The sequence below is a fragment of the Enterovibrio nigricans DSM 22720 genome (genome assembly GCF_900167155.1).
GTDB classification, from domain to species: Bacteria; Pseudomonadota; Gammaproteobacteria; order Enterobacterales; family Vibrionaceae; genus Enterovibrio; species Enterovibrio nigricans.
In genome coordinates this window covers 57,672-115,342 of the sequence record NZ_FUXU01000004.1, presented here as the reverse complement: position 1 = coordinate 115,342, position 57,671 = coordinate 57,672, and the positions used below count along the sequence as shown (strand labels likewise).

Here is a 57,671-nt window from a genome sequence, read left to right as displayed (position 1 = left end):
TTCGATTATGACTTGGAAGCCTTGATGTTCTTCAACAACTTGCAAGAAGAAGATGACTACTACAAGTTGAAATATCTGAGCGTACAAAGTGGCAGCGTGAAAGCGACCACCACGGTCTCATTACAGTGTGGCGATGAAACGATCAGTGATGCCGCGATTGGTAACGGCCCTGTCGATGCGCTGTATCAGGTTATTTATCGCATCACGGGCTACGACATCGTATTGGACAAGTTTGACCTGACCGCGAAAGGCGAAGGTGAAGACGGATTAGGTCAGGCGGACATTATCGCCAACTATAAAGGCCGAAAATACCACGGTACAGGCGTATCTACAGACATTATTGAAGCATCTGGGCAAGCTCTGCTGCACGTCATCAACAGCATCTACCGCGCTGATCGCATCGCACAAATCAAAGAACAAGCAACATTAAAAACGGAGACAGTTTAACCATGGCAGGTACTTACAAAATTGCCGTTCTACCGGGCGACGGAATTGGCCCAGAAGTGATGCAGCAAGCACACAAAGTATTAGATGCGGTTTCTCACAAGTTTGATATTCAATTCGAAAAGCAAGAGTTCGACGTAGGCGGCATAGCCATTGATAACCATGGTTCGCCACTGCCAGACGCCACCTTAAAAGGCTGTGAGGCGTCTGATGCTGTTTTGTTTGGTTCTGTTGGCGGCCCGAAATGGGAGCACCTGCCACCGAACGAGCAACCTGAACGTGGTGCACTTTTGCCTTTGCGGAAGCACTTTCAGCTATTTTGTAACTTGCGCCCTGCACAAATTCACGCAGGTCTGGAAGCCTTCTCACCACTGCGTGCAGATATCTCCGAGCGTGGTTTTGACATCGTCGTGGTTCGCGAACTGACGGGTGGCATTTACTTCGGTCAACCCAAAGGCCGTGAAGGTTCAGGTCCAGAAGAGAAAGCGTTTGATACCGAGGTCTACTACCGCTACGAAATTGAACGTATTGCCCGTATCGCATTTGAATCTGCGCGTCTTCGCCGCAAGAAAGTGATGTCTGTTGACAAAGCCAACGTGCTGCAAAGCTCTATTCTATGGCGTGAAGTGGTGGAAGACATTGCGAAAGACTACCCCGATGTGGAGTTGTCACACATCTACATCGACAACGCGACCATGCAGTTAATCAAAGATCCTTCGCAGTTCGATGTGATGCTGTGTTCGAATATTTTTGGCGACATTATCTCTGACGAATGCGCAATGATCACAGGCTCGATGGGGATGCTGCCATCTGCCAGCCTGAATGACAGTAAATTCGGTATGTATGAGCCTGCCGGGGGTTCAGCACCTGATATCGCAGGCAAGAACATTGCCAACCCAGTGGCGCAGATCCTGTCAGCGGCTCTGATGCTACGTTACAGCTTGGGCGAAGAGGACGCTGCGCGTGCTATCGAGAACGCGGTGAGTAAAGCACTCGAAGCCGGCGAGCTAACCGCCGATCTGTCCGGCAACTCGACGCCACTAAGCACGTCCGAGATGGGCGACAAGATCGCCGCATATGTCAGCGAAGCATAAAAGCACCGGAAGCGAATAAACTAATTACAAGGAAGACATGGTAATGTCGGCAAAAACACTTTATGAAAAAGTCTACGATGCCCATGTGGTGGTAGAAGCTCCGGGGGAAACGCCGTTGCTGTATATCGACCGCCATTTGGTGCACGAAGTGACCTCTCCGCAGGCCTTTGATGGTTTGCGCCAAAATGGGAGACCTGTCCGTCAGGTTTCTAAAACCTTCGCCACCATGGATCACAACGTTTCTACCGAAACCAAAGACATCAACGCCTCCGGCGAGATGGCCAAGATCCAGATGGAAACACTGGCGAAAAACTGTGAAGAATTTGGTGTCACCCTTTACGACATCAACCACCCATTCCAAGGTATCGTTCACGTCATGGGCCCCGAGCTGGGGATTACCCTGCCGGGTACAACTATCGTTTGTGGTGACTCCCACACTGCCACTCACGGCGCGTTCGGTTCGCTGGCATTCGGTATCGGCACGTCGGAAGTTGAGCATGTTCTGGCTACCCAAACGCTGAAGCAAGGCCGCGCTAAGACCATGAAAATTGAGGTCAAAGGCAAGGTCGCTGACGGCGTAACGGCAAAAGACATCGTGCTGGCGATCATTGGCAAAGTCGGCCATGCAGGCGGTACAGGTTATGTGGTTGAGTTCTGCGGTCAGGCCATTGAAAATCTGACCATGGAAGGTCGAATGACCGTGTGTAACATGGCCATTGAACTAGGTGCAAAAGCTGGTCTTGTTGCGCCAGACCAAATCACCTTTGATTACCTTGAAGGCCGCAAGTTTGCGCCAACAGGCACGGACTGGGATGCGGCAGTCGAGTACTGGAAAACGCTCAAAACGGATGCAGACGCTGAATTTGATGCGGTAGTCACGTTGGAAGCCACAGACATCAACAATCAGGTAACGTGGGGCACTAACCCTGGTCAAGTTGTCGGTGTGAACGATGTGGTTCCGGCACCAGAGAGCTTTAGCGACCCGATTGAACGCCACTCTGCCGAGCGCGCGCTGAAATACATGGGCATTGAAGCAGGCCAGAAGATCACGGATATCGCCATCGACAAAGTGTTTATTGGCTCTTGCACCAACTCTCGCATTGAAGACATGCGTGCAGCGGCGGCAGTGGCGAAAGGCCGTAAAGTCGCATCGGGCGTTCAAGCGCTGGTTGTTCCTGGCTCTGAGCAAGTGAAAGCACAAGCGGAACAAGAAGGTCTGGACAAGATCTTTATCGACGCAGGTTTTGAATGGCGCCTGCCTGGCTGCTCAATGTGTCTGGCGATGAATAACGATCGCTTGGGGCCAAAAGAGCGCTGCGCATCCACCAGCAACCGTAACTTCGAAGGTCGTCAGGGCCGTGAAGGTCGTACGCACTTGGTGAGCCCAGCAATGGCGGCAGCCGCAGCCGTTGCCGGTCACTTCGTTGACGTAAACAGCTTTGATATTCAGAACGGCTAAGGAGTCACCATGTCAGGAATTAAACAACACAAAGGCTTGGTGGCACCGCTGGATGCGGCAAACGTCGATACCGACGCCATTATCCCTAAACAGTTTTTGCAAAAAGTCACCCGAATTGGCTTTGGTCAGCACCTGTTTCACGACTGGCGTTTTCTCGACGAAGCTGGCCAGCAGGACAATCCAGAGTTTGTACTGAACCTCCCACGCTATAAAGGCGCAAGTGTGTTATTGGCCCGTGAAAACTTCGGTTGTGGTTCATCACGCGAACACGCGCCGTGGGCACTGGCTGATTTTGGCTTTAAAGTGATGATCGCCCCGAGCTTTGCAGACATCTTCTACGGCAACTCCATCAATAACCAAATGGTGCCAGTGCGCCTGACCGAAGCGGAAGTTGATGAACTGTTTACGTTTGTGGAAGCCAATGAAGGCGCGGAGATCGCCTTGGATCTGGAAGCGCAAACCGTGACTGCAGGTGACAAGACGTATTCGTTCGAGATTGATGAGTTCCGTCGCCATTGCTTACTAAACGGTTTAGACAGCATCGGCTTGACACTTCAGCACGAAGCGAAAATTTCAGAGTACGAAGCGAAAATCCCACCGTTTCTTGCCTGATAGCAAATCTAATCTCGCTACTAAGCCGACTCAACGAGTCGGCTTTTTCTATGCTTAGAAGAGATTCTTGCCGCTAAGGAAGGCCGACCATGCGAATTCGCTTTCACATTTATACACTCGCGCTTCTATTTTTACTTCCCGTCACACAAAGCATGGCCAACACGGTGCTCGTCTTTGACCCACCGACGTCTAAAAATGACCGGCAGGCAAAAAGGTTAATAGAAAGCATTTCCAAAGATATGGTTCAGCTCGTCAATGCGGAAATGCCTGTCCCTGAAATCCTCACCATTCGTTATGGCAATCTTGACGGCCCATTGTTTGACCCTCAAACCCTGACTATCCAAATGCCGTACCAATTTGTGCATTATGCCAAGGAAAGATTCGACAGCGTGCCACCGTCTCAAGAAGACCTCACGTCAAACGAAGCAACAGAGGCGGCTGTGCTCCACACCTTGCTGCATGAATATGGCCATGCCTACCTCGCACTTTGGGATTTCCCTGCGCTAGGCAAAGAGGAAGATGCCGTCGATAATTTCGCCACACTCATGATGCTCCATTACTATAACGACGACATGGCTTATGCGGGCGTCGACCTGTTCGCCATTGAAGACATGGACACCGAATATTTCGACGATGTCGCGATGTGGGACGAGCACAGTTTAGACGGACAACGCTACGCCCAATCGCTTTGCCTGATCTATGGCAGTAACCCGAAGAAATATGCAGACATTATGGATGAAGACCTGATTGAAATGGAGCGCGACCAGTTTTGCCCTTATGAGTTTGAGCTTCAAACCAGAAACTGGATGCGCGTGATAGAGATGCTCAACGAAAACGAATAAAAATACCCACACCGCGGTCTACATATACATTCAGGGAAATATGAGTTATTTGATGATGTCTATTCGCACACTGTTACGTTCTGCGATTTTAGCCGCCATGATCTTTCCAGCCATTCTACACGCTGCACCGAAAAATGATTTATGGCCAATATGGGATCAAAGTAATGAAGCCAACGCAGTAACGTTTGACCACAATAAATGGCAACAAATACTCGACAAATATCTGATTGTTCGAGGCCAACACAACCTTTTTAACTACCCAGCGGTGACGCCTACTGACAAAGCCTTGCTCGATCAATACATCGTTGATCTCACGGCGTTAGACCCGAGAAATTACAACAAAGATGAGCAGTTTGCTTACTGGGTTAATCTCTACAATGCCCTAACAGTTCAACTGATACTCAATGAATACCCCATTAAATCGATCACCAAGCTCGGTGGTTTTTTAAGCTTTGGGCCTTGGGACGATGACGTGACCCGCATCGCCGGACAAACTTTAACCCTCAACGACATTGAACACCGCATATTGCGCCCTATCTGGAAGGATGAACGCATTCATTACGCGGTGAATTGCGCAAGTTTAGGCTGCCCAAATCTTGCAAAAACCGCGTTTACAGGGGAGAACATTACTTCCTTATTGGATGTCGTTGCCAAACAGTTCACCAACAGTGATAAAGGGGTGATGATCGAAGGAAACACCCTCACCCTTTCCTCCATTTATAAATGGTATGGCGTGGATTTTGGCAACAACGAACAGGCAATTTTAAAAGCGATTGATGCCCATCGTGATGGCCAAAAACTGCAAAGCTGGTCAGGGAAAATCAAATATGACTATGACTGGAAATTGAATCAACCCTAGTCGTATACACCCCGTTTTCTTTTACCTCTATTCTTTCTCAACAAAGGGCACACAACGTGCCCTTTGCTATATCTGGCTTCACGATTAGTTTACAATGCTGTCATCTCGTGGGGAGCTGACACTGTCGGCTGAGAATGCAAATGCTAAACCCATGGCTCAACCCCTGTTTGAGTCGAAACCTGAACCAGATAATGCTGGCGTAGGAATGAGATGTTGTAAGCAGACTGTTTACGACCCTCTCCTCTCGCCACACATTGACGTGAGGCAAAAATGAAATATTCCCTTTCAGCTCTGCTGGTTGCAACGACCATGATAGGTCCTGCAATGGCTGAGGAAAAAGACACATTGACGGTATACACCTACGACTCTTTCGCGGCAGATTGGGGCCCTGGCCCTGCGGTGAAAAAAGCGTTCGAAGAGCAATGCGGTTGCACGTTGAACCTTGTTGCATTGGAAGATGGTGTCACGATTTTGAACCGTCTGCGTTTGGAAGGGAAAAACAGTAAAGCTGACGTATTGTTGGGCATCGATACCAATTTGATGACAGAAGCGGAGAAAACCGGCCTTCTGGTACCACACAATGTTGATACCAAGGCGGTAACACTGCCTGACGGCTGGAACAACGACACCTTCATCCCCTACGACTACGGTTACTTTGCCTTTGTCTATGACAAAACGAAATTGGAAAATCCGCCGAAAAGTCTCAAAGAACTGGTAGAGAAGCGCGACGACATTTCCGTGATTTATCAAGATCCACGGACATCAACGCCAGGGCAAGGGTTAATGTTGTGGATGAAATCGGTCTATGGCGATGATGTATCACACGCATGGCAGCAGTTGGCCAAGAAAACTGTAACCGTCACTAAGGGATGGTCAGAAGCCTATAGCATGTTCTTGAACGGCGAGTCTGACATGGTGCTCTCTTACACCACTTCGCCTGCCTATCATTTGATTGCGGAAAAAAATCCAAACTACACCAGCGCAAACTTTGAAGAAGGCCACTACTTACAAGTAGAAGTCGCCGCCAAAGTAAAAAGCTCTGATAACCAAGCGTTAGCCGATGAGTTTATGCAGTTCATTTTAAGTGACGGATTCCAAAATGCGGTGCCAACAGGCCAGTGGATGTATCCGGTCACAAACGTCGCTTTACCTGGGGGGTTTGAAACCCTTTCAGTTCCCGTGAAAAGCCTGCAATTTCCCCCAGAAAAGGTGGCTGATAACCGTCGCAGCTGGATCCGTGAATGGCAATCGGCATTAGTAAACTAATCCATTCTGAGTGATAGAAAAACGTGCTGAATCCTTCTCGCACATGGCCGGGTGTTGTCTCGGCTTCCATTATCGCGGTGCTGATTGGCACCGCGTTGTTTTCATTGGTGATGCAAGCACCGACACTGGATGTATTGTCACTGTGGCATGACCCTTACCTCCAACACGTTACTCTGTTCAGTATCAAGCAGGCTTTTCTATCGACGTTGTTGTCTGTCGGTCTGGCCATTCCCGTCGCCCATGCGTTATCCCGTAGAACGTTTCCCGGTAAGAAGCTGTTGCTACGTCTCTTTTCGATGACATTAGTACTTCCTGTTCTGGTTGGCGTATTCGGTATTTTGGCAATTTACGGCAAGAGCGGCCTGCTCGCTGATTGGCTTCCCGAGCTCGGTTTATCTTGGGATGTCAGCATTTACGGGCTATCTGGCATCTTACTGGCGCACGTTTTCTTTAATTTGCCTTTCTCCGTGCAATTGTTAGTACAGGCACTCGATCAAATGCCGAGCGATCAGCAGCGTCTCGCCTATCAATTAGGCATGCGTGGCTGGCACCGGTTTCGATTGCTCGAATGGCCCTACATAAGACAGCAACTTCCCCATGCTATTGGGCTGGTTTTCATGCTTTGCTTCACCAGCTTCGCCACCGTGATGGCGCTAGGTGGTGGCCCCGGCGCCACCACGATTGAGTTAGCGATTTATCAAGCAATCCGTTTTGATTTCGACTTACAGACAGGCGCTATTCTTGCACTGTGGCAGTTGGTGCTTTGCGGCTTATTCCATATGGTTGCACAGCGTTTTTCTCGCCCAATATCGCAACAAGGAAAAGACAGCCATATTACGCTGCCCTTGAAGCTAGATAGCCTACATGAAAAAGTCTGGGACACGCTTTGGATTGGCGCAGCTCTGTTATTGGTGTTGCCTCCTTTGGCATCAGTGGTACTTAGCGGCCTAAATCCAAAAGCGATAGATGTGCTGACTCAACCAGCCCTTTGGCATGCAACGCTTAATTCACTGAAGATAGCGGCAGGTACCGCCCTCTGTGCTTTTGCACTAGGTAGCACCATTGTTTTGACCAGTCGTTTCTGGCGGCTTTCCGCAAGAACGCGGATGGCCGATGGCTTAGAGATGACGGCATCTTTGGTCTTGGTCGTTCCCAGTGTTGTCTTGGGTACTGGATTCTTTTTGATGCTGCGAGAACATATCGATGTGTTCAGCTCTCCATACTGGCTGGTGCTAACGGTAAATACGTTGATGGCATTGCCGTATATCGTCAAGGTACTCAGTCAACCCGCGTACCAGTTGGCGCAGCAATATCAGGGGCTTTGTAATAGCCTCGGCATCAAAGGTCTCAACAGGTTATCGCTGATTGAGTGGCGTGCACTTCGTGCGCCTATTGGTCGCGCATTGGCAATCAGCTTTGTTCTCTCAACGGGCGATCTAGGTGCAATTGCGCTTGTTGGCAGTCAAGATTTTCAAACCTTGCCGTTGTATCTCTTCCACTTGGTTGGAAGCTATCAAATGGAGGCCGGCGCGGCAGCCGCACTTGTTCTCTTTGGCTTGAGCCTTGGCAGTTATGCCTTAATAGAAACTGTTATCGCGAGGAAGCGTCATGCTTAACGTCAGTGATTTGTCTTATCAGTACCAGACAGAAGCGCTGTCTTTTACCTTTACTGCAGAGGCTGGTTCCATCACGGCAATACTAGGACCGAGTGGAGCAGGCAAGAGCACACTCCTCACCTTACTATGTGGTCTCCTATCACCGAGCAAGGGAAAAGTGACGTTCAATGGTGAGGCGTTCACAGACAAACCTGCTCACGAACGGCCGCTTTCGGTGCTTTTCCAAGAACATAACCTGTTCAGCCACCTGAGTGCTTTTGACAATATAGCGTTGGGGATCTCACCACGTTTGTCCTTAACAACCGCGGATAAAACACGTATTAAGCTGTCGGCTGAAGCGGTTGGACTTGACGCTTATCTCGACCGCTTGCCCGGGCAACTCTCTGGGGGACAAAAGCAACGCGTCGCATTGGCCAGATGCTTGGTTCGAGACCGCCCATTGCTGCTATTAGATGAACCATTTTCAGCATTAGACCCTTCGCTTCGAAAAGAAATGCTCTCTCAAGTAAAACAGCTTGCACAACAATTCGGGTCCACCATCCTAATGGTGACGCACCACCCAGAAGATGCCGTGGCGATTGCAGACAAAGTGCTTATCATTGACAATGGAACCGTTGCACATTACATTGATATTTCAGAACTTAATGTGAAAAATGAAACGATAAAAACGTATCTATCCTAGCGATAAAATGCGCAATTGTGACAAACATTGCGCATCAATCAACCGCATCTATACTTGTTCTTAAGACATTCATATCAAAAGAGAGATGCGATTGTGACTGTTACCAGTATTGATGTGCTGGACTCAGTGGTAGACATTACTGCACAAACAGAGTCCGATACCATTTCTGAAAGCCTGATCACCACCGTTCTTCAGCTCACACCGGCAAATCAGGTTTTGGTGTTGGACTATAACCCTGAGACTTCGCCCGAGTTTCTGGTTGTTGCTTGCTCCGACATTTTTCTCTACGAAGAAGAGAAAGATGCCATTGAGCGAGTGCTTCGTGATTGCATTGCAACGGGTGAAAATGTCGTTGAGTATTGTAAAACTGAGAACCAGTCTTTGCTCGCTGTGCCCGTGCGCTATGGAGAGAAAGATGAGATTCACGGTGTGGTTTTTTGCAAGACAGACCAACTTAAAGGCGATGAAGTTCAGCTCATTGAGGGGCTTGCGCGGATCTACGAAAATTATCAGAAAATCATTTCTGCCAGTGAGCGAGATGGTTTAACAGGCCTCTATAACCGCAAGGTGCTGACCACTAAAATTGACCTCTTGCTTGACCGTTTTTTGATCCAAGGCAGCAGCATCACAGACGACCCTAGCCATCATCACTGGGTCTGTATCTTCGACATCGATCACTTCAAGCTCATCAATGATGCTCTGGGTCATGTGTTTGGTGATGAAGTCATTTTACTTATCACGGCGCTGATGAAAAAAGCCTTCAACGAAGAAGACATCCTCTTCCGCTATGGCGGGGATGAATTTGTTGTCATCATGCACCCTCAATCGCGTGAAGAAGTGGAAAAGACCATCCGCCACTTTATTGAAAGTGTTAATGAACGCGATTATGGTCAAGCCAAAGACGTGTCAATCTCCATGGGGGCGGCATCCATCAACGATCAGGAACTGAATGCTATTACCGTGTTAGGTTTTGCCGACCAGGCGTTGTATAAAGCCAAACAAAACGGTCGCAACCAAGTGGCATTCTATGAAGATCTTATCGCGACAGGTGAACTGCAATCGCTCGTTCCCGAAGACGATGTGGAGCTTTTCTAAATAATTGCAACATTTGCGTGCTTCAACCATTTTGGAGTGCGCGAATTTGCGATGATGGTTGCAAATTAACACAAATCAACATATTGACAAAAAACCACTTTTCCATTTCCAACACACCCCCTGCTTGCGTATAATCTCCCGACAGAAAATCTAGACAGGTTGGTCAATCGAGTTTTAAGTATATGCCAAGCACCCGCCAGTTCACCGCAATATCATTGACGTTGCTATCTTTTATATTCCCCTTCTCATCAATGGCCGAAGAAAAGCCTTTGATCGTTACTGGATCATCCACTTGGCAGCCATTCTCCTTTATAAATAAAGAGGGTGACGCTGACGGCATCATGGTCGATTATTGGCAACTCTACGCCAAAGCGAACAACCTAGATGTGCAATTCAACCTCCTCCCCTGGAGTGAATCATTAACGTATGTCGCAAACACAGACAACGTAGTGCATGGTGGCTTAGGCTACACAGGTACGCGTGCCGAGACGTTGGCGTTTTCACGTGAACTTCCACTCAAACGCTACAACGTGAGCCTTTTTGTACAAAAAGACCTACCTTTTGATGACCTGAATTTGCTCGACTCTGCCGTCGTGGGTACCGTAAAAGAAAGTACTAAGCATGCTTTTTTGATGTCGCGAATCCCAGAAGAAAACATCAAACTATTCCCTACGTTTGGCTCGCTCAATGATGCCGCTTATAAAGGCGATGTTGATATCTTCATCGACGACTTTAGTACTGCCTTATACGATATGCGCCACACCGGCAATGCTGGGCAATTTACTGCAAGGCGAAAACTCTACTCTTTCCCTCTTCACTTTGCGGTTAACAAAGGCTCTCAAAACAGTCTGGCTGATATCGAACAGGGTCTCGATAAGATTGCTCCTGATGATATACAAGCCATCTACGATAAATGGCTGCCACAGAATAAACTGCACTCGGCCTTGCCTTGGCTGAACAAGCATGCACAACTCAGCATACTGATCGGCTCCATGCTGATCATGGTGTTGGGCTTGCTCTCCTATCGAAAATTGCTAAGAAGCCGAACCGAAGAGCTAAAAAGTGCGGTTGAAGCACTCAAATCGTCAGAAGAGCGTCTGGAGTGTGTGGTGCAAAGTGACACGCTGACCGGTGCAAAAACACGCCATCAGTTTTATACCCTGATGGCAGATAAACGTTTTTCACCTTCGCCGTATGTGGTTGCCGTGTTGGACATTGATAGCTTGAAACAGATCAATGAAAGCTTCGGTCAAGACGTGGGTGATATGGCATTGAGACATCTCACCAAGCTGATCCGTCTTCAATTTAGCGACAGTACCGTTATCGCACGTCTGGGCGGCGGCGAATTTGCAGTATTGTTTGACCTAACCGAAAGCACTCAGGCAATGAAGCGTATTCGACAATTAAAAAAGGTGTTGCAGCTTAGTCACTTGCATATTGATCAACAAATCATTCCCGTCACATTCAGCGAAGGAATCGCATGCTACCCGTATGACGGTGAAGACGGGGAGACACTGGTCACAATTGCAACCACCAGAATGCGAGCAAATAAGCCCTACAGTACGGTCAATAACACAGATAATGATGCTAACGTCACTGAACGGCGTTGGGCGTAAAAATACAAAAGGGCAGCCAACACGTGGCTGCCCTTAACATTGTTACCATCCTCGTTAGAGGTTTTCTTCAGCAAACTCTGCAAGACGACTACGTACAACCCCATTTAGGTACACGCACGCGCTACCTTCAAAATTCTTAAATCTTTCCACGATGTAAGTAAGCCCTGACGTCACCGGTGTCAGGTATGGGCTGTCAATTTGCGCTAAGTTACCAGAACAGACGATTTTGGTTCCTTCCCCACAGCGCGTAATGATGGTTTTCAATTGCGAGGCAGTGAGGTTCTGACACTCATCCAATATGACAAACGCATCCTGAATAGAACGACCACGCATAAAGTTGATGGATTTAAACTGGATATTGGCTTTGTCCATGATGTACCGCATTGAGCCATCGGCACATTCATCGTTTTTATGCAGGGCTTCCAATGTATCGGTTACCGCCCCGAGCCACGGCAGCATCTTCTCTTCTTCCGTGCCAGGCAAGAAGCCAATAGATTCGGCAATCTCCGGCGTGTTTCGCGTCACGATGATTTTGTCATACATCCCTTTTTCAACCACTTGCTCAAGCGCTGCCGCCATCGCAAGGATTGTTTTCCCGCACCCTGCAGGTCCGGTAAGAATGACCAAATCGACATTAGGATCCAACAACGCATCCATCGCCATGCCCTGATAAATATTCTTAGGGCGCACCCCCCAAGCCTCTCGGTGCATCAAACGTTCACGACTGATATCTTTTAGATGAAGTTTGTCCGCGTCTAGGCCAACAACACGCCCGGCAAACTCATCACTTTCATCAAGAATGTATTGGTTAACAAAGGTGTTATCAATCATGTTTCTAGGCATAGTGTGGAGCGTAGAACGCCCACTATTTTGTGATTCAACTTGCCCAACTTGATCCCAAAAGCTGCCGTCAAAGACTTGGAAGCCTTTGGTCAGTAACCGGACATCATCAATCAGCTGGTCAGTGCGGTAATCTTCGACGTAACGCACGCCTGCCCCTTTGGCACGCAAACGCATATTGATGTCTTTTGTCACCAACACCACGGTGCGTGGCGAACGCTTCGCCTGAAGGTACAGCACCGCGTTAAGGATTCGGTTGTCGCCCGCTTTATCCGCAAATGCTTGCACCGTTTCTTTTATTTCAAAGTCAGCGAGTATGGAGACCGTTCCTGTACTGCCCTCCTTACCCACAACGATACCTTCCGTAATTTGATCTGGCGTTGCGTCTTTGAAAATATCTTCCAGCGCACGAATAGCCACACGTGCATCACGGGCGATATCACGTTTGCTGTCTTTAATTCTGTCGAGTTCTTCGAGGACAGTCATCGGGATGACGACGTCATGTTCTTGAAAGGAATAGATAGCCAAAGGTTCATGAAGCAGGATGTTAGTATCCAGCACAAAGAATTTCCGTTCGGCGTCGCCCATAGGCACCTCCTTGGTTGCTTAGGCTGAGTGAGTTCCCCCACGTGGCCCTAATGACTGTGACGTATGTCGATACGACACAGTTATCGGGCTTCATTCTTAATCCTAAGACAAATTTCAGTCTTAACGTGTTGTCTACTCCACATTTTCATCAATTTGTTACCCATATGTTACACTCGCCATTTTTCCTACTTTGACCGTGACCACGTTCACAACTTCAAGTACCATTAGCAACCATTTTCTCCGTGCTCATGATGACCTACACTGTAGTTCTCGAACGGGTACGTTAGGGCTATTGCCCCGAAAGCCACACGGCTTATTTCCAATTTGTGTCAGCTTTAACCAGAGGTTTCTCCCCATATGTCATACGCCCTCGGACAACGTTGGATCAGTGATGCTGAAAGCGACTTAGGTCTGGGTACAGTTGTTGCCCTCGACGCTCGCACTGTAACGCTGATGTTTCCTGCCAGCGAAGAAAACCGCCTGTACGCGCGCAGCGATGCGCCGATTACACGCGTGATGTTCAACGTGGGTGACACCATTGAAAGCCACGAAGGCTGGTTTATCACTGTTACCCATGTTGATGAAGATAATGGCATTCTGACCTACGTTGGCCAACGCACCGATACGGGTGAAGACAACGTCATACTTCGCGAAATCCTGCTGAGTCACCAAATTCGCTTCAATAAACCACAAGACAAACTGTTCGCTGGCCAAATCGACCGAATGGATCGTTTCGCGCTTCGCTATCGCGCTCTGAAAAATCAGTACGAACAACATAAGAGTCCGATGCGAGGTCTATGTGGTATGCGTGCTGGTCTGATCCCGCATCAGCTTTTCATTGCGCACGAAGTGGGCCGCCGACACGCTCCGCGCGTTTTACTGGCAGACGAAGTGGGTCTGGGTAAAACCATTGAAGCCGGTATGATCATTCACCAACAAGTGCTGTCAGGTCGTGCTTCTCGCGTATTGGTTGTCGTACCTGAAACCTTGCAACACCAATGGCTGGTCGAAATGCTTCGTCGCTTCAATTTGCATTTCTCCATTTTTGACGAAGAGCGTTGTGTTGAAGCATTTGCCGATGCAGAAAACCCATTCGATACCGCGCAATTGGTGCTTTGTTCTTTGGACTTCTTGCGTAAAAGCCGTAAACGCGCTGAACAAGCTGCGGACGGTGAGTGGGATCTTCTGGTTGTCGATGAAGCTCACCACCTTGAGTGGAGCGAGTCAAAAGCGAGCCGTGAATATCAGGTTATTGAGGGTATTGCAGAGAACACCCCAGCAGTACTGCTACTGACAGCGACGCCAGAGCAGTTAGGCCACGAAAGCCACTTTGCACGCCTACGTTTGCTGGACCCTGATCGCTTCTACGATTACCCAACGTTTGTCGAAGAAGAAAAGCAATATGCCCCCGTCGCTGAGGCGGTAAGCCAACTGCTGTCTGATGAGAAGCTCAGCAATGATGCAAAAAACAGCATCACTGAGTTGCTGTCAGAGCAAGATGTTGAACCTTTGCTGCGCATCATCGAAGCGACCGATATCGATGACGATCAACGTCGCGACGCACGCCATGAGTTGATTGATAACCTAATGGATCGTCACGGAACTGGCCGCGTGCTGTTCCGTAATACACGCGCAGCAATCCAAGGCTTCCCTCAACGTCATTTGAACCTGTACCCACTGGCACTGCCTTCGCAATACCAAACGGCAATGCGCGTTGCAGGGATCATGGGGGGTGGCAATCAAAGCCTTGAACAAAAAGCAGTTCAATGGCTATACCCAGAAGATATTTACCAACAATTTGAAGGCGAAGACGCCACCTGGTGGGGCTTCGACCCGCGTATTGATTGGTTGTTGGATCTCCTAAAATCCAACCGCCAGGAAAAAGTACTGGTGATCTGTTCTCGCGCCCAGACTGCGCTGGCTCTAGAGCAAGCGCTGCGCGAACGTGAAGGTATCCGTGGTACCGTATTTCACGAAGGCATGTCTATTATTGAGCGAGATAAAGCAGCTGCTTACTTCGCACAAGAAGACGCAGGGGCTCAGGTATTGATCTGTTCTGAAATTGGTTCTGAAGGTCGTAACTTCCAGTTTGCAAACCAACTGGTGATGTTCGATTTGCCAATGAACCCTGACTTGCTGGAGCAACGTATCGGCCGTCTCGACCGAATCGGTCAACAACGAGATATCGAAATTCACGTTCCTTTCATGCAAGGCACGTCACAATCACTGCTAGCTCGCTGGTACAACGAAGGTCTGAATGCGTTTGAAGAAACCTGCCCTACCGGGCGTGCCATCTTCGAACACGTTCAGGAAGACCTGCTTCAACTATTAGCCAAAGGCAGCATTGATGAGTCATTGGATGCACTGATTGAAACCAGCGCTGAAATGCATCACCGTTTGAAAGCTGACCTAGAGAAAGGCCGTGACCGCCTGCTGGAAATGCACTCTAACGGTGGTGACGACGCGAAAGCTCTGGCCGAGAAAATCAGTTCACTCGACGGTGACACCAATTTGGTTACGTTTGCGCTAGGCCTATTCGACACCATTGGTCTGAATCAGGATGATAAAGGCGAAAATGCCATAGTGGTCACGCCGTCAGAGCACATGTTGGTATCAAGCTACCCAGGCTTACCTTATGAAGGTTGTACCATCACGTTTGACCGCGACACTGCGCTGTCTCGTGAAGACTTGCACTTTGTCAGCTGGGAACACCCAATGATCCAAGGTGGTATTGACCTACTCTTGTCAGAAAACGTGGGCACCACGGCAGTGTCATTGCTGAAGAACAAAGCGTTGCCAGTCGGAACCTTATTCCTTGAGCTCGTGTACGTGGCTGATGCGCAGGCACCAAAGAGTTCAGGTATTCACCAATTCTTACCAGCCACGCCAATTCGCGTGCTGTTGGACGCGAATGGCAATGACTTGGCAGCACAAGTCGAATTCGACAGTTTCCATCGTCAACTGAGCCCAGTAAACCGTCATTTGGCGAGCAAACTGGTATCCTCAGTGCAAAAGCAAATTCACGGATTAATCGAATTGTCCGAACCTTTTGCTGAGAAACAGTTAGTGACTATTCGAGAAACGGCTGAAGCAGAAATGACCGCAAAATTGCGCGCAGAGCTTGACCGTCTGCAAGCACTAAAAGCCGTCAATCCGAACATCCGCGATGACGAGTTAGAAGCTATCGAATCCCAAATAGGCGAACTGCGTAACTACATTGGTCAAGCGCAAATCAGCTTGGATTCACTGCGTGTTATCGTTGTTAGCCACCAATAACCTTTACACCATCTAGGTACAACAAAGGCACTGCTTCGGCGGTGCCTTTCTTTTTCAGACTTCAATTTCAGATTTGGCATGCTACACTTCCGCCCGTCTAACTTTCGAGCAAAAAAATGAGCAGCGACTTTATCTACAACCCGCCAACGGAGCCTTGGTTGGATGTTATTTATCAGGACGACGACATCATTGCAGTCAACAAACCCAGCGGCCTTTTGACAAACCCAGGCCGAGATCCGGCGCATTATGACAGCGCATGGTCTCGCATTAAAAGTGCGTTTCCCGATGCTGAGTTAGTACACCGTCTTGATATGTCTACCTCAGGGTTGATTGTCTTTGGAAAGCATAAAGATGCTGAACGTCATCTCAAGGCACAATTTCGCGAACGTGTGACGCATAAACTTTATTATGCGCGCGTATGGGGCAACGTGGAGCAGGATGAAGGTCGCATAGACTTACCACTCATTTGTGACTGGCCGAATCGACCAAAACAAATGGTGTGTTTTGAGAATGGTAAACCTTCGGTCACTGACTATGAAGTCATCAAGCGTGAGAAGAAAACCTCTTTAGTGCGTTTACTGCCAATCACAGGCCGTTCACACCAGCTACGCGTACATATGTTGTCGCTGGAACACCCGATTGTAGGCGATGAATTCTATGCGTATCCTCAAGCCTTCAGGTATTCGCCCCGCCTCCAACTTCATGCTGGCGAGCTTAGTTTTTTACATCCAGGAACCGGTGAGCCGATGCATCTCGCTGCACCGTGTGAATTTTATGCGGGAGCCCCGGGCGACACGTTATTGCAACGCGGTATTGTGGCTGATGCGAGCCTAATGCCAGAAGAAAAACCTCGTCGCCGACGCAGATAAAATCGAAAATAACACAATCTGAAGATGCCTCTCGCAGAGGGTTTTGTTCGACCATTCATCTTCAGGTTGTTACAGTACAGTGGCCGAAAAAAGGAAGTCCGCCATGGAAAAAATAGTCTTTCTGGATAGAGCCACGATCCCAGCTCACATTACCCTCCCTACTCCTGACTTTGAGCATACCTGGCTCAGTTTCGATGAAACACATCCCGACGAGGTGTTGGATCGTCTTGCTGATGCGACCATTGCTATCACCAACAAAACGGTTTTATCCGCAGATACACTGGCCAAATTACCTAACCTTAAACTCATTGCCATTGCTGCTACGGGCTATAACAATGTTGATCTAGACTGGTGTCACGAGCAAGGCTTAGCGGTCTGCAACATTCGCGGCTATGCGACACAATCGGTACCAGAACATGTGATGGCGATGGCGTTTTCCCTTCGCCGAAGCCTCAGTGCCTATCATCGAGATATTGAACTTGGTGTTTGGCAGGAAAAGAACCAATTTTGTTTTTTCACTCACCCGATTGGTGATATTGCCGGTGCCACGTTGGGCATTATCGGCGGAGGCAGTCTGGGCAAGGCTGTCGCTATGCTTGCATCCGCGGTGGGTATGAAGGTCGTGTTTGCCGAACATAAGCACGCGGATACACCAAGAGATGGCTATGTGCCGTTTGAAACCGTGCTTGAAACCGCCGATGTCATTACGCTGCACTGCCCGTTAAATGCACAGACTGAAAATCTCATCGGTGCAGCTGAGTTTTCTGCAATGAAATCCAGCGCTATTTTGATCAATACTGGTCGCGGCGGACTGGTTGACGAGCAGGCGCTGGTTAATGCTATCAAGAACGGCGAGATTGCAGGCGCAGGCGTGGACGTGTTCACTCAAGAACCCGCAAATCACACCAACCCACTGCTGTCACATGCAGGGATGCCAAACCTGATTTTGACCCCACATGTTGCTTGGGGCGCAGACTCCAGCATCCAAACCTTGGCAAACCAACTCACAGAAAACATCAATGCCTTTATTCAAGGCAAGGCTCAAAATACGCTTTGAGCCTGAATGCCTGATAAAGCAGGGCTATTTATAGCCCTTTTCTTTTTTCACCAGATCATACGCGGCCTGAATTTCTTGCGCTTTCTGCTTGGCAATTTCCATCATCTCAGGAGGCAAACCCTTCGCGGCCAATTTGTCCGGATGATGCTCATTCATCAGCTTGCGATAGGCTCGCTTCACTGTTTGGCTATTGGCATCCTCATCGACACCCAAGATTTTAAACGCATCCTTCACGCGTGACGCAGAGAAGTCTCCCTGCCAATGCTGTTGCTGACCTGCATTGCCTTGCTGCTGATAAAAGTTAAATGCCGCTTCCTGCATCGCTAAACGTTGATCCAGCTGCTGGCGCGAAAACCCAAGAATACTGGCAACGGTATAAAGCACCTGTCTCTCATTCGGGTGAACAGATCCATCGGCATACGCCGCCTGAATTTGCACTTCCAAAAAAAACTGGAGCAAATCGAATCGACCGCCGCAATTTTTGCGCACTTCTTGCAAAGTTTCTTCCAACGGAAACGTGCTTTCTTTACCCTCTCGAAATGCGTCTTGGGCCGCTAAGCGTGCAGCCCCTTGCAATCCCATGCGATCCATTAAATTGGACGCAAGGCGAATCTCATTTTCAGTGACTTTGCCTTTCGCTTTCGCGATATGTCCCATCACTGCAAAGGTGGCACGAAAATACGCTTGTTGCTTTTCTTGTTGGTTTCCTCGGGAAAAGCCCCCTCCCAACGCCGCATTTTGACGCGCTTTGTCGAACTTATGCCCTAAATACAAGCCTAATGCTAAGCCAAACCATTTACCGAGCAGGAAGCCAAAGAATGCCCCCAGCACTTTTCCCAAAACTGCCATGTTTCTTACTCTATTTGTTTAATTTCTCTCGTTTACACCAGCAAGCAGGTGCTGTCAGGGATGAATTGCATTATCATAACCCACATTTTTCAGCAATATTTGCTAGGACACAGCGCAAGAGTATACCAGCGCTTCGTACCAACAACAGGATTGAGTTTTAATGTCACTGACTGCCAGAAGTTTTTTGTCCACTATGATTTGGCTTGCTTTATATGGCCAAGCAGTAGCGGGTGAAACAAATGTCGCACAGGGCAACCCCAATGCCTTGGAGATCCCCAAAGGAACCTGTCTTGCGCCTGAGTATCGCTGTCTAACCAAAGACGAGCAGTCAGACGACGTTAATAATGCGCCTATCACGATTGTGGCAGACTCAGCTGAAGCCAAAGCAAATGAAAAGTCCATTTATCGCGGCGATGTTGTTGTAAAACAAGGCCACCGCACCGTACGAGCCGATGAGGCAACTCTTCGCCAGCCCGAGAATATCGTCACTGCTGAAGGCAATGTTTATTACCATGATGGCGACATCGCAATCAAAGGTAAAACCTTACAAACCAACTTAGACAATGAAGATACCACACTCACTGACATCAATTACCAGATGATGTGCGAGCCCGGTCGTGGTGAAGCCAAGCGTGTCTTTAAAAACGGTACGACCTTCTATGAATTAGAAGATGGTACTTACACCACCTGCCCAGAGAAAGACGACAGCTGGCGATTTGTTGCAGGCAAAATAGAAAAAGAAGACAGCGACATTTTTGCCGACCTCTACAACGCGCGCTTTGAGGTGTTAGATACTCCCATTTTCTACCTCCCTTATCTTCGCGTGCCAGTAGAGGATGGTCGTTTAACCGGCTTTCTCTACCCATCAGTGAGCTGGAACGACAGTGATGGTTTTGAGCTGGAAACCCCGTTTTATTGGAATATCCACCCGCAAGCGGACATGCTGATCACGCCAAAATACATGTCTAATCGTGGCCTGTTTATGGCGCTAGAACCTCGCTATTTAACCAAAGCGGGCGCGGGTAGCATGGTCATGGAGTACATGGGAGAAGATCGACTTTATCCAGAATATGATAAAAGCTGGGGCTTCAATTGGCGCCACAGCGGCATTCAAGACCATTGGAAATATGACGTTGATTACAGCAAAGTCAGTGACATCAGCTATTTCTCCCGTCACACAGACTCACGGGTAGGTAGCAGAGAGGACAATACCCTGTTGCAAACCGGGGAGGTGTCTTATCGCGACATCAACTGGGACAGCACACTGTCAGTGCGAAACTTCCAAGCATTGAGTGAAAATACCTCGGTGTATCGACTGCTGCCCCAGTTAGCCATGAACTATTACCACCAAGATCTCGCTTATGGCTTTGATTTTAAGATGCCATTTGCAGTGAGTAAATTCGCGACCGATGATGACAGCAAACCCGACGCACTACGCGTAAACATTGCCCCGACGTTTGTGCTGCCATACAACCTACCATGGTTGAGTGCATCAGCCGAAGGTAAGCTCTATTATACCTACTACGACCAATCTAACATTGATGGCGTAACCGGTATAAACGGTGAAAAGTTGGAAGAGACCGTGTCGCGTGTCGTGCCAATGGCGAAGCTTCACGCGGCCGTCACGCTGGAACGAAATGGCACCATTTTTAATGAGGCTTACACGCAAACCCTCGAACCGCAAGTCCAGTATTTGTACATTCACGATGTTGACCAAAGTGGAATCTATAACCCCGTGAACTATGCGGGCGGCGGTTATGACACCGCACGTTTACAAACAGATTACTACGGGTTGTTTCGCGCCAACCAGTTCAGCAGTATCGACTACATCAACCCAGCAAATCAGTTTACCGTGGGTGCGGCAACACGCTTTTTTGATGATGGGTTTAAAGAACGCTTTAACATCGCGTTTGGTCAGATTTACTATCTCGACCGACCTGACAATCAGGGCGATACGCTGGTCGATTATTCTGCTTGGGCAGTCGAAAGTGAATTGAACCTGTACGATAACTTCTTTGTTCGAGGTTCAGTCGAGTACGACAGTAATATCAGTAACATGCAGTTTGGTAATGCTACGGTCGAATACCGTAAAAACAGCTTCTTTGCACAAACCAGTTACCGCTACGTGGCAAAAAATTACATTGCCAGCACCACGGGTAACGAAGATTTGGATCAGATCACGGAAGACGGTATATCCCAACTGGGCTTTGTTACTGGCTTTCCTCTGACAAAAAACATCAGTGTACAAGGTCAGTACTTCCACGATTTGACGCAAGATCTGTTGTTAGAAAATCAGTTCGGTATTACCTATACCTCGGCGTGTTGGGCGATAGGTTTGAGCTACAACAAATACCTGATGTCACGCAGTAACATTAATGACCCAGCTCAATATGATAACAATATCTCCTTGTCTTTCAGTCTCCTAGGACTTGGAGCTGGCGCAGGATTTGGCTATAGCTCAGCGAACGGAAATGCATTGGGTTACACCAACCCGTTTGGTCTAAGAAATTAATTGGAAACTTGGAATTGCAAATGAATAAATGGACGAAAGCAGTACTGGCGGTGGCAATCTCTGCCAGCTCGTTATCTGTCTCTGCAGAACCGACCGAATTGGATCGTGTCGTCACGGTCGTGAACGAAGGCGTGGTGCTTTCTAGTGACATCAATAATTTGAAGAAAACCGTGGCCTTGAATGCAAAAGCTGACACTTTGCCACCACAAGATGTTTTAGAACAACAAATTCTAGATCAGCTCATCATTGAAGAACTTCAGCTTCAAGAAGCGCAGCGAATGGGAATTCGTATCGATGACTCTCGCTTAGAACAAGCCATTGCAGGGGTCGCAAAAGACAAAAACCTATCTGTTGATGCACTAAGAAGCCAACTAAAACAAAATGGCATCACTTGGGCAGATTATCGCGAGCAAATTCGCAGAGAGATGACCATCGGTGAAGTACGCAATATTCAGGTACGCCGTCGAATCAGTATTTTGCCACAAGAAGTGGAATCATTGGCGGCTGAGCTGAATGCTCAAAATCTGGAAAAAGTGGAGTATCACTTAAAACACATTCAACTACGCGTTGATGAAGATGCCGATAAATCCCAACGCGATGGTACGCTCGCTAAAGCCAACGCACTCGTGACTGAACTGAAACATGGTAAAAGCTTCGCTGCCTTGGCATTGGCCAACTCAAAAGGGCCTAAAGCGCTGGACGGTGGCGATTGGGGATGGATGCGTCTAGAAGAAATGCCGACCATTTTCGCCGACCAAATAGGTAATAAGGGCAAAGGCGCCATTATTGGTCCATTCCGCAGCGGCGTTGGTTATCACATTCTGAAAATTGATGACGTTAAAGGCCTTCAGTCTGTTGCTGTCACCGAAGTGAAAGCGCGTCATATCCTGATTAAGCCATCTATTATTGTCAGTGATGAGGGGGCGAAACGTCAGCTCAATCAAATGATTGAACAAATAAAAAATGGCGACAAAACCTTCGCTGAGCTGGCACAACTTTACAGTGCAGACCCAGGCTCTGCGGTAAAAGGTGGTGATTTAGGCTGGCAAACAACGGACCTTTATGTTCCTGAGTTCAAAGATAAAGTAGACAATTTGCCCGAAGGGCAAATCAGCGAACCATTTAAAACCGTTCATGGTTGGCATATTGTTGAAGTTGAAGATCGCCGCCAGGCTGACCGTACAGATGCAGCAATGCAAAACCGCGCATACCGCATTTTGCTTAATCGTAAGTTCAACGAAGAAGCACAAGCTTGGCTTCAAGAGCTACGAGCAGGTGCCTATGTTGAACAGGTAGGTAATCTTGATGATAACAGTTAAGCCACAACGTATCGCAATCACGCCAGGGGAGCCTGCGGGAATTGGTCCGGACTTAGTGTTAAGTCTGGCCAACGAAAATTGGCCGCATCAGTTAGTCGTTTGCGGAAACAAAAGCATGCTTTCCGCACGCGCAAAACTGCTCGGCATCGATGTCCGTTTTGAAGACTACGATCGAGATGCTGAACCGAAAGCCCATGAAGCAGGAGTGCTGGTTGTTTGTGACGAGCCTTTAGGCGCAGATGTGACTGCAGGTACTCTCAATGAGGCCAATGGTCGCTACGTTCTGAACACACTGACGCGTGCCGCCGAAGGAAATATGCAAGGCGAGTTTGCTGCGGTTGTGACAGGCCCTGTCCATAAAGGCGTAATTAACCGTTCTGGCGTATCATTTAGCGGGCATACAGAGTATTTTCAGCACCACGCCAATGTTCAACAAGTGGTGATGATGCTCGCCACCGAAGGGCTACGTGTTGCGCTCGTCACCACACATATTCCTCTCGCTTATGTGTCAAAAGCCATCACGGAAGAACGTTTATTTCAGGTGATTGAAATCCTGAATGAAGACTTGAAGTCCAAATTCGGTATTAAAAAACCTAAAATATATGTGTGTGGCTTAAATCCCCACGCAGGCGAAGATGGCTGCTTAGGCCGAGAGGAAATTGAAGTCATTGAACCTGCTTTAGAAAAACTGAGAGAATGCGGCATGAACCTGATTGGTCCACTGCCTGCAGATACTCTCTTCCAAGAGAAATACCTAAAAGACGCAGATGCGGTACTCGCGATGTATCACGATCAAGGGCTGCCTGTGTTAAAATTCAAGGGATTTGGAAAGTCGGTCAACATTACGCTTGGCTTACCTTTCATCCGAACTTCTGTAGATCATGGTACCGCATTGGATTTAGCAGGCACCGGAACGGCGGATACTGGAAGCCTGCGGACCGCGCTATCCCACGCCATCGAGTTAGTAGATAAAAAAGCATGAGCGATAATGTCCACTTAGGTCACCGCGCCCGTAAGCGTTTTGGCCAGAACTTCCTGAACGACCCGTACATCATTGACGGTATCGTATCTGCCATTAACCCATTACCAGGTGAAAACTTGGTTGAAATTGGTCCAGGTCTTGGTGCCTTGACCGAGCCTGTCGCACGCGAAGTTGATAAACTAAGCGTGGTTGAACTTGACCGCGATTTGGCAGAGCGACTGCGCCATCACCCACAGTTGGCTGACAAGTTGACCATCTATGAAGGCGATGCGATGAAATTCGATTTCACGCAACTGGCTTCAGATGAAAATCCACTGCGTATTTTTGGTAACCTGCCATACAACGTGTCTACGCCTTTGATGTTCCACCTCTTCACCTTTGCAGGCGCAGTGAAAGACATGCACTTCATGCTGCAAAAAGAAGTGGTTAATCGTCTTGCTGCTGGGCCAAACAGTAAAGCTTACGGCCGTCTGACCGTCATGGCTCAGTACTACTGTAAAGTCGTGCCAGTGTTAGAGGTGCCACCAAGCGCATTCACACCAGCCCCAAAAGTCGACTCCGCAGTGGTGCGCCTTATCCCGCACAAAGAGCTGCCTCACCCAACAACCAGCCTGAAATGGCTTGAGCGTGTTTGCCGTGAAGGTTTCAACCAACGTCGTAAAACCGTGCGCAACTGCTATAAATCATTAGTGGCCGTTGAAACACTGGAATTGTTGGGTATTGACCCTTCTGTGCGCCCGGAAAGTCTGACGCTGGCACAATTTGTGGCACTCGCAAACTGGATGGATGCTAACCACAAATAAGAGAAGGAAACGCGACAAGGATGTTAATAAACAAATTTACGGTTCGAGTGCTGACACATTATGTAGCAGAACAATCTGAGCCGGATAAAAAGCGTTACGTTTTCTCATACACGATCACTATTGAAAACAATAGTGATCGTGAAGCTCAGTTGCTACGCAGAAAATGGCTGGTTACCGATGCAAACGGAAAAAAACTGGTCATCGAAGGCGAAGGCGTCGTAGGTGAGCAACCACTTATCGAATCTGGCGAAGAATACACATACACCAGTGGTACTGTTCTAGAAACGCCAGTGGGTGTTATGCAAGGTTTCTACACCATGCTCGGACCTATCGAAAAAGAATTCGACATCGAAGTCGCGCCTTTCCGTCTCGCGATGCCCAACATTTTTCATTAATATCAGGAACTAGCGTGTCTACTTTCCTTGTCGGTGATATTCAAGGTTGTTATCGAGATCTGCGTGAACTGCTTGATCTTGCTCAGTTTGATCACACTCAGGATCATTTGTATATCGCAGGTGATCTCGTCGCCCGAGGCCCTGACTCTCTTTCTGTTCTCCGTTTTGTTCGGAGCTTGGGCAAACACGGTCATACCGTGCTAGGTAATCACGATCTTCACCTTCTAGCCGTCGCTGAAGGGATCATGAAACCAAAAGCGAAAGACAAAACCCTGCCAATCCTCGAAGCAGACGATCGCGATGAATTGCTGTTTTGGCTCAGACAACAACCTCTGCTGATCCACGAAGACATCAGCAATGCGCTCGCACCTGGGTTTGTGATGACACACGCAGGCGTGCCACCTTGCTGGAATCTAGAATCAGCCAAACATCAGGCCAACGACGTGGAAGCTATTTTGAGAAGTGATCGTTATCTCTGGCTACTTCAAAATATGTATGCCAACGAGCCTGCGTGTTGGGATGAATCGCTAGAAGGCATTGAACGCTACCGCTTTACCATCAATGCTTTTACTCGCATGCGTTTTTGTACGCCTGAAGGCGGATTGGATATGGCGTGTAAGCGACCGCCGAAAGACATCACTGACGAAAATCTGGTTCCTTGGTTTGCCCTCAAAAATCGTCAACCTATTGAAGAGACCCTTGTATTTGGCCATTGGGCAGCATTAGGTGGCGTCATCAATGCTGACATCATGGGACTGGACACAGGCTGTGTCTGGGGTGGGTCGTTAACCATGGTTCGTTGGGAGGATGGGCAAAGATTCAGTCTTCCTTGCCCAATTCATGCAAGTTAACGATCGAGGATTGTAAATTCCATGCCGTAGCGGTTTTTTTCATCCGCTTTATAGAATTCTGAGTGGTTGGTTTTCCAGTCCTCTCCCCACTCAGGAAACTGGGTATCACCATCAATATCAGCGTCTATGAAAGTCAGGTAGAGACGATTCGCCAACGGTAAACAGGCTGTGTAAATTGCACCTCCGCCAATGATCACCGCCTCTTCAACACCACTCACCAACGCCAGCGCATCGTCAATGCTCACCACGTTTTCCACTCCCTCTGCAGACCATTCTGCATTCCGGCTGATGACGATATTCCGTCGTCCCGGAAGAGGACGCCCAATCGATTCATAGGTTTTACGCCCCATGATAACGGGTTTGCCTAGCGTGTTTTGCTTGAACCAACCAAAGTCAGCAGGTAAGTGCCAAGGCATGGCATTGTCTTTTCCAATCACTCGTCCTTTTGCCATCGCGGCAATCATGCTGATCTTCATTACGTTGTATGATCCTATCCCCATTAATGTGCACGGCACATGCTACACCACAGGTCGACGCCGGTAAAACAACAAGCCGGGCATCGCCAGACCAATTGCTAACGCTGCAATGATAAATAACGCACTGATCGCGTTGTTGATCAACATGGCCCACAAGGTGTCACTGTACCCAAGACTGTTAATTTCAACCAACGCGATCATCGCTTTAAACGCAAAAACCCCCGGAACCATGGGAATGATAGCCGCCACGGTGAAGACTTTTGGGTGCGCTAATAAACGTTGTGACCAATATACGCCTATCATCCCAACCAAGCTTGCACCACCGAGAGACGCCCACTCAATCGGCACCCCAAAATGCATCATCAGAAACCGACTTCCATGTCCCAGCGCGCCACCGAGTGCACAGTATTTAAGTGCATTGGCTGGAACATTGAATACCAAGCCAAATCCAATCGCTGGAATAGCCGCAAATGCCATATCATGAAGCAATGCCAATACAAGGCTCATAACCACCCCCAGATACCCGTCAGATTCATCGCACCAATTATTCCGAGGCTGGTTGCCAGCGTAAGAAGGCTTGCCATCACCCAGCGGGCAATTCCCATGTTGATATACCCCTTCACCATGTCCGACACTGCATTTATCAGCGGAAATCCGGGTACCAACATGAGCACTGAAGATGCCATAGCAAGGTAAGGCTGGTTCCCGACCTGATGCATAGCGCCAAGACTTGAGACTAACGTAGTGACAAATGCGGTAATGCCAAAATTCAGTAGAGGATTAAAATGACGATGGGCAATTTCCTGTCTCACTAACATGCCAATGAACGACGCAACAAACGCAACCATAAATACCGCAGCGTCTCCCCCTGACAACCTGCTAAAACTTGCACATGATAACGCCACCATGACCGCGACTAGCCATCGGTTGTAACGCTCTGGCGAGAGTTTACCTAATCGTTTTTTCACCGCATCGCTATCAAGTAATCCTTTTTCAGCCATGATCACTATGCGCTGGATCTCCGTAATGATCCGCATATTAATACCACGATCAGGGCAGCGCCTTGCTGTTGTAATGCAGTGCTGATGCGTAATTGTCGTGATCACCATAGAGCTGGCAGACAAAGACAGCTCCACACTGTCCAGCCCCAATGCCTCGCCAAGGCGACAACACATATCACTGACCAACTTACTCTCCGCACCGTGCTGCAGTAACATTTGCCCTGTGTGGCTCACCAAACGGGAAATGTCCCGCTGTACAGGTTCGCTCATCCCTATGACTTGTTGCACCCGCCTTTCTCCCTGAAACTCATGATATAAGTTTTCGGTTTTACGCCAGGTCATGCAGAAATACTTTGATTTGAGCAAAAAAAACCGCCAATTAATGGCGGTTTTCTAAAATCATTGATTTACGGACGGTAGATGATTTCTACGTCGTAGTCATCTTCGTTCCAATCATCCCAATCATCGTCTTCATCGTCTTCATCGTCATCAGACGCAGACTGCTTCTTGAGCTCTTTCTCGTGGTAGTCGTCCCACTTGAATTCTACTTTGCCTTCTTCTTCAACGTGTTGTTCAAGAGCGGCAGGTAGCGACTCAATGAATTCCATGAGATCGTAAGTCAACTGTTGGGTATTACCACGATTGATCGCAGAGATCCCATAGTATGGCTCATCCCATGCCAACGCCTCAAGCACGCGCTCAATTTGCGCTTCAGCATCTTCGTCAGACATCAGATCCAGCTTGTTAAAGACGATCCAACGAGGCTTGTCTGCCAGTTTGTCGCTATAACGTTGTAGCTCTTCAATGATGGTAAAGGCATTGTCCACAGGATCCGAACCATCGACAGGCATCAGATCAATCATGTGTAACAGGACGCGGCAACGCTCAAGGTGTTTCAAGAAACGAATACCCAGACCCGCACCTTCTGCAGCACCCTCAATCAAACCAGGAATATCGGCAACAACGAAGCTCTTGCTGTCCGCAACACGAACAACACCCAAGCTTGGTACCAGCGTGGTAAACGGATAGTCCGCCACTTTTGGTTTTGCCGCTGATACAGCACGGATAAAGGTTGATTTACCTGCGTTTGGTAAACCAAGCATACCTACATCGGCAAGCAGAAGCAGTTCCAGGCGTAGGTGACGCAATTCACCTTTGGTGCCCATACTCTTCTGACGCGGTGCGCGGTTTACTGACGATTTAAAACGGGTATTACCCAGACCGTGCCAACCACCTTTCGCCACCATGATTTTCATACCATGGTGCGTTAGATCGGCAATGACCTCGCCAGTATCTTCATCAACCGCACGCGTACCAACAGGTACATGCAGTATCAGATCGTCACCACGTTTGCCGGTACAGTTTGCACCACGACCATTTTCGCCACGCTCAGCCGCATGGAAACGTTCAAAGCGGTAGTCAATCAGTGTGTTAAGGTTTTCATCTGCCAACAGATAAACGTCACCACCGTCGCCGCCATCGCCGCCATCAGGGCCACCTTTCGGTACATATTTTTCACGACGGAAGCTAACGGTACCGTTACCGCCATCTCCCGCTTCTACGCGGATCACCGCTTCATCTACAAATTTCATTTCTTCTTCTCCATACCCTTCACTTCCTTTTCGCGAGAAAAGGTTTTACGTGTCATTGGGTTAACAATGGCGAATTAGCAGCACCCTGCTGGAGCACTTCTGGTTGATGATCATAATGATCTTAGGATCAAAAACCATCCAGCGTTCAGATTCGTCTTCCTATATCCACGGTATTATGCAACCGTGACAGGTGTGACGTTCGCGTGACGAAATCCTTTCATGTATTCGTTGAACAACGAATGACGCGAGATTAGCTGCTCTGTCGCCAATGAGCGCTATCTACCCAAGTCACGTCTAAACTGTGCCGCTATACAAATGTGACATAGCGCAAAAGTCACTTGGATATACAACAAAAAGCCCCGCCGTAAGGCAGGGCTTCGTAATTAGTATCGAGTGCTGCTATTACTCAGCTTCGATGCTAACGAATTTACGGTTTTTAGGACCTTTAACTTCGAATTTTACTTTGCCATCAGACAGAGCAAAAAGAGTGTGGTCTTTACCGCAACCTACGTTAGTGCCTGCGTGGAACTTAGTACCACGTTGACGAACGATGATGTTACCTGCAAGTACAGATTCGCCACCGAAACGCTTAACACCAAGACGTTTACTTTCTGAATCACGGCCGTTACGAGTCGAACCGCCAGCTTTTTTATGTGCCATTTATCTCTTCTCCTAAATTAAGCGCTGATGCCAGTGATTTTGACTTCAGTGAACCACTGACGGTGGCCCATTTGCTTACGAGAATGCTTACGACGACGGAACTTAACGATTTTCACTTTGTCGCCACGACCGTGGGTAACTACTTCAGCAGTTACTTTTCCGCCTGCTACGAACGGTGCACCAACGGTGATTTCTTCGCCGTTAGCTACCAGCAGAACAGAATCAAACTCAACAGTTGAGCCAGTTTCAGAGTCTAGCTTTTCCAAGCGAATTGTTTGGCCTTCGCTTACACGGTGTTGTTTACCACCACTTTGGAAAACTGCGTACATGGTTTTCTCCGCATTTCCGCACAGCCTACCGCGTCTAAAAAGTGTGCAGTGAGGGGTGCGCATTTAATTCATCAATAGGGCGCGAATTCTACGGCAAGAATCGCATTCTGGCAAGGGGGTATTGAAAGAAAATTGGCGAAAACCTGTCCACTACAATTAACCAATTCAAATACCGTTGTTAGTACTGTGTAGAGTATGATTTTTTAGTGTACTATCATCGCCAAAAAGACAGCAGCTTCGCTGCAATCTTCCTCTTGGACCGGACGCATCAATGGATTTTAACACCATCCAAGCACTTACTGCCGATGATATGGCAAAAGTGGATAAAAAAATACTCGCGCAGCTTAATTCTGACGTCGCACTAATTAACCAACTTGGTTTTTATATCATCAGCGGCGGCGGTAAGCGTTTGCGCCCTATGCTTGCCGTTCTGGCAGCAAAGGCACTCAACTATCAAGGTGAAGGCCACGTTACTGCAGCCGCTTTCATCGAATTCATTCATACTGCTACCTTGCTTCACGATGATGTGGTCGACGAATCTGATCTGCGCCGTGGAAAAGCAACCGCGAATGCCATGTTTGGCAACGCTGCCAGTGTACTGGTTGGTGATTTCATCTATACCCGTGCATTTCAAATGATGACAGAGCTTCGATCCTTAAGGATCCTTGATGTCATGAGTGAATCAACCAATGTGATCGCCGAAGGTGAAGTACTGCAGTTGATGAACTGCAACGATCCTGACATCACTGAAGAAAGCTACATGCAGGTTATTTACTCCAAAACGGCAAGACTGTTTGAAGCAGCAACGCAGATTGGGGCAATCCTTGCTGATTCATCAGAAGAGATCGAAATTGCCCTTCAGGATTATGGTCGTTATTTAGGAACGGCATTCCAATTGATCGACGATGTGATGGATTACACCTCACAAGGCGAAGAAATGGGCAAGAACACAGGTGATGACCTTGCAGAAGGTAAACCGACGCTACCGTTATTACATGCCATGGTTAACGGTAATCCTGAACAAGCTTCGATGATCCGTGAAGCGATCGAGCAAGGTAACGGCTTAGACAAGCTTGAACCTATTCTCGCTTGCATGGAAGAAGTAGGATCGCTGGACTACGCGCGCCTGCGCGCCGAAGAAGAGGCGCAGAAAGCGATTGATGCGCTGACGCCGCTTCCCGAATCCGTAGAGAAAGAAGCACTTAAATCCCTCGCACTCATCGCAGTCCACCGCAAAAAGTAAGCAGTCCCTAACGCACCCATGTGGTGCGTTTTTTTTGTTTTGTTTTTGAGTCTAAGGAAGACGTTTTGAAGCCAACCCTAAGAAAAGCGGCCATTGCCGTGCTAAGTAGCGCATTGCTTTTTGGCTGTGCTACCGGAAACCGAATCCCCGCCACCCAATTTACGACTTATGAAGACTTTCAAGCGGGCCCTGAGGGCGGTGTTGATCTCGTATGGTCCCGTGTCGGCCTTCCCAGTGAAGAAAGGCTAACAAACAAGCTCGCGCAATATGACTCCGTCGTTATTGACAGAATTTATGTACTGACGACGGAAGACAACCCACTAAGTGACGAACAAATCAAAGAACTCACGACCTATATGGCGGCGCAATTAAAAGAAAAGATCATACCTTTCAAGCGCATTGTAGAAGAGCCTGAAGCGAACACGCTGCGCCTCAGTATTGCTTTGAGTAATGTTGAAACCCCTAACCCCATTTTAGCCGTGACAAGCAGTCTGCTGCCTGTCGGACTTGGAATCTCCACGATTTCAAAGATCGCCACGGGCGAACACACCAATGTCGGTAGCGCAACCGTCGAGCTTCTCGTTAGTGATGCCAATAGCGATCGCCCTCTTTTCGCAGCGATTGATCGAGAATCGGGAAACAAAGATCTTGCCACTATGATCGATTCATTGGATGACGCTAAAGACGCGATCAATTGGTGGGTCGATCGTCTAGGCCGTACTATGGAAGGTAATATCGCTATCCAGTAGGAAATACGGACACAAAAAAAAGCGGCCAATGGCCGCTTTTCTTTTGCGTCAACAATATTACTTAACGAATTCTTCGCCTAGCTTAATGTCGTTGCGCAGTGTATCCAGCATCGCATCCAGAGCATTTTGCTCAAATGCGCTCAGCGGGCCATGATCCAGAATTTCTTCTACGCCGTTTTTACCCAAACGAACAGGTTGTGCAAAGAAGCGTGCGTATTTACCGTCACCTTCTACATAAGCACACTCAACAACACCTTCTTCGCCCTGAGCTGCGCGAACAAGAGACAGACCAAAGCGACACGCCGCTTGACCCATCGATAGCGTTGCAGAGCCACCACCCGCTTTGGCTTCAACAACCTCAGTACCCGCATTTTGGATACGAGGAGTCAGCGCAGCCACTTCTTCTTCCGTAAACTCAACACCTTCGACTTGAGACAGCAAAGGCAAAATCGTCACACCCGAGTGACCACCAATCACAGGTACACGCACCTGGCCTGGATCTTTATCCTTCAGTTCTGCTACGAATGTTTCAGAACGGATAATATCCAGTGTTGTCACACCGAACAGACGGTTTTTATCGTAAACACCTTTCGCTTTCAACACTTCCGCTGCGATAGCGACGGTAGTATTTACTGGGTTAGTAATGATACCGACCAGTGCTTTTGGACACACGTCGGCAATCTTTTCACTTAGAGAACGAACAATGCCCGCGTTAACATTGAACAGATCTGAACGATCCATGCCAGGTTTACGCGCAACACCTGCAGAAATCAGTACTACGTCAGCACCTTCCAGTGCTGGAGATGGATCTTCACCGCAATAACCTTTGATAGAGACAGGTGTAGGGATATGGCTCAGATCCACAGCAACACCTGGAGTTACAGGGGCTATGTCATACAAAGCCAGATCTGAACCTGCAGGCAGACGGTTTTTCAAAAGCAGGGCTAAAGCTTGACCAATGCCACCGGCGGCGCCAATCACAGCAACTTTCATTTCGTTCTCCTTATATACAATTTTTAATTCAGACCTTTGGTTAACGCACAGGGCCCGCACTATGGTTTACTTTTTAGATCAGCGGGTGTACGTATGATAAAACCTAGCTGCATCATACGTGCCCTGAAAGGATGCCGACAAGCTTATCACTCTAAGGATAAGCCCAGCCTCTCATTTTTCCTTCTTTGACCAGACAGCTAGGTTGAAAGGTGATAGGTGCGTCACTTTACTGCTGATTTTATTGCCCCAGCCTGAATCACTATGCAAAAATGCGCCATCCTGACACGGGGAAAAAAGAAGACATATGCGCAATTCAGATAAACAAGATCTATTGGTAAAAGCGTTTAAAGCGATCTTAAAAGAAGAGAAATTCAGCTCGCAGGGCGAAATCGTCGATGCACTGAAAGCGCAAGGCTTTGAAAATATAAACCAGTCAAAAGTCTCTCGCATGCTAACGAAATTTGGTGCCGTGCGGACTCGCAACGCTAAAATGGAAATGGTGTACTGCCTGCCAGTCGAGCTTGGCGTGCCTACCACCAGCAGCCCGCTAAAAGAGCTGGTCATGGATATTGATTACAACGATGCACTTGTTGTTATCCATACCGGCCCGGGAGCAGCGCAACTTATTGCTCGCTTGCTCGACTCATTAGGCAAAGCAGAAGGCATACTGGGTGTCGTCGCAGGTGACGATACGATCTTCATTACGCCGACACGCGCTACGTCCACATCACAGCTATTTGACGCTGTATGTGGTCTGTTTGACTACACCCCTTAGTCAGACTTAACGTAACCCAACAAGGCAGGCTGTCACAAAAGACACTCTGCCTATTTTTTTAGCCACCCTACCTCCTTCACTCGCTAACTTTTGTCTCAAAATTAATACTTTCGTATTTTTCTCCACTCCTAGACCACATTTCAATGTGAAATGTCATGACAAAATATTTCTCCGGTTTTAAATTTTGGGAAAGGATTTGTTATGATCCCTAGCGACAACATCAAATTTCCACACAATAAACTGAGCCTTAAGCAGGTCCGCGTTACACCAAATATCATGAGGCGGAGAAAAAATCCGTAAAAAACGCACGGTGAAGATAAGTCAGCAACAGGAGATTTATCAGCCACTGATGTCAGATGTTTTTACACTTTTAAACCATTTGAATTGAGTATTTGCGCATCATATGGGGTAGGAATAATCGCTTAAAACACAGTGCAAACTGCCGATGTTTAGCAGAGCTACCACAGCAACGATCAATGTTGTATTTATCGATTTCACCGACCTGAATGAACAAATAGTTAATGATATTGGTATCACTTGCCGATTAAAGGACAATGGCATGACGAAGACGACCGAGACACCCCTCGACGCGCAGGATATCGTCGCGCAGGCGGACACCGGAGCCCGCGCTCCATCCGGGATTCCGGGGAGAATCCTTTGGTTTGTTCCTTTGTGCTGGTCAATATTCCAGCTGTGGTACGCCTCTCCCTTTACTGTCGCGCTCAACGATACAGAAGCGCGATCAATACATCTGGCGTTTGCTATCTTTCTGGCATTCACCGCATATCCCGCCTTAAAAAGCTCTCCGAGAAACCGCATCCCCTTGCAAGATTGGGTATTCGCGCTCGCGGGAAGTTTCTCAGCAGGATACCTTTTCCTTTTCTATTCCGAGCTAGCATCTAGAGCCGGCGCACCGACGTCCTTTGATATTGTCGTCGCCGTTACCGGGATGATCCTCTTACTCGAAGCCACTCGACGTGCCTTGGGACCTCCTTTGATGGTGGTTGCTTTGGTGTTTTTGATATACACCTTCGCTGGCCCTCACATGCCGGATGTCATCGCTCATAAAGGTGCGAGCCTGAACAAAACCATGTCGCACATGTGGCTTACCACTGAAGGGGTATTTGGTGTAGCGCTAGGCGTTTCAACGTCTTTTGTTTTCCTGTTTGTTTTATTTGGTGCCTTGTTGGATAAAGCAGGTGCTGGCGGCTATTTCATCAAAGTGGCCTTTTCTATGCTTGGCCATATGCGCGGAGGACCAGCAAAAGCGGCGGTCGTCGCCTCAGGCCTTTCGGGTTTGATCTCAGGCTCATCCATCGCCAATGTGGTCACAACTGGCGTATTTACGATCCCGTTGATGAAACGCGTGGGCTTTCCCGGCACAAAAGCAGGGGCAGTAGAAGTCGCAGCGTCCACCAATGGTCAGTTGACACCGCCTATCATGGGGGCTGCCGCCTTCCTGATGGTAGAATACGTCGGCATACCCTATATCGAAGTGATCAGAGCGGCCATTTTACCGGCCATCATTTCATACATCGCCCTGATATATATCGTTCACCTTGAAGCGTGCAAAGCAGGCATGACTGGGCTGCCACGTCGTCATCAATCCACTTTGTTGCAATCACTGCTGAGCTTCGTGACCATCGTGATTGGCATCTGCGTGATGAGCTTTGCGGTTTACTACGGTATTGGTTGGACAAAAGACGTCTTCGGCGCTGCTGCAAGCCCAATCATTGCCGTCGTTATTTTCATCGCTTATATCGCGCTGGTCCGCTACTCCTCACAATATAAGAAAGAGGCAGTAGAAGATCCTGCGGATACCGACCTGTCTGAACTGCCTGACCCAGGCCCAACGGTACGCTCTGGGCTTTACTATCTGTTGCCTATCGTTGTCTTAGTCTGGTGCTTAATGGTCGAGCGCTTCTCCCCGGGACTATCTGCATTCTGGGCCACTTTGTTCATGATGTTTATCGTGGTAACCCAACGTCCACTCATTGCATTCTTCAAAGGTGACTCGGACTTTGGTAAAGCACTGAAAGATGGGTTCATCGATTTGGCTGAAGGCTTTGTCGCGGGTGCACGAAACATGATTGGTATCGGTGTCGCGACGGCGGCCGCCGGTATTGTGGTTGGCGTTGTCACCCTGACAGGGATTGGCTTGGTCATGACGGACTTCGTCGAGTTTATCTCTGGCGGTAACATCATGCTGATGTTGCTGTTTACAGCCATTATCAGTTTGATCCTAGGTATGGGCCTGCCTACTACAGCAAACTACATTGTTGTTTCCACCCTCATGGCGCCCGTTATTGTCACCTTGGGTGCACAAGAAGGTCTGATCATACCTCTCATCGCAGTGCACTTATTCGTGTTCTACTTCGGTATATTGGCTGATGATACGCCACCAGTGGGTCTCGCAGCCTTTGCCGCTGCTGCAATTGCAAAATCGGATCCGATCAAGACAGGTATTCAAGGCTTTACCTACGACATTCGCACCGCGATCTTGCCATTCATGTTCATCTTTAACACACAATTGTTATTGATGGATATCAGTGGCCCAGTCCACCTAATTCTGACTATCCTCTCGGCCACTGTCGCCATGTTGGTGTTCTCCGCCGCGACGCAAGGTTGGTGGTTTACCAAAAATACGTGGTGGGAAACCCTCTTCTTACTCCTGATTACCTTCTCTTTGTTCCGACCTGATTATTGGTGGGATCAGCTATATCCACCGACCAACGACTATCCAGGTTCTGCAGTTATCGAGGTGGCAGAAAAGCTTCCAGATGGGCAAACATTGAACCTGCAAGTTCGTGGTGAAACCATCGACGGTGATATCGTTACCAAACACGTTCACCTGCCTGTAGATATGGCACAAGCGGAAGGCTTAGCACGCATCATGTCAACTGGTCTAGAGCTACGTGATGAAGATGGCGCACAAGTCGTGGACATGGTCCAGTGGGGCAGCCCTGCCTCAAAAGCGGGCATCGACTTTGACTGGGAAATTGTTCAAGTCAGCACGCCAGCCGAGCGCCCATCGAAAGAATGGGTATTCGTCCCCACCTTCTTGCTGCTCGGTGCATTGGCATGGAACCAGCGCCGCCGCATAAAACAAACCGCATAGTTACCGGGGCCTTCGGGCCCCTTTCATCACAAACAAAGAGAGAATATCAATGTATAAACACATTCTTGTGCCAGTTGATTTGAATGATGAGAGCTTTGCTGACAAAGCGGTGGAGCATGCCATTTGGTTGGCGGGACAAACAGGCGCTACGTTGCACTTGCTGACGGCCCTGCCAGGTATTCACAACTCAATGGTGCAGTCATATTTTCCGGAGGATGCCGCGAGGCAAATGAAGCAGGATGTCAGAAATAATCTCAAAGCCTTTGCTGAGCGCATGATGCCGGATGGTGTGGCATACGATTTATCCGTGGCAGAAGGTAAACCTTACAAAGCCATCGTGAAAACGGCGGAGTCACTCGGCTGCGACCTAATCATCATGCCAAGCCACAAACGTTCGAGAGCGAATAAGCTCATCATCGGCTCCGTGGCGTCAAAAGTATTGGAACAATCCAAGGTCAACGTACTGATCCTAAAACCACAAACTGATTAATTACAGACAATGTAGATGTAAAAAAGGCGGTATCACCGCCTTTTTCTATTTCGCTGAGCCTTTGCCTATTTCCGCTGGTCATAGCCCCAGCGCGGCACCAACACCTGTTCGATCCCCAAATGGTCCAGGATCCGCGCCACCATAAAATCGACCAAGTCCTCGATGGTATTTGGCTGATGATAGAATCCCGGCGCCGCGGGCATAATGGTTACGCCCATTTTGGAAAGCTTGAGCATGTTTTCCAGATGCAGCGTCGAAAATGGCGTTTCACGCACCACCAGCAGCAATTGGCCACGCTCCTTCAATACAACATCCGCAGCGCGTTCGGCGAGATTGTCTGACATACCATGTGCAATCGCCGCCAACGATCCCGCAGAACACGGACACACCACCATTTTTTTCGGCGCTGCAGATCCAGAGGCTACAGGTGAAAACCAGTCCTCCTTGCCGCAGACAACCAACTTATCGGTTGGTGCATTAAGATGTTCAATCAAAGCCGTTTTCGCCGCATCAGGTCCAGCTGGCAGCTTGAGACCATGTTCAGTTGCTAGCACGACACGGGCAGCAGATGAAATCAAAAGATAGACTTCATACTCTGCGGCTAACAAGCACTCAAGCAACCGGAGTCCGTAAGGTGCCCCAGATGCCCCGCTCCATACCAGCGTAATGCGTTTGTCGTTGTCAGAGTTAGCCATGAGCTTCCTGTACGCTGTTTTCCAATGCAAACTGTAATTTACCGTGAATGCCGCCAAAACCGCCATTGCTCATCACCAGCACGACATCCCCTGCTTGTGCATTCCTCACAACCGCGTCTACCAGATCATCAATATCACGATAAACTGACGATGGGGCTTTACAGCGTTTAGCCACTTCCGTGACGTCCCATTCTATCTCTTCGGGATGGAACATAATGATTTCATCTGCCGCATCCAGTGACGGTGCAATGTCATCTTTATGTACGCCCATCTTCATGGTGTTTGAACGAGGCTCCAGCACCGCAACGATACGACACTCACCGACTTTGGCGCGAAGACCTTCCAGCGTCGTTTTAATCGCGGTTGGATGGTGTGCAAAATCGTCGTAAACCGTCACACCACCGAATTCGCCTTTGTGTTCAAGACGGCGTTTGGTATTGATAAACTTACCCAAAGCGTCACAAGCTAAATCCGGCGTGACACCCACATGCCGCGCGGCAGCAACCGTCATCAAAGCATTGCTCACGTTATGATCACCGACCAAGTCCCAAGTCACCTTGCCAACGCAAACACCTTCAAACCAGACATTGAACTCACTTCCGTCCGTTTTGAGCTTCTCAGCTTTCCAGGTGCCATCTTCACCCGCGTATTCCAGCTCGCTCCAGCAGCCTTTTTTGAGCGTATCCGCAATGTTCTGATCGTTAGATGGCGCGATAATGCGCCCAATGCCAGGGACTGTACGCACCAGATGGTGGAACTGTTTTTGGATCGCGGCAAGATCATCAAAGATGTCAGCGTGATCGAATTCCAGATTATTCAGGATCAGTGTGCGCGGATGGTAGTGAACGAACTTGGATCGTTTGTCGAAGAAAGCGCTGTCATATTCATCCGCTTCTACGACAAAAAACATGCTCTCGCCCAACCGGGCGGATACGCCAACGTTGCCGGGTACACCGCCAATCAGGTATCCCGGTTCATAGCCGCAATCTTCCAATACCCAAGCCAGCATACTGGCTGTGGTCGTTTTACCGTGTGTACCAGCCACCGCCATAACCCAGCGGTCTTTTAGCAAGAAGTCCAACAGCCATTGAGGGCCTGAGGTGTAATTCAGGTTCTTATTGAGAACATATTCCACGCAGGGATTCCCACGGCTCATGGCGTTACCAATCACAACCAAATCTGGGGCAGGATCCAGCTGAGAAGGATCGTACCCTTGAATTATCTCAATGCCCTGAGACTCCAGCAGTGTGCTCATAGGGGGATAAACATTGGCATCGCAACCTGTCACCTTATGGCCCAGTTGTCTTGCCAAAATGGCTGCGCCGCCCATAAAGGTGCCGCAGATGCCCAAAATATGTATATGCATAGGTTCTAGTCAGCCAAGAAACAGTGGTCGATCGCAACTGCTCAGAGAAAATTCATGTGCCAAACAGGCCATTTCCCCTTTTACGGATCACAGTTCCGAATACGTCCAAATTACTTCGTTACGAATAAAAAGTTCTACACTATAAACTTTGCAACAAGTTGATTTTCTATCCAGTTATTGCAGAACTTTCTGGCGAATATGAGCTTTGTGACTCTATTGACGCTTACTGCATCGAAGAAAGTCAGCGTAGTCATCAGGTGCTTTTCCTGTTTTATCGCTTGCAGTTTACATCCCTAAATACCCTGAATGCTCAGCATTTCAGGTTATTGGGTTATAAAGCATCTTACCCAAGAATCCGTTCTCAGACATCAAAAGGATCTGAAATGTCCGATATGCGTACACTGGGCGAATTCATCGTTGAAAAACAACATGAATACCCAAATGCCAGCGGGGAGCTGAGCTCTCTACTCTCATCCATTCGACTGGCCGCGAAAATCGTCAATCGAGAAATCAATAAAGCCGGTTTGGCGGATATCACTGGCGCGTTTGGCGGTGAAAACGTTCAGGGAGAAGAACAACAAAAACTCGACGTTTACGCCAACGAAAAATTCAAAGCCGCCATGGCAGCGCGTGATCAAGTCTGCGGTGTTGCCAGTGAGGAAGAAGACGAAGCGGTCATTTTCGACTCAGAGATCAGTCGAAATGCCAAATACGTCATCTTGATGGATCCGCTTGATGGCTCATCAAACATAGATGTGAATGTATCTGTCGGCACCATTTTCTCCATCTATCGTCGTGTCTCACCTATCGGCCAACCCGCCACAATAGAAGACTTCCTGCAACCAGGGAGTCAACAGGTTGCCGCGGGATACATCATCTACGGCTCTTCGACCATGCTGGTTTACACCACTGGCAATGGTGTCCACGGGTTTACCTATGACCCATCAATTGGGGCTTTTTGCCTCTCGCACGAAAGCATGACGATTCCAAAAGACGGAAAGCTCTACTCTATCAATGAAGGGAACTACATCCGCTTTCCGTTAGGCATCAAAAAGTACATCAAGTACTGTCAGGAAAATGTACCGGAAGATAGCCGCCCATACTCTTCACGCTATATCGGCTCGTTGGTATCAGACTTCCACCGTAACATGCTCAAAGGTGGGATATTCCTGTACCCCAGCACAGCGGCTTACCCGAGTGGAAAACTCCGCTTATTGTATGAGTGTAATCCAATGGCATTTATCATCGAGCAAGCGGGGGGTAAAGCATCCGATGGACATCGCCGCATCATGGACATTAAACCAACCGAGTTGCATCAACGGGTGCCTTTCTTCGTCGGATCAACCAACATGGTGGAGAAAACCGAAGCATTTTTAGCGGAATACCCTGACGACGAATAACGCCAACGAACCTTTGGCTTGAGTGTAAAAAAGCCCGCGAATGCGGGCTTTTAATCGAGAGAAGAGGGTTACTTGATGCTGAACTGATAAAGCAAATCAACGGCATTATCAGCCCCCGATACTGCTTCCAAATACAAATCTTTGATCAAGCGATATCGCACCGTAAACTCCGGCAAACTGGTGAAGATTCCCACGCCATATTTCACCTGAAGCCCGGGCAGAATGTAGCCTGATACTTCCACTTTTTCATCGTTCCCACTTCCCGCAGTATCCACCGTCAAATCCTGCACACCAAACGCTTCACCAAGTTTTCCGACCAGTTTACCGCTTTGCGATAATCCAAGGCTAATCAGCATAGAAGTCATCGCATTCCCATCAGATTCGCTGTCTAGATTACGACCACGGGTCAGATAAGAGAGTGCATTTGCTTGAGGCATGGCCGGATCAGAGAAAACTTGTACTTCCGGCGCATCGGCAGGCCCCGTCACGCGAATACCCGCTTCAACACCGTCTTCGATATTGTCAGGGTTTCGTATTGCTTCCACCTGTAAATACGGCTGTTCAGGCGGGCCATTGAAAAGGATTAACCCTTTTTTGATCAGCAAATCTTGGCCGAATGAACTGTACGTACCGTCCACCAGATTCACATCACCACCAACACTCGGGCCTTTCTTATTACTCTGTACATCGAGCTTGCCTTCAAGGTTGGTTTTCAGACCAAATGCTTCCAATCTGACATCATCACCAATGTTGACGTTGATCTTAGCATTGATGGTGATCGGATCTTTTTGGTCTTCACTGATCGGTTTCAGCTCATCATTCAAAATCACCAAATCACTGGAAACCTGAACAGCAGAAGGCGGCAATGATTCAACAATAATCCGGCCCCACGGTACAGACACATTGCCCGTGACATCCACTTGCTTGGGTGTGGCTTTGAGTGTCATGTCAGGGCTGACTTCCAGTGCCACCATTGGTGGAACCACAACTTTCAAGTGTTTGCCTTTGACGTTGAGCGAAGCAAGCCATGCATTGATATCACGCCAATCTGCCTCACCTTTCAACACCAGATCGCCATCGGGTGTCACCACTTTACCGTTGATCTCGCCTTGCTTGCCGTTAAGCGAAATAGCCATTTGGCCCTGACGAATTTCGACCGGCGCAGACAGGCTCTGCAGTTTTAAGTCCGTCAATGTGATGTTACCGTCTGCTGTTGGCGCATCCAGATCGCCGTTTAACACCACCTTACCGTTCAGCAAACCTTCCAGCTTGCTATCTCCGCCAAGCAAAGGTTGAAGCATGGACAAGCTGATCGTATCAATCCCTAACGTACTTTTGAGTACTTTCTTGGGGCTTGAAAGATTGGTCATGTCGGCATCCAACACCACTGATCCATTGTTCGTCAGGTCAAGCTGTGCATTCGCTGTGAGTTTTTCATCCACTAAAGCAGCATTGATATCCATGTTATCCCAACCCAACGTGAACGGTTGATCAAGTTGCTCAACCACTTCACCCTTACCCAAAGAAACGGTTGCTTTCACTGTGGGTAGCGCATTGGGTTTCCAGGCCACATCTGCGTTTGCGTTGACCGAACCACTCAATGTCGTTGTCTTCGGTAAGAATGATTGAATGATGTCGAGGTTGAACTTGTCAACAGACACTATCGCCGCACCACTGTCTGAAACAGAGATCGCTTTATCTAGACAAATACGGCTTTGATTCTGCCCCCAGCAAAATGCGCCAACATCCACTTTCCCCGTTTTGAGATCGTAACCAAGGGAGACATCATTTTGCAGTGCCCAAGGGCCTACCGGCGTGCGAAGCGTTGAGTTGTAAAGCGTACCTTTCCAGCCTTTTTTTCTGTCCAGACTGCCCCGAAGCGCAATGTCGGCACCGACAGGCTTGCCATCAACCTTCAAAGACACCGTCTGCTCAGCCTCATCACCGGATGCTCGAAGCTCCACGGTGTTTATGTCGACACCTTCTGCATTAATGCCATTCACATCCACAATCAGACCACCACTCACAACGGGCAGCGGTTTGAGGGAACCTCGGATTTTTGCGTTCGCAACCGATACGAGGTTTTGATAACGCAGCGCATTCGCGGTCAAATTAAGCGTGGCGATAGGTTCTTTAATGGTGCCAGACAGTGAAATGTCCCCTTGCACTGCACCATGGGTATCCGGCACAGAAGCAGCAAGCGAAGGCAGCTTTATTGCAACATCCAAATCGAGCAGGTCGTTAACACGCCCTGTTACCGCAATTTCATTGGGGCCGTGACTGAGTAAAAGCCCTTTAGTGTCGAGTTGAATATCACCTTTACCTTTTACATCAGAGGCTGCGACCTGCCCTTTCAACGTCAGGGCCTGATTTCGAATATCTCCCTGTACATCAAGTTCCGGTACATTAACTTTCCAGCCCCCAGCTTTCGTCAATTCACCGTCGTTTTTGATTTTGCCACTCAGCATCCCTTCCGCTTCTGGCCATTGCAGTCCGGGTTGAATGTCAGTGAAGGTCAACGCAGTTTCCCATTTCACTAATTCTGACCAATCAACACTGGCAGAGCCTTTGATGTCGCCCCCCAAGGTGTCGAGCTCAAGATTGCCCAACGCAATTTTGGACAAATCGCCACTCAACTGGGTCTTCAATGTGATATCAGGAATTTCCTTGCCCGACGCGGCCGTTTTCAAGGTGGCGCGGTAGCCTTTCAGGCTGCCACTGGCACGCAACGCCGATGCCGCCAAGCGGTAGTCAGGTACCGAATCATCTATCGGCCATTGAAGATTTCGACTGGTCAGCAACGCTTCAAAGGGCAAGTCAGGGTCGAGTACATTCAGTTTGCCTGTGAGTTTTGCCAGCAAGGTTCCGGTTAAGTCGGCTTTCAGCTCCAGCGAACTTAAGTCACCTTTTGCATCCAGTGTTAAGGAATGACCGTCAAGCGGCGCCATACGAATGCCGGCTTTTGCATCAAGGGTAAGTGGGTACTCACCTTTTAATGCTATATCGCCGCTTAGCGTCACCTTGCCTTGCTGCGCATCCAACAAAAGTTGTTGAATACTGACATCATTGCCACCTGCACGGCCTTGCAACACTAAGTGATGCACCTTCTGTGCTTGAGGTAAAAGCAGATCAACGTCTTTGAGTTCAAAGCGTTCGATAACCACATTCAGAGGAATGCTCACCTCTGGCAAAGTAAGTGCCTGCTTCGTCGGCTTAGGTGATTTGTCTGGCTTGGCTGCTGTTTCACCTTTTGACTCGGCCAATTCGACGTTGATCCCTTGCCAAAGCGTTGGCTTAAGCGTCAAGGTGCTACGCTGCATTTGCGCTGCTGTGGTCAGGCTGTCCCAGTGCACTTTGTTACCCAGAATATCGAGGTCGATATCAGTCAAAGACACACCGTTTAGGAATATTGGGATGGGTGTTGAAATAGACGTGATAGGTTCCGATGGCGGTGTCTCTTCAGACGGTCCGGTGTCACCAACATTGACCTTGAGGCCATCCGCATTCAGCGCATCAACACAAATGGCAGGTCCGGTCAGGCATTTGCTGTTCATATCGAGATACAGCGATTTGGCCGACACGGACACACCCTGCATGTCAAATGCAACGCCCTCAAGGGAGAAGCCATTAAGCAGCGCACCGCTGCCCTTTTCAATTTTCAACTCTGGCAGGGCTTTTTGTGCCCCCCATACCGCCAGTTTCACGCCTACCGGTGTCAGCAATATTGCACCAACACTGATAACAAGAAGAACCAATAACAAGACGACCGCGAGGGTCAAACGTTTTACCCAGCGCATCATAGCTCTGGACCCAAACTAAAGTGGATCATGAAATCATCATCTTTATTTTCAAAGCCATGTGCTAAATCAAGACGGATGGGGCCAACTGGGGATTCCCAACGAACACCCACGCCCACCGACGTTTTCCATTCAGGATCACTGGTTGTCCAAGCGTCACCAGCATCTGTAAAGACTGCCGCCCACCAGTTCCCGGTCACGCGATAGTTATATTCAAGAGAGCCTGTCGCCATATAGCTCCCCCCTTCCAAATTTCCGTTGTTATCTTTTGGAGAGATGGATTCGTAGCTATAACCTCGGATACTGTTGTCACCCCCCGCAAAGAAACGCAAAGACGGCGGCACACGTTCAAATTCACTGGTAAACACACCGCCTGCATTGGCACGAAACAAGAAACGGTTATCGTCATTTGCACTTCGAATCCACGCTGTCTGACCTATCATGCGAAACAGTCGGATGTCCGAGAGCAAAGCAGGATCGCCCGCTTCGAATGTAATAGATTGCTTGTCCCCCCAATAGGGCATCGCTCCGCCGCGGCTTCGCACGCGAGAGAAGTTGATACCAGGCAGGATCAGGTTGGATTCGTTCGAAACGGCACCTTGCGTGTAGTCAGAATACAGCCAGCGCAAATACAACGAGCGTTGCCAGCCCGTATCATATTTCCAGTGGCGAGAAATGGATGAAGTCCATTCGAGGCTTTTCGTGTCGTTGTTATCCAGGTTTTCCAGACCGAGCTGAACTTGGTAATACTCGCGCTCAACATCCTCAAGCGGGATTTTGTACGTAGACTCCAGTGTTTGCTTCGGTTTTGACACGTAAAGATCGGTATTGAGGCTATGCCCACGGCTATTAAACCAAGGTTTGCGCCAACCAATTTTTACGCGAGGCCCAGTGTCCGTAGAATAACCAATACCCGTTTCGAACTGGTTTCGCGGCGCGGGATCCAAACTGACAGCGATAGGAACTCGACCATCCCGAAGGTCATCCAACCCCGCCTCCACAAGCACTGACGAAAACCACCCCGTATTCGACAACGCTTGATTGAAAGCACCTAAATCACTAACAAGATAAGGATCGCCTTCTTTGAACGCCATCATACTGTCCAATCGATCTTCATTGATTTGACTGTTGTGATAAATGGTCGGCCCGAAACGGTAGCGGACACCACTGTCAAAATGCAGTCGAATGAACGCTTTATGGAGCCCTGGCGCAACTTCAAGTTTGGCGAGGGAGTATTCCGCATCAAAATACCCGCGGCGAACAGCTAAGCTCTGAATCGAAGATTTCAAGGCATCATATTGGCCCTGATTGAGTACATCGCCTTTTTGGGGCGCAGTTTCCAATAATGTCTTGAAAGCAGGGTCGCTAGATGCGCCACCCAGCATCTGAATATCGACGTCTGAAATAATCACCGGCTTTCCCGGGTCAATATTCAGCACGACGGTCGCATCCGTGTCAGATTGTTGATCTTCGATGGAGAATGTAATGTTAGGGTCAAAGTAGCCCAAGGCTTGCAGCGCTTTGGTTGCTTCATCTGTTACGCGGGATTGAAGTCGAAAATCGATACGCCGATCGTTTTGAGAAATGGCATCGAGGTAAACCTCAACGTTATCTTTTAACCCGTCATCGAGCCCCTTGATATCAAAATCAACATCCGCGATTGCTACCCCGGGCATGCCCAGTACGCTACAAATCACCCAAGGTATTAATCGTTTAATTATCATCAGTCGTACGTCTTATTCTCATCCTGAAAGTCATAATGAAACAAAATTCACCACAGTATGACCTTGAACCTGGTGCTATGCGCTGTTGCAAATGTGCATCAAAGCATAATAAAACTGAGTCTAAGATGACAGTCGACAAGGAGTCACGCCATGCACAACGCAAAACAAATCGCTATCAATGCTGAACAAGCCATTCCTGACAGAGTGCAGGAAATTATTCCGTCTGAGGCTCATGCCGTCAATGGCCGCACACTCAGTAAGGCCGTACTTCCCGGCGAAGAGCAGATTTTACTGGGGATGGGATGCTTTTGGGGAGCCGAGCGACTCTTTTGGAAGCTGGATGGCGTTACCTTGACATCCGTTGGTTATAGCGGCGGTTACACAGTAAATCCTACATACCAAGATGTATGCACTGCACAAACAGGCCATGCCGAAGTGGTCCAGGTTGTATTTGACCCTACCAAAATCAGCCTGGAGACGATTCTGACGCATTTTTGGCAGAGCCACGACCCCACACAAGGTATGCGTCAAGGAAACGACGTAGGGACGCAGTACCGCTCTGCCATTTACTGTTTTACCCCTGAACAGGAACGTATAGCATTGACCAGCAAGGAAGCTTACCAAACAGCGCTTAAGGGTGAAGGGATGTCAGGGGCTATCACCTCTGAAATCGCACAAGCAGCGCCATACTACTTTGCGGAAACCTACCATCAACAGTACTTGGCAAAAAATCCAAACGGTTACTGTGGCTTAGGCGGAACAGGCGTTTGCTTGCCACCATGGGAAAGATAAAAAAAACGCCCGAAGTCTCGGGCGTTTTTTTAAAAGCTTTTAACGTCAACGACGTTCTTTGTACCTCATGACAACGCTAACCATCACACTAATGCTGCCGCTGCAGACATCGCTCTGATTTCGTTATTAACCTCTGTCATTACCGCCAATGCGCGTTTGTTATGTCTCGATGGCGGAAGCAATTTACCCCCATCAAATTCAAACGCACCGATACCGTCGATGTATAGCCTACCGCGGAAAAAACCTTTTACGTAGCGGGCCACCTGTCGTGGGCGGTACTGGTGAAAAATGCGCAACATTGAAGAACTCCTTTCATGCCAAAGATAAAGACCGGCATCACATACCAAGGCTGACAAGCCAAGGCTGACATTTATGTGATGCAATCAAAATGCCAATTGTTCGCGGGGCAACTGCAAAAACTTTTGACAACAAAAACGACGACTCGGTTTCCCCATTTCTCATACAACGAAGTAAGCGTAGTAAAAATTAACCACATCGCAAAAATAAGACACTGTTTGTTAACAATGATTCAGAATGGCACGATGGAACATTACAAAATTGAGTCGTTGGATCTGTTATTGGTACGGAGTATTGCTGGCTATCAGCTATATTTAATTATCGTAACTGCTTCTGTTATAAGCATTTCAGAGGCGATGCAATCACACAAACCACACCATAAATAAACGGGATACTACCCCTATGCGTTGTACTAAAATTCTTGCTATGGCAACCGCTCTCATTTCCACTTTTGCCTCAGCACACAACATTTCCAACGGTTTTCCTCTTCCACAAACCTCGGTAGAGAAATACGGTGAGTTGACGCTTAACGGCGAGAATGTGGGATACAAACCTTGGAACACCAGCGAACTGACAGGCAAAGTGCGAATCATTCAGGCGATCGCTGGCAGAAGTAAGGCGAAAGAGATGAACGCGCCATTGGTAGATGCCATCACCGCCGCAAACTTCCCTGAAGACAAATACCAGACTACCACCATCATCAATCAAGATGATGCAATATGGGGCACAGGCGGCTTCGTGAAATCGTCAGCTGAAGACAGCAAAAAGGATTTTAGCTGGTCTTCCATCGTGCTTGATGCAAATGGTTCGGTTGCAGGTGCATGGCACCTTCAAGAAGAAAGCTCGGCCATTATTCTGCTGGATAATGACGGCGTAGTACGCTTCGTTAAAGAAGGCCCATTGAGCGAGCAAGAAGTCACGCAGGTTATTGATTTGGTAAATAAATCAATGAAGTGATTTTCATCACTAAATAACATTAAAAACCCGCTGATAGCGGGTTTTTTAATGTTTTAGGACAATCAGCCGATAAACTGGGATAGGTAGAGCAAAGTACCGATATAAAAGGCGACAAGCAGGGCGTTGACTGAGTTTACTCTGAATTTTTTCATTGTAATGATCCTCCCTCGCCGCCACTTTTTCTAAATGTTAACAAATTTAATTTTATTTTAACATGGTTGATTATGCGAGAGTGATTGTGAACTTTGCTGGAATATTCGCTTAATCATAGAGATAGGGATAGCGTATGGTGGAAGTAAATAAACCCGTGGTTGTCGACATCAAAGAAGCGGCATCAGAAAGGCTGGCAAGAAGAAGTTCAAGCAAGCAAGATAGCCATGTCATTTCCAGTCAGCATCGCCTGAAGTCTATCGCCAAGCACCATCATGTTGATGCCAAATTGCACAGCGTTGAACACGACAACCTGACCGCTAGAGCGGCTTATCGCCAACTCGAATTAAAGCAACGTCATCAAGCCAACCTTGAACAAATCATTCAGCTTGCTCACGATCTTTGCCGTGATGAAACAGCAGGATCACCCGATCCAGACTGGCTCTATCGCTTTTTCGACATGGCGCAGAAGATTTATGGCGATGGCATGCAAAAGCTTTGGGCTCGCATATTAAAAACAGAGATCATCAAGCCCGGAAGCACCTCACTCAAATCCCTCGCATTGCTTGAAGCAATGACCCAGCGCGAAGCGCAATCATTACAACGAGCGTGCGCACTCGCCTGCTCATTTGGTAGCGACAGTTCACTCAAATTGATCACGGGATTTCGCCAGCCTGAAAGTGGGGTAAAACGCTATTTCAAACCCGATCAAGCAGAAAGACTGGCGTTAGGTAAGTTCAAACTTCCCTATACCGATCTTATTTTGTTGATGGATCTTGGGTTGATCATCCGCACCGAGCTTGAATCTGGCCCGCTGGATCCCACAGAAAACTTGCCGTTCAACGGGCAAGGCAAAACGTTCATGTTAACGCCATGCAGAAAGGGAACAAGAATTTACTATTATCGCTTCAGCCCTACGGGCAATGAGCTAGCAAAATTGGTGGGCCAGAAAGCCCACCCTGAGTATATGGACGCATTGATGGCGATGCTATCTCACGCTTTTAACGTCGTCGTTGAACTGGGTTCAACCATCGATACGACGGCGTAAGCGCAGAGCATAGAGCAAGCGAACTCACAAGCAGGTTAAGCAATCACACCAGATTGCTTTAAAGTCTGGATACACTGTTCGACCAGATCATCCACAGCGTACTGATCAGTTTTGAGTGAAATTTCAGGGGATTCTGGGGCTTCGTAGGCAGAGCTGATGCCTGTGAATGCTTTGATTTCGCCAGCTCTGGCTTTTTTATACAACCCTTTTGGATCACGAGATTCACAAACATCGAGTGGGGTGTCGACAAACACCTCAATAAACTCACCCTCTGGCAGCAGCTCTCGGACCAATTGACGCTCTTCGCGAAACGGAGAGATAAAAGCAGACAGCACGATCAACCCAGCATCCGTCATCAGCTTTGCAACCTCACCCACACGGCGAATGTTTTCGCGACGATCGTGATCAGAAAAACCAAGATCGCGACACAAGCCATGACGCACATTGTCACCATCCAACAAATACGTGTGATGACCCAGCTCCGCTAAGCGATTTTCCAGCGCGCCAGCAACCGTTGATTTTCCCGATCCCGAGAGGCCTGTAAACCAAAGTAATGCCGAGTGTTGGCTTTTTTGCTCAGAACGAAACGCCTTATCAACCGCATGCTTATGCCAAACCACATTCTCATCTTTTTGCGGCTTATCAGCAGCACTCATAACTCAATCCTTGTTAATCAAAATGGAAAAAACACGGGAATTAACCCAATTACCAACGCGGAATACACCAGAGACAGAGGCAATCCTATGCGCAAATAGTCTGTGAGTTGATAGTTACCCACACTGTAGACCAGCAGGTTGGTTTGGTAACCATAGGGGGAAATAAAGCTCGCACTGGCACCAAATAATACCGCCATGATAAACGGCATAGGATCGACGCCATACCCCAACGACAAGCTATATCCGATGGGAAATGCCAAGGCGGCTGCGGCATTATTAGTAACCAGTTCGGTCAATACCAAGGTCAGTAAATAGGTGGCAATCAACGCACCATAAACTCCCCATCCATTAAACCATTCAATGAACAGGTCACCCAATTGCGCAGAGAGCCCGGAGTCAATCATCAGCTGCGCAAGGCTCAGTGCACTGCCCACAATCACCACAATTTCGACGGGAAACCGACGCCTCAATTCATTGAGATTCACCACCCCTGAGAGCAACAAAACGGTCAAATAGGCGGCCAATCCGTTGAGAAGCGGCAACCATTCCATTAACGCGGCTCCGATAATCGAGGCAAACCCAACCAGTACCCAGGTACTTAGTTTGGTATCAAGCCGCACACTGGAGTCCAACCCGTTGACCAACACAAACTCGCGTTCCATACGCTGTTGCTCTTTGGCAAACCCTTTACCCGGTACAATAACCAATGTATCACCGGCTAACAGAGGGATGTTCCCTAGTCCACCTTCTAGCTTTTCATGACCACGACGTATCGCCACAACCACGGCATCAAAATTTTCTCGAAACTTGGCCTCTTTCAGAGTTTTACCGAGAATGGATGCGCTGTGGCTCACCACAACTTCAAGCAAGTTTTGACCATTGATATGGTGCTGACCAAATAGGGCAAGTCCGTCAATTTCCTGCAACGTTGCGACGCTTTCAACATCACCACAGAATTGAAGTTTGTCCCCTTCACGCAAAACCGTGTCAGGACACACAGGCGCTATGACTTCACCATCGCGCACCACCTCCGCCAAATACAAACGTCTCAGTGCGCGCAGCCCATTCTCAGACACCGAGTTTCCAGCTAACGGTGATCCTCGGGTGATCGCAGCTTCCAGTACATACGGCAGGTCGCCTTCATTATGATCATCATAATCAGGCAGAAGATAACAAAAGGGGATCAACACCAACAGCCCCCCCGCTAAGACCGCCAGCCCTATGGTTGAAGGCGCAAAAAAGCCGAGCGTAGGTAAGCCTGAACTTTCAACAAAGCTGTTAATAATGAGGTTGGTTGAGGTACCAATCAACGTTAGGGTGCCACCTAAAATGGCAGCGTAAGACAAGGGAATAAGCAACCTTGACGGTGCGTGGCGACGATTACGTTTAACTGCACCAATCAATGAAACTACAACGGCGGTATTGTTGGTAAAAGAGCTCAAAAATGCCGTAGATAAGCCAAGCTTGGCCACCACTGTACCGAGCTCACCACTGGAAAGCTGGCCACTCACCCAGCTGACCAAGCGTGTTTTCTCCAGCGCTGCCGACGCAAGGATCAACAGCACCAGAGTCAGCAAAGAACTGTTTGTATAGTTCTCCGCCATCGCTTCCACGCTGATCAATCCTGATTGAAAGGCGATAAACGCCATTGCCGCAAACAAGATTGCCGGTTTGATCTTGGTAAACACCAAGCCCGCGACAACCGCTAACAGCAAACCCAATACCAGAGATTGATCCCACGTCATCGTCGTTACCCCAACAGCTTACTGATGTCGCGGGCATTCCAATGTGGGAAGTGCTTACGAACCAACGCGTTGAGTTCAACTTCAAACGCGGAGATATCCACGCTATTTGTCTGCACATTCGCATCATAAAGTAACGCATTGATCATGCCTGCGCCCACTGTCACATTGGTCAGGCGATCTATCACAATAAAGCCGCCGGTATCCGCACAATCTTGATAAAGATCCAGAGATACTGACTCGGTTAATTCCACTTCACACTCAGCAATGCCATTTAACGGCAAGCTATCTGTGTCAAACGTCTCCAGCGAGTTGATATCGACCTGATGACGGATTTTACTCACGGCACCGACCGTTTTCTTACCAGCGACTTTAATGTCGTATTGACGGCCAACTTCAAGCGGTGACTCATCCATCCACACAATACTCGCCGCCAGTTTGCTGGTTGCTTGATACGCTTCTGACACGGGTACAATCAAATCACCACGGCTGCAATCAATCTCGTCGGTTAGCGTCAGCGTCACGGCTTGACCTGCATGCGCAAACTCAAGATCCCCGTCAAATGTCACAATACGCTCTACCGTTGACGTCTTGCCTGATGGCAATACTTTGACTTCGTCACCAGGGCGTACTGAGCCACCAGCAATCGTGCCCGAAAATCCACGAAAATCGAGATTTGGTCGATTAACGTATTGCACAGGCAGACGGAAAGGTCCTTTGTCCTTGTCGCTGCTGACATCCACGGTTTCCAGCATGGTCAGCAGCGTGTCACCTTCATACCATGGAGACTGTGCGCTACGCTCGACCACGTTGTCGCCTTCAAGTGCCGACAGCGGTACCAGCTGAATGTTGATATTGCGATTCAGCTTCTTGGCAAATTCCAAGTACTCCGCTTTGATTTCTTCAAAGCGTGATTCCTCAAATCCCACCAAGTCCATCTTGTTCACAGCAACGATAAACTGTCGGATACCTAGCTGACTCGCGATGTAAGAGTGACGACGGGTTTGATCCAATACGCCTTTACGCGCATCAATCAAGATCACAGCCAGATCACAGGTCGATGCCCCCGTTGCCATGTTGCGGGTGTACTGCTCATGCCCCGGCGTATCAGCAATGATGAATTTACGCGGTCGCGTTGAGAAATAACGGTACGCAACATCGATCGTGATCCCTTGCTCGCGCTCGGCTTGCAAGCCATCAACCAGTAGTGCCAGATCCGGCTTCTCGCCCGTGGTACCTACTTTTTGACTGTCTGAATGGATCGCGGCTAATTGATCTTCATAAATTTGGTGAGAGTCATGCAGCAGACGGCCGATAAGCGTACTCTTGCCATCGTCTACAGATCCACAGGTCAGAAATCGTAGCAGGGATTTGTTCTGGTGTTGCTCCAGATAGGCCTCAATACCCAGCTCGGCCACTTGTTGTTCAATTACGCTGTTCATGCTTAATCCCTTAGAAATATCCCTGACGTTTCTTCAATTCCATCGAGCCCGACTGATCGTGATCGATTGCTCGGCCTTGACGCTCACTTGAGGTAGCAACCAGCATTTCCTCAATGATGCCCGGCAACGTGTTGGCTTCAGATTCAACGGCCCCCGTCAGCGGATAACAACCAAGCGTTCTAAAGCGCACACTCTTGTATTCCACTTTCTCGCCGTCACGCAGTTCCATACGGTCATCATCAACCATGATCAACATACCATCGCGATTTACAACAGGGCGAACTTCGGACAAATACAGCGGCACAATATCGATGCCTTCGAGGTAGATGTATTGCCAGATATCAAGCTCAGTCCAGTTCGACAGAGGGAAGACGCGAATACTTTCTCCTTTGTTCACCTGGCCGTTATACGTATGCCAAAGCTCAGGACGCTGGTTTTTCGGATCCCAGCGATGGTTCTTGTCACGGAAGCTATAAACACGCTCTTTCGCACGGCTTTTCTCTTCATCACGACGCGCACCACCAAATGCGGCATCAAAACCATATTTATCTAAGGCTTGTTTCAGGCCTTGGGTTTTCATGATGTCCGTGTGTTTGGATGAGCCGTGTACAAATGGGCTACACCCCATCGCGATGCCTTCAGGGTTTTTATGCACCAGTAGTTCAAATCCATACTTCTCTGCGGCTCGGTCGCGAAACTCAATCATTTCTTTGAATTTCCAATCCGTATCGACATGAAGAAGCGGGAAGGGAATTTTCCCCGGATAAAACGCTTTTCGCGCCAGATGAAGCATGACGGAACTGTCTTTACCGATGGAGTACATCATCACCGGGTTATCGAATTCTGCCGCCACTTCACGAATGATGTGGATACTTTCTGCCTCAAGTTGCTTGAGGTGGGTAAGAGTCTTGGCTTCCATTCTTCGTACTTTCCTTAGCCTAAATTAACCACGGTAGATGCATGAGCGTCACCTGCCGTATGGAATGATTGCTTTCCAAACCAGCTCAACTGGTCTGCGAGTTCAACGACTTCACCGACAACAATAAGTGCAGGCGAACCCACTCCCTCAGCCAATGATTCCAGCTCGCTTAATTGTCCTTTGTAGATTTTCTGATTTGCGCGGGTGCCATTTTCAATAATGGCGACAGGGGTATCCGGTGCGCGGCCGTGATGGATAAGTTGTTGTTGAATGTGCCCGCTTTTCATCAGACCCATGTAGATAACGAGCGTCTGACGACCGCGTGCCAACGTTGCCCAACGGAAACTGTCATCTTCTTTTTTCAAATGACCCGTAATGAACATCGCCGTTTGTGCATAATCACGATGGGTCAACGGGATCCCTGCATAGGCGGTAGCCCCTGCGGCGGCAGTAATGCCGGGCACAACCTGAAACGGTACGCCCGCTTCTTGCAACACCTGCAGTTCTTCACCTCCACGACCAAACATAAACGGGTCACCGCCTTTCAAGCGCACGACACGCTTACCGTTCTGCGCATGTTTGATCAGCATGGCATTGGTTTCTTCTTGGGATACGCTGTGGTAACTCGCTCGCTTACCGACACAAATCAGTTCTGCATCACGGCGGCACAGTTCCATGATTTCATCCGAGACCAGATAGTCATAAAGCACCACATCCGCTTGCTGCATCACTTGCAACGCACGCAGCGTCAGCAAACCTGGGTCGCCTGGGCCCGCACCAATCAACGCGACTTCCCCTTGCAAAGAAACACCGGAGGTCAGGTTTTCCAGTTCCGCTTTCGCGCCGTTTTCATCGCCTGCAGCAACCAAAGAAGCAAAACGTCCATCAAAGGCCATTTCCCAGAATTTACGACGTCCCGTCAGTGTTTTGACTTTGGTTTTCAACGTGTCACGAAACTCCCCCGCCAACGTCGCCATACGACCGATATGCGCAGGGATCAGTGTTTCGAGTTTTTCACGTAATAGTCTTGCAAGGACGGGCGATTTACCCGCGGAAGAAATTGCAATCACAATCGGGCTGCGATCAACGACAGAAGGGACAATAAAGCTACATTTTGGCGTGTCATCAACAACGTTAGCCAACACATTGCGGGCATTGGCCGCGTTGGAAACCAGTTCATTCACCAGAGGGTTATCCGTGGCTGCGATAACCAAAAACATTCTGTCTAGGTGCTGTGGCGAAAACGCCTCTTTCACCCACACCAACTCACCACGTTCTGCGGCAGACGCCACTTCATGATCGGCGTCCGGTGAGACTACAGTGACCGCTGCACCTGCTTTGAGCAACATGCGCGTTTTACGCCACGCAACTTCCCCACCGCCGACAACGAGACACGGTCGTTCATCCAGTTTTGCGAATATTGGCAAGTAATCCATAGTGAAAGCCTTTTCCGTCCTTTGAACGACACTATAGAGATTTCATGATATTACTTGAAATTCTAAAATTTCATTTTTTATAACAGTTTGGTTATTAGCACTTCACATACACGCCTTCTTTTCAGCCACAAAATACTATTCCTGTATACATTTTTAGTCACTCTGCTTTGATACAAGGGCAGCAAGGTAACGATGAAGATCACACAATCAGATGAAATGTAACCTTTTGCTTCTGTGAGTATGCAAAATACGCATGTTTTCAGTCCTTGATCCTTTGGAGACCTCCATGAAACCGACAGCTAAACCGCTATCTATCGCCGTTCTCGCGGGCATGATGACGATGGCAAGCCCAGCTATGGCAGAAACCATCAAACTGCGCATTATCGAAACCACCGATATTCATACCAACGTGATGGATTACGACTACTACAAGGACACGCCAAGCGATAAAATCGGCTTGGTTCGTACAGCTACAAGAGTCAAAGCGGCGCAGGATGAGGTCGTTAACAGCGTATTGGTCGACAATGGCGACCTGATCCAAGGTAGCCCAATGGGCGACTACATGGCCGCGAAAGGCATTGAAAAAGGCGAGGTTCATCCTGTTTACAAGGCGATGAACCAACTTAATTACGATGTAGGTAACATCGGTAATCATGAATTTAACTATGGGCTAGACTTCCTCGATATCACGTTGGAAGGTGCAAATTTCCCCTACATTTCAGCTAACGTTTACGACGCCAGCACAGGCAAGCCGTACTTCCAGCCATACATCATCAAAGAACACACGATGACAGACACCGATGGCAAAGCGCATCTGGTGAAAGTGGGTTATATCGGATTTGTACCACCGCAAATTCTGGTATGGGATAAGAAAAACCTTGAAGGCAAAGTCATTGCTGAAGACATCAAAGCCAGTGCCGAGAAGTGGGTACCGGAGATGAAGGCAAAAGGTGCGGACGTTATCGTTGCTATCCCGCATTCGGGTCTGTCACAAGATGAATACAAAGCGATGGCTGAAAACTCCGTCTACTACTTGGCAGATGTGGAGGGTATCGATGCGATTGCTTTCGGTCACTCTCACGCCGTCTTCCCGGGCAAAGGCTTTGACAACATCCAAGGCGTCGACAACAAAAAAGGCACCATTAAAGACGTTGCCGCGGTTATGCCGGGTCGGTGGGGTAGCCACGTAGGCATCATGGATCTGCAATTGGACAAACAAGGTGACGAATGGGTTGTTACTCCTGTTCAGAGTGAATCTCGTCCGATCTTTGATGGAAAATCCCTCGCAGACGCCGATCCAGCTATGCTCGATGCACTAGAACACGATCACAAAGCGACCCGCGAATTCGTGAACCAGCCTATCGGTAAAGCAAACGACGTCATGTACAGCTTCCTGTCGTTGGTTCAGGACGATCCAACCGTACAGATCGTTAACTTGGCTCAAAAAGATTACGTAGAACGTTTCATTCGAAGCGATCCGGATCTGGCGGGTATTCCTGTTCTGTCTGCTGCAGCCCCTTTTAAAGCCGGTGGCCGTAAAGACGATCCTTCTAACTTCACCGAAGTGGAATCGGGTGAGCTAACATTCCGAAACGCCGCCGATTTGTACCTGTATCCCAATACACTGGTGACGGTCAAAGTCACGGGTAAAGAGGTAAAAGAGTGGCTGGAATGTACTGCCGGTCAGTTTAACCAAATCGATCCGAATTCAACTGCACAGCAGTCATTGATCAACTGGGACGGTTTCCGCACCTACAACTTCGACGTAATCGACGGTGTTAACTACCAGATCGACATCACCCACCCCGCGCGTTACGACGGTGAATGTAACCTGATCAACCCTCGCTCAGAGCGTATCAAGCAATTGACGTTCAATGGCAAGCCGGTTGATCCTGCAC

49 protein-coding genes (2 of these 49 cut by a window edge) are annotated in these 57,671 nt (G+C 48.6%); 30 read left to right on the top strand and 19 right to left on the bottom strand.

Annotated features, from left to right (window positions below; all coding sequences use genetic code 11):
- The 11 genes from leuA to B5D35_RS02800 form a co-directional block, all read left to right on the top strand.
- Positions 1-447, top strand: the end of a protein-coding gene (gene leuA / locus B5D35_RS02850; RefSeq protein WP_078751094.1) for a 2-isopropylmalate synthase. 1,110 nt of this gene lie to the left of the window's left edge; the window shows 447 of its 1,557 coding nt (coding positions 1,111-1,557); its start codon lies off the left edge, out of view; the stop codon is at positions 445-447.
- A 2-nt stretch (positions 448-449) separates the two neighbouring features.
- Positions 450-1,538: a 3-isopropylmalate dehydrogenase gene (gene leuB / locus B5D35_RS02845; RefSeq protein ID WP_078751093.1), complete on the top strand. Its 1,089-nt coding sequence runs from the start codon at positions 450-452 to the stop codon at positions 1,536-1,538.
- 43 nt (positions 1,539-1,581) lie between these two features.
- Entirely contained in the window at positions 1,582-2,997 is a 1,416-nt protein-coding gene (gene leuC / locus B5D35_RS02840; RefSeq protein ID WP_078751092.1) for a 3-isopropylmalate dehydratase large subunit, read from the top strand.
- Positions 2,998-3,006: 9 nt separating this feature from the next.
- A complete protein-coding gene (gene leuD, locus B5D35_RS02835) occupies positions 3,007-3,609 on the top strand; it encodes a 3-isopropylmalate dehydratase small subunit (RefSeq protein WP_078751091.1) in 603 nt (200 codons plus the stop codon).
- 89 nt (positions 3,610-3,698) lie between these two features.
- The gene (locus B5D35_RS02830) at positions 3,699-4,451 is read left to right on the top strand and encodes a DUF4344 domain-containing metallopeptidase (RefSeq protein WP_078751090.1); all 753 of its coding nucleotides are present in this window, start codon (positions 3,699-3,701) and stop codon (positions 4,449-4,451) included.
- Positions 4,452-4,521: 70 nt separating this feature from the next.
- A complete protein-coding gene (locus B5D35_RS02825) occupies positions 4,522-5,310 on the top strand; it encodes a DUF547 domain-containing protein (protein ID WP_244556490.1) in 789 nt (262 codons plus the stop codon).
- A gap of 270 nt (positions 5,311-5,580) precedes the next feature.
- A complete protein-coding gene (gene thiB, locus B5D35_RS02820) occupies positions 5,581-6,576 on the top strand; it encodes a thiamine ABC transporter substrate binding subunit (RefSeq protein ID WP_078751089.1) in 996 nt (331 codons plus the stop codon).
- A 23-nt stretch (positions 6,577-6,599) separates the two neighbouring features.
- Positions 6,600-8,192 (top strand): thiamine/thiamine pyrophosphate ABC transporter permease, encoded by a 1,593-nt coding sequence (gene thiP / locus B5D35_RS02815; protein WP_078751088.1) that lies wholly within the window; start codon positions 6,600-6,602, stop codon positions 8,190-8,192.
- Entirely contained in the window at positions 8,185-8,874 is a 690-nt protein-coding gene (gene thiQ / locus B5D35_RS02810; protein WP_078751087.1) for a thiamine ABC transporter ATP-binding protein, read from the top strand. The genes thiP and thiQ overlap by 8 nt, the downstream gene beginning before the upstream one ends.
- Before the next feature lie 93 nt (positions 8,875-8,967).
- The gene (locus B5D35_RS02805; protein WP_078751086.1) at positions 8,968-9,969 is read left to right on the top strand and encodes a GGDEF domain-containing protein; all 1,002 of its coding nucleotides are present in this window, start codon (positions 8,968-8,970) and stop codon (positions 9,967-9,969) included.
- A 182-nt stretch (positions 9,970-10,151) separates the two neighbouring features.
- The gene (locus B5D35_RS02800; RefSeq protein ID WP_078751085.1) at positions 10,152-11,585 is read left to right on the top strand and encodes a GGDEF domain-containing protein; all 1,434 of its coding nucleotides are present in this window, start codon (positions 10,152-10,154) and stop codon (positions 11,583-11,585) included.
- Between the two features lie 54 nt (positions 11,586-11,639).
- On the opposite strand, the gene B5D35_RS02795 is transcribed toward B5D35_RS02800, so the two are convergent.
- Entirely contained in the window at positions 11,640-13,013 is a 1,374-nt protein-coding gene (locus tag B5D35_RS02795; protein WP_078751084.1) for a PhoH family protein, read from the bottom strand.
- Between the two features lie 357 nt (positions 13,014-13,370).
- On the opposite strand from B5D35_RS02795, the gene rapA reads away from it, so the two are divergent.
- The 3 genes from rapA (at position 13,371) to B5D35_RS02780 (ending at position 18,215) form a co-directional block, all read left to right on the top strand.
- Complete coding sequence (rapA, locus tag B5D35_RS02790; RefSeq protein WP_078751083.1) at positions 13,371-16,289, top strand: RNA polymerase-associated protein RapA; 2,919 nt, start codon at positions 13,371-13,373, stop codon at positions 16,287-16,289.
- Between the two features lie 116 nt (positions 16,290-16,405).
- Positions 16,406-17,158, top strand: coding sequence for a bifunctional tRNA pseudouridine(32) synthase/23S rRNA pseudouridine(746) synthase RluA (gene rluA, locus B5D35_RS02785; RefSeq protein WP_078751082.1), 753 nt, complete (start codon positions 16,406-16,408; stop codon positions 17,156-17,158).
- A 103-nt stretch (positions 17,159-17,261) separates the two neighbouring features.
- Positions 17,262-18,215, top strand: coding sequence for a D-2-hydroxyacid dehydrogenase (locus B5D35_RS02780; RefSeq protein ID WP_078751081.1), 954 nt, complete (start codon positions 17,262-17,264; stop codon positions 18,213-18,215).
- Between the two features lie 24 nt (positions 18,216-18,239).
- On the opposite strand, the gene djlA is transcribed toward B5D35_RS02780, so the two are convergent.
- Positions 18,240-19,064 carry a co-chaperone DjlA gene (djlA, locus tag B5D35_RS02775; protein WP_078751080.1) on the bottom strand — a complete coding sequence of 275 codons (825 nt, stop codon included), beginning with the start codon at positions 19,062-19,064 and terminating at the stop codon, positions 18,240-18,242.
- A 160-nt stretch (positions 19,065-19,224) separates the two neighbouring features.
- Here djlA and lptD point away from each other — a divergent pair, with 160 nt between their 5' ends.
- Genes lptD through B5D35_RS02745 form a run of 6 tightly spaced genes read left to right on the top strand, consistent with a single transcriptional unit; the run spans position 19,225 to position 25,926 of the window.
- Positions 19,225-21,576 (top strand): LPS assembly protein LptD, encoded by a 2,352-nt coding sequence (lptD, locus tag B5D35_RS02770; protein ID WP_078751079.1) that lies wholly within the window; start codon positions 19,225-19,227, stop codon positions 21,574-21,576.
- A 20-nt stretch (positions 21,577-21,596) separates the two neighbouring features.
- Entirely contained in the window at positions 21,597-22,895 is a 1,299-nt protein-coding gene (surA, locus tag B5D35_RS02765; RefSeq protein WP_078751078.1) for a peptidylprolyl isomerase SurA, read from the top strand.
- Positions 22,882-23,877, top strand: a complete 996-nt coding sequence (gene pdxA, locus B5D35_RS02760; RefSeq protein ID WP_078751077.1) for a 4-hydroxythreonine-4-phosphate dehydrogenase PdxA — start codon at positions 22,882-22,884, stop codon at positions 23,875-23,877. The genes surA and pdxA overlap by 14 nt, the downstream gene beginning before the upstream one ends.
- The gene (gene rsmA / locus B5D35_RS02755; RefSeq protein ID WP_078751076.1) at positions 23,874-24,680 is read left to right on the top strand and encodes a 16S rRNA (adenine(1518)-N(6)/adenine(1519)-N(6))-dimethyltransferase RsmA; all 807 of its coding nucleotides are present in this window, start codon (positions 23,874-23,876) and stop codon (positions 24,678-24,680) included. The genes pdxA and rsmA overlap by 4 nt, the downstream gene beginning before the upstream one ends.
- Positions 24,681-24,700: 20 nt before the next feature.
- Complete coding sequence (apaG, locus tag B5D35_RS02750) at positions 24,701-25,075, top strand: Co2+/Mg2+ efflux protein ApaG (protein WP_078751075.1); 375 nt, start codon at positions 24,701-24,703, stop codon at positions 25,073-25,075.
- A gap of 14 nt (positions 25,076-25,089) precedes the next feature.
- The gene (locus B5D35_RS02745) at positions 25,090-25,926 is read left to right on the top strand and encodes a symmetrical bis(5'-nucleosyl)-tetraphosphatase (protein WP_078751074.1); all 837 of its coding nucleotides are present in this window, start codon (positions 25,090-25,092) and stop codon (positions 25,924-25,926) included.
- On the opposite strand, the gene folA is transcribed toward B5D35_RS02745, so the two are convergent.
- The 6 genes from folA to rplU all read right to left on the bottom strand — a co-directional run bounded on the left by folA (position 25,923) and on the right by rplU (position 29,984).
- Positions 25,923-26,402 carry a type 3 dihydrofolate reductase gene (folA, locus tag B5D35_RS02740; protein ID WP_078751073.1) on the bottom strand — a complete coding sequence of 160 codons (480 nt, stop codon included), beginning with the start codon at positions 26,400-26,402 and terminating at the stop codon, positions 25,923-25,925. The two genes, B5D35_RS02745 and folA, sit on opposite strands and share 4 nt — an antisense overlap.
- A gap of 42 nt (positions 26,403-26,444) precedes the next feature.
- Complete coding sequence (locus B5D35_RS02735; RefSeq protein ID WP_078751072.1) at positions 26,445-26,909, bottom strand: threonine/serine exporter family protein; 465 nt, start codon at positions 26,907-26,909, stop codon at positions 26,445-26,447.
- Entirely contained in the window at positions 26,906-27,673 is a 768-nt protein-coding gene (locus B5D35_RS02730) for a threonine/serine exporter family protein (protein WP_078751071.1), read from the bottom strand. Before B5D35_RS02730 ends, B5D35_RS02735 begins: the two co-directional genes overlap by 4 nt.
- Positions 27,674-27,810: 137 nt before the next feature.
- Entirely contained in the window at positions 27,811-28,995 is a 1,185-nt protein-coding gene (cgtA, locus tag B5D35_RS02725) for an Obg family GTPase CgtA (RefSeq protein ID WP_078751070.1), read from the bottom strand.
- 402 nt (positions 28,996-29,397) lie between these two features.
- Positions 29,398-29,655 carry a 50S ribosomal protein L27 gene (gene rpmA / locus B5D35_RS02720; RefSeq protein WP_002536479.1) on the bottom strand — a complete coding sequence of 86 codons (258 nt, stop codon included), beginning with the start codon at positions 29,653-29,655 and terminating at the stop codon, positions 29,398-29,400.
- Between the two features lie 17 nt (positions 29,656-29,672).
- Positions 29,673-29,984 (bottom strand): 50S ribosomal protein L21, encoded by a 312-nt coding sequence (gene rplU, locus B5D35_RS02715; RefSeq protein ID WP_078751069.1) that lies wholly within the window; start codon positions 29,982-29,984, stop codon positions 29,673-29,675.
- 271 nt (positions 29,985-30,255) lie between these two features.
- Between rplU and ispB the strand changes: the two genes are divergently transcribed.
- Both ispB and B5D35_RS02705 read left to right on the top strand, forming a co-directional pair.
- Positions 30,256-31,227, top strand: a complete 972-nt coding sequence (ispB, locus tag B5D35_RS02710; RefSeq protein WP_078751068.1) for an octaprenyl diphosphate synthase — start codon at positions 30,256-30,258, stop codon at positions 31,225-31,227.
- A 65-nt stretch (positions 31,228-31,292) separates the two neighbouring features.
- Entirely contained in the window at positions 31,293-31,976 is a 684-nt protein-coding gene (locus B5D35_RS02705; protein ID WP_078751113.1) for a DUF3313 domain-containing protein, read from the top strand.
- A gap of 57 nt (positions 31,977-32,033) precedes the next feature.
- Here the strand turns inward: B5D35_RS02705 and mdh are convergent, their stop codons facing one another.
- Positions 32,034-32,969 (bottom strand): malate dehydrogenase, encoded by a 936-nt coding sequence (mdh, locus tag B5D35_RS02700; protein ID WP_078751067.1) that lies wholly within the window; start codon positions 32,967-32,969, stop codon positions 32,034-32,036.
- 304 nt (positions 32,970-33,273) lie between these two features.
- Here mdh and argR point away from each other — a divergent pair, with 304 nt between their 5' ends.
- From argR to B5D35_RS02685, 3 genes are all read left to right on the top strand, one after another.
- Complete coding sequence (argR, locus tag B5D35_RS02695; protein ID WP_078751066.1) at positions 33,274-33,744, top strand: transcriptional regulator ArgR; 471 nt, start codon at positions 33,274-33,276, stop codon at positions 33,742-33,744.
- A gap of 559 nt (positions 33,745-34,303) precedes the next feature.
- Positions 34,304-36,862 (top strand): TRAP transporter permease, encoded by a 2,559-nt coding sequence (locus tag B5D35_RS02690; RefSeq protein WP_078751112.1) that lies wholly within the window; start codon positions 34,304-34,306, stop codon positions 36,860-36,862.
- Between the two features lie 49 nt (positions 36,863-36,911).
- Positions 36,912-37,352, top strand: coding sequence for a universal stress protein (locus B5D35_RS02685; RefSeq protein WP_078751065.1), 441 nt, complete (start codon positions 36,912-36,914; stop codon positions 37,350-37,352).
- Between the two features lie 65 nt (positions 37,353-37,417).
- Here the strand turns inward: B5D35_RS02685 and B5D35_RS02680 are convergent, their stop codons facing one another.
- Both B5D35_RS02680 and mpl read right to left on the bottom strand, forming a co-directional pair.
- Entirely contained in the window at positions 37,418-38,047 is a 630-nt protein-coding gene (locus tag B5D35_RS02680) for a flavin prenyltransferase UbiX (protein ID WP_078751064.1), read from the bottom strand.
- A complete protein-coding gene (gene mpl, locus B5D35_RS02675) occupies positions 38,040-39,413 on the bottom strand; it encodes a UDP-N-acetylmuramate:L-alanyl-gamma-D-glutamyl-meso-diaminopimelate ligase (protein WP_078751063.1) in 1,374 nt (457 codons plus the stop codon). Before mpl ends, B5D35_RS02680 begins: the two co-directional genes overlap by 8 nt.
- 383 nt (positions 39,414-39,796) lie before the next feature.
- On the opposite strand from mpl, the gene fbp reads away from it, so the two are divergent.
- Complete coding sequence (fbp, locus tag B5D35_RS02670; RefSeq protein ID WP_078751062.1) at positions 39,797-40,813, top strand: class 1 fructose-bisphosphatase; 1,017 nt, start codon at positions 39,797-39,799, stop codon at positions 40,811-40,813.
- A 68-nt stretch (positions 40,814-40,881) separates the two neighbouring features.
- Here the strand turns inward: fbp and tamB are convergent, their stop codons facing one another.
- Together tamB and tamA are read right to left on the bottom strand one after the other, a co-directional pair.
- Complete coding sequence (gene tamB / locus B5D35_RS02665; protein WP_170915116.1) at positions 40,882-44,613, bottom strand: autotransporter assembly complex protein TamB; 3,732 nt, start codon at positions 44,611-44,613, stop codon at positions 40,882-40,884.
- Positions 44,610-46,331: an autotransporter assembly complex protein TamA gene (gene tamA / locus B5D35_RS02660; protein ID WP_342068295.1), complete on the bottom strand. Its 1,722-nt coding sequence runs from the start codon at positions 46,329-46,331 to the stop codon at positions 44,610-44,612. The genes tamB and tamA overlap by 4 nt, the downstream gene beginning before the upstream one ends.
- A 153-nt stretch (positions 46,332-46,484) precedes the next feature.
- On the opposite strand from tamA, the gene msrA reads away from it, so the two are divergent.
- Positions 46,485-47,126, top strand: a complete 642-nt coding sequence (msrA, locus tag B5D35_RS02655; protein WP_078751059.1) for a peptide-methionine (S)-S-oxide reductase MsrA — start codon at positions 46,485-46,487, stop codon at positions 47,124-47,126.
- Positions 47,127-47,209: 83 nt separating this feature from the next.
- Here the strand turns inward: msrA and B5D35_RS02650 are convergent, their stop codons facing one another.
- Entirely contained in the window at positions 47,210-47,425 is a 216-nt protein-coding gene (locus B5D35_RS02650) for a DUF1107 domain-containing protein (protein WP_078751058.1), read from the bottom strand.
- Positions 47,426-47,825: 400 nt separating this feature from the next.
- Between B5D35_RS02650 and B5D35_RS02645 the strand changes: the two genes are divergently transcribed.
- Positions 47,826-48,380, top strand: a complete 555-nt coding sequence (locus tag B5D35_RS02645; RefSeq protein WP_078751057.1) for a YtfJ family protein — start codon at positions 47,826-47,828, stop codon at positions 48,378-48,380.
- Between the two features lie 286 nt (positions 48,381-48,666).
- Positions 48,667-49,578, top strand: coding sequence for a TIGR03899 family protein (locus tag B5D35_RS02640; protein ID WP_078751056.1), 912 nt, complete (start codon positions 48,667-48,669; stop codon positions 49,576-49,578).
- A 35-nt stretch (positions 49,579-49,613) separates the two neighbouring features.
- Here B5D35_RS02640 and cysC read toward each other — a convergent pair whose 3' ends face one another.
- From cysC to cysG, 5 genes are read right to left on the bottom strand one after another with little or no spacing between them, the layout of a single operon-like run.
- Positions 49,614-50,234 (bottom strand): adenylyl-sulfate kinase, encoded by a 621-nt coding sequence (gene cysC, locus B5D35_RS02635; protein ID WP_078751055.1) that lies wholly within the window; start codon positions 50,232-50,234, stop codon positions 49,614-49,616.
- Between the two features lie 17 nt (positions 50,235-50,251).
- Positions 50,252-51,979, bottom strand: a complete 1,728-nt coding sequence (locus B5D35_RS02630; protein ID WP_078751054.1) for an SLC13 family permease — start codon at positions 51,977-51,979, stop codon at positions 50,252-50,254.
- A gap of 5 nt (positions 51,980-51,984) precedes the next feature.
- Positions 51,985-53,418 (bottom strand): sulfate adenylyltransferase subunit CysN, encoded by a 1,434-nt coding sequence (cysN, locus tag B5D35_RS02625; RefSeq protein WP_078751053.1) that lies wholly within the window; start codon positions 53,416-53,418, stop codon positions 51,985-51,987.
- 10 nt (positions 53,419-53,428) lie between these two features.
- Entirely contained in the window at positions 53,429-54,337 is a 909-nt protein-coding gene (cysD, locus tag B5D35_RS02620) for a sulfate adenylyltransferase subunit CysD (protein ID WP_078751052.1), read from the bottom strand.
- A 14-nt stretch (positions 54,338-54,351) separates the two neighbouring features.
- Positions 54,352-55,773: a siroheme synthase CysG gene (gene cysG, locus B5D35_RS02615; RefSeq protein ID WP_078751051.1), complete on the bottom strand. Its 1,422-nt coding sequence runs from the start codon at positions 55,771-55,773 to the stop codon at positions 54,352-54,354.
- Between the two features lie 286 nt (positions 55,774-56,059).
- Between cysG and cpdB the strand changes: the two genes are divergently transcribed.
- Positions 56,060-57,671: the 5' portion of a 2',3'-cyclic-nucleotide 2'-phosphodiesterase gene (gene cpdB / locus B5D35_RS02610; protein WP_078751050.1), read on the top strand. 341 nt of this gene lie beyond the right edge of the window; 1,612 of the gene's 1,953 nt are visible here — the first part of the coding sequence; the start codon lies at positions 56,060-56,062; its stop codon lies beyond the right edge, outside the window.

Bases quoted from the DNA above. Each gene is read 5' to 3' on its own strand.
- leuB (WP_078751093.1), top strand. From the start codon at position 450: ATGGCAGGTACTTACAAAATTGCCGTTCTACCGGGCGACGGAATTGGC.
- leuC (WP_078751092.1), top strand. From the start codon at position 1,582: ATGTCGGCAAAAACACTTTATGAAAAAGTCTACGATGCCCATGTGGTG.
- leuD (WP_078751091.1), top strand. From the start codon at position 3,007: ATGTCAGGAATTAAACAACACAAAGGCTTGGTGGCACCGCTGGATGCG.
- B5D35_RS02830 (WP_078751090.1), top strand. From the start codon at position 3,699: ATGCGAATTCGCTTTCACATTTATACACTCGCGCTTCTATTTTTACTT.
- thiB (WP_078751089.1), top strand. From the start codon at position 5,581: ATGAAATATTCCCTTTCAGCTCTGCTGGTTGCAACGACCATGATAGGT.
- thiQ (WP_078751087.1), top strand. From the start codon at position 8,185: ATGCTTAACGTCAGTGATTTGTCTTATCAGTACCAGACAGAAGCGCTG.
- B5D35_RS02800 (WP_078751085.1), top strand. From the start codon at position 10,152: ATGCCAAGCACCCGCCAGTTCACCGCAATATCATTGACGTTGCTATCT.
- B5D35_RS02795 (WP_078751084.1), bottom strand. From the start codon at position 13,013: ATGGGCGACGCCGAACGGAAATTCTTTGTGCTGGATACTAACATCCTG.
- rapA (WP_078751083.1), top strand. From the start codon at position 13,371: ATGTCATACGCCCTCGGACAACGTTGGATCAGTGATGCTGAAAGCGAC.
- rluA (WP_078751082.1), top strand. From the start codon at position 16,406: ATGAGCAGCGACTTTATCTACAACCCGCCAACGGAGCCTTGGTTGGAT.
- B5D35_RS02780 (WP_078751081.1), top strand. From the start codon at position 17,262: ATGGAAAAAATAGTCTTTCTGGATAGAGCCACGATCCCAGCTCACATT.
- djlA (WP_078751080.1), bottom strand. From the start codon at position 19,064: ATGGCAGTTTTGGGAAAAGTGCTGGGGGCATTCTTTGGCTTCCTGCTC.
- lptD (WP_078751079.1), top strand. From the start codon at position 19,225: ATGTCACTGACTGCCAGAAGTTTTTTGTCCACTATGATTTGGCTTGCT.
- surA (WP_078751078.1), top strand. From the start codon at position 21,597: ATGAATAAATGGACGAAAGCAGTACTGGCGGTGGCAATCTCTGCCAGC.
- pdxA (WP_078751077.1), top strand. From the start codon at position 22,882: ATGATAACAGTTAAGCCACAACGTATCGCAATCACGCCAGGGGAGCCT.
- rsmA (WP_078751076.1), top strand. From the start codon at position 23,874: ATGAGCGATAATGTCCACTTAGGTCACCGCGCCCGTAAGCGTTTTGGC.
- apaG (WP_078751075.1), top strand. From the start codon at position 24,701: ATGTTAATAAACAAATTTACGGTTCGAGTGCTGACACATTATGTAGCA.
- folA (WP_078751073.1), bottom strand. From the start codon at position 26,402: ATGAAGATCAGCATGATTGCCGCGATGGCAAAAGGACGAGTGATTGGA.
- B5D35_RS02735 (WP_078751072.1), bottom strand. From the start codon at position 26,909: ATGAGCCTTGTATTGGCATTGCTTCATGATATGGCATTTGCGGCTATT.
- B5D35_RS02730 (WP_078751071.1), bottom strand. From the start codon at position 27,673: ATGAGCGAACCTGTACAGCGGGACATTTCCCGTTTGGTGAGCCACACA.
- cgtA (WP_078751070.1), bottom strand. From the start codon at position 28,995: ATGAAATTTGTAGATGAAGCGGTGATCCGCGTAGAAGCGGGAGATGGC.
- rpmA (WP_002536479.1), bottom strand. From the start codon at position 29,655: ATGGCACATAAAAAAGCTGGCGGTTCGACTCGTAACGGCCGTGATTCA.
- rplU (WP_078751069.1), bottom strand. From the start codon at position 29,984: ATGTACGCAGTTTTCCAAAGTGGTGGTAAACAACACCGTGTAAGCGAA.
- ispB (WP_078751068.1), top strand. From the start codon at position 30,256: ATGGATTTTAACACCATCCAAGCACTTACTGCCGATGATATGGCAAAA.
- mdh (WP_078751067.1), bottom strand. From the start codon at position 32,969: ATGAAAGTTGCTGTGATTGGCGCCGCCGGTGGCATTGGTCAAGCTTTA.
- argR (WP_078751066.1), top strand. From the start codon at position 33,274: ATGCGCAATTCAGATAAACAAGATCTATTGGTAAAAGCGTTTAAAGCG.
- B5D35_RS02690 (WP_078751112.1), top strand. From the start codon at position 34,304: ATGACGAAGACGACCGAGACACCCCTCGACGCGCAGGATATCGTCGCG.
- B5D35_RS02685 (WP_078751065.1), top strand. From the start codon at position 36,912: ATGTATAAACACATTCTTGTGCCAGTTGATTTGAATGATGAGAGCTTT.
- B5D35_RS02680 (WP_078751064.1), bottom strand. From the start codon at position 38,047: ATGGCTAACTCTGACAACGACAAACGCATTACGCTGGTATGGAGCGGG.
- mpl (WP_078751063.1), bottom strand. From the start codon at position 39,413: ATGCATATACATATTTTGGGCATCTGCGGCACCTTTATGGGCGGCGCA.
- fbp (WP_078751062.1), top strand. From the start codon at position 39,797: ATGTCCGATATGCGTACACTGGGCGAATTCATCGTTGAAAAACAACAT.
- tamB (WP_170915116.1), bottom strand. From the start codon at position 44,613: ATGATGCGCTGGGTAAAACGTTTGACCCTCGCGGTCGTCTTGTTATTG.
- msrA (WP_078751059.1), top strand. From the start codon at position 46,485: ATGCACAACGCAAAACAAATCGCTATCAATGCTGAACAAGCCATTCCT.
- B5D35_RS02650 (WP_078751058.1), bottom strand. From the start codon at position 47,425: ATGTTGCGCATTTTTCACCAGTACCGCCCACGACAGGTGGCCCGCTAC.
- B5D35_RS02645 (WP_078751057.1), top strand. From the start codon at position 47,826: ATGCGTTGTACTAAAATTCTTGCTATGGCAACCGCTCTCATTTCCACT.
- B5D35_RS02640 (WP_078751056.1), top strand. From the start codon at position 48,667: ATGGTGGAAGTAAATAAACCCGTGGTTGTCGACATCAAAGAAGCGGCA.
- cysC (WP_078751055.1), bottom strand. From the start codon at position 50,234: ATGAGTGCTGCTGATAAGCCGCAAAAAGATGAGAATGTGGTTTGGCAT.
- B5D35_RS02630 (WP_078751054.1), bottom strand. From the start codon at position 51,979: ATGACGTGGGATCAATCTCTGGTATTGGGTTTGCTGTTAGCGGTTGTC.
- cysN (WP_078751053.1), bottom strand. From the start codon at position 53,418: ATGAACAGCGTAATTGAACAACAAGTGGCCGAGCTGGGTATTGAGGCC.
- cysD (WP_078751052.1), bottom strand. From the start codon at position 54,337: ATGGAAGCCAAGACTCTTACCCACCTCAAGCAACTTGAGGCAGAAAGT.
- cysG (WP_078751051.1), bottom strand. From the start codon at position 55,773: ATGGATTACTTGCCAATATTCGCAAAACTGGATGAACGACCGTGTCTC.